This window comes from Paenibacillus mellifer (genome assembly GCF_023195895.1).
Lineage (GTDB): Bacteria > Bacillota > Bacilli > Paenibacillales > Paenibacillaceae > Fontibacillus > Fontibacillus mellifer.
In genome coordinates this window covers 1-57,439 of record NZ_JALPRK010000004.1, presented here as the reverse complement: position 1 = coordinate 57,439, position 57,439 = coordinate 1, and the positions used below count along the sequence as shown (strand labels likewise).

General features: G+C 49.0%; 61 protein-coding genes, 1 rRNA gene and 1 other annotated feature (1 of these 63 cut by a window edge). Of the genes, 42 read left to right on the top strand and 20 right to left on the bottom strand.

What is annotated here, in order from left to right; genetic code table 11:
- Positions 1-143, bottom strand: partial view of a polysaccharide deacetylase family protein gene (locus M0651_RS06280; protein ID WP_248550988.1) — the beginning only. Its footprint begins 685 nt before the window's first position; 143 of the gene's 828 nt are visible here — the first part of the coding sequence; its start codon is at positions 141-143; its stop codon lies beyond the left edge, outside the window.
- A gap of 190 nt (positions 144-333) precedes the next feature.
- Between M0651_RS06280 and M0651_RS06275 the strand changes: the two genes are divergently transcribed.
- From M0651_RS06275 to mobB, 5 genes are read left to right on the top strand one after another with little or no spacing between them, the layout of a single operon-like run.
- On the top strand, positions 334-1,029 hold the full coding sequence (locus tag M0651_RS06275; RefSeq protein ID WP_248550987.1) for a dihydroorotate dehydrogenase electron transfer subunit: 696 nt from the start codon (positions 334-336) through the stop codon (positions 1,027-1,029).
- Complete coding sequence (locus tag M0651_RS06270) at positions 1,026-1,958, top strand: dihydroorotate dehydrogenase (RefSeq protein ID WP_248550986.1); 933 nt, start codon at positions 1,026-1,028, stop codon at positions 1,956-1,958. Before M0651_RS06275 ends, M0651_RS06270 begins: the two co-directional genes overlap by 4 nt.
- Before the next feature lie 38 nt (positions 1,959-1,996).
- The gene (gene lpdD, locus M0651_RS06265) at positions 1,997-2,341 is read left to right on the top strand and encodes a prenylated flavin chaperone LpdD (RefSeq protein ID WP_248550985.1); all 345 of its coding nucleotides are present in this window, start codon (positions 1,997-1,999) and stop codon (positions 2,339-2,341) included.
- Positions 2,338-3,612 carry a molybdopterin molybdotransferase MoeA gene (locus M0651_RS06260; protein WP_248550984.1) on the top strand — a complete coding sequence of 425 codons (1,275 nt, stop codon included), beginning with the start codon at positions 2,338-2,340 and terminating at the stop codon, positions 3,610-3,612. Before lpdD ends, M0651_RS06260 begins: the two co-directional genes overlap by 4 nt.
- Before the next feature lie 38 nt (positions 3,613-3,650).
- Positions 3,651-4,139 carry a molybdopterin-guanine dinucleotide biosynthesis protein B gene (gene mobB, locus M0651_RS06255; protein ID WP_248550983.1) on the top strand — a complete coding sequence of 163 codons (489 nt, stop codon included), beginning with the start codon at positions 3,651-3,653 and terminating at the stop codon, positions 4,137-4,139.
- Between the two features lie 81 nt (positions 4,140-4,220).
- Here mobB and xerS (M0651_RS06250) read toward each other — a convergent pair whose 3' ends face one another.
- Genes xerS (M0651_RS06250) through M0651_RS06240 form a run of 3 tightly spaced genes read right to left on the bottom strand, consistent with a single transcriptional unit; the run spans position 4,221 to position 6,485 of the window.
- Complete coding sequence (gene xerS / locus M0651_RS06250; protein ID WP_248550982.1) at positions 4,221-5,303, bottom strand: tyrosine recombinase XerS; 1,083 nt, start codon at positions 5,301-5,303, stop codon at positions 4,221-4,223.
- A 30-nt stretch (positions 5,304-5,333) separates the two neighbouring features.
- Entirely contained in the window at positions 5,334-5,990 is a 657-nt protein-coding gene (locus M0651_RS06245; protein WP_248550981.1) for a spermine/spermidine synthase domain-containing protein, read from the bottom strand.
- 57 nt (positions 5,991-6,047) lie between these two features.
- Complete coding sequence (locus M0651_RS06240) at positions 6,048-6,485, bottom strand: MarR family winged helix-turn-helix transcriptional regulator (protein WP_282577798.1); 438 nt, start codon at positions 6,483-6,485, stop codon at positions 6,048-6,050.
- A gap of 163 nt (positions 6,486-6,648) precedes the next feature.
- Here M0651_RS06240 and M0651_RS06235 point away from each other — a divergent pair, with 163 nt between their 5' ends.
- Positions 6,649-7,104 (top strand): CBS domain-containing protein, encoded by a 456-nt coding sequence (locus tag M0651_RS06235; protein WP_155605924.1) that lies wholly within the window; start codon positions 6,649-6,651, stop codon positions 7,102-7,104.
- Positions 7,105-7,161: 57 nt separating this feature from the next.
- Entirely contained in the window at positions 7,162-8,367 is a 1,206-nt protein-coding gene (locus M0651_RS06230; RefSeq protein WP_248551200.1) for an MFS transporter, read from the top strand.
- A 121-nt stretch (positions 8,368-8,488) separates the two neighbouring features.
- Here M0651_RS06230 and M0651_RS06225 read toward each other — a convergent pair whose 3' ends face one another.
- Positions 8,489-9,415, bottom strand: coding sequence for an L-lactate dehydrogenase (locus M0651_RS06225; RefSeq protein WP_248550980.1), 927 nt, complete (start codon positions 9,413-9,415; stop codon positions 8,489-8,491).
- A 420-nt stretch (positions 9,416-9,835) separates the two neighbouring features.
- Between M0651_RS06225 and M0651_RS06220 the strand changes: the two genes are divergently transcribed.
- From M0651_RS06220 to M0651_RS06205, 4 genes are all read left to right on the top strand, one after another.
- Positions 9,836-10,762 (top strand): polysaccharide deacetylase family protein, encoded by a 927-nt coding sequence (locus M0651_RS06220; protein ID WP_248550979.1) that lies wholly within the window; start codon positions 9,836-9,838, stop codon positions 10,760-10,762.
- Between the two features lie 66 nt (positions 10,763-10,828).
- A complete protein-coding gene (locus tag M0651_RS06215) occupies positions 10,829-12,115 on the top strand; it encodes a beta propeller repeat protein (RefSeq protein WP_248550978.1) in 1,287 nt (428 codons plus the stop codon).
- Between the two features lie 205 nt (positions 12,116-12,320).
- Positions 12,321-12,518 (top strand): hypothetical protein, encoded by a 198-nt coding sequence (locus M0651_RS06210; protein ID WP_248550977.1) that lies wholly within the window; start codon positions 12,321-12,323, stop codon positions 12,516-12,518.
- Positions 12,519-12,725: 207 nt separating this feature from the next.
- Positions 12,726-13,145, top strand: coding sequence for a DUF2500 domain-containing protein (locus M0651_RS06205; protein WP_248550976.1), 420 nt, complete (start codon positions 12,726-12,728; stop codon positions 13,143-13,145).
- Positions 13,146-13,312: 167 nt separating this feature from the next.
- Here M0651_RS06205 and M0651_RS06200 read toward each other — a convergent pair whose 3' ends face one another.
- Entirely contained in the window at positions 13,313-14,635 is a 1,323-nt protein-coding gene (locus M0651_RS06200) for an FAD-dependent oxidoreductase (protein WP_248550975.1), read from the bottom strand.
- Between the two features lie 268 nt (positions 14,636-14,903).
- On the opposite strand from M0651_RS06200, the gene M0651_RS06195 reads away from it, so the two are divergent.
- From M0651_RS06195 to M0651_RS06185, 3 genes are all read left to right on the top strand, one after another.
- Positions 14,904-15,326 carry a cell wall hydrolase gene (locus M0651_RS06195; protein ID WP_248550974.1) on the top strand — a complete coding sequence of 141 codons (423 nt, stop codon included), beginning with the start codon at positions 14,904-14,906 and terminating at the stop codon, positions 15,324-15,326.
- 43 nt (positions 15,327-15,369) lie between these two features.
- The gene (gerQ, locus tag M0651_RS06190; RefSeq protein ID WP_248550973.1) at positions 15,370-15,816 is read left to right on the top strand and encodes a spore coat protein GerQ; all 447 of its coding nucleotides are present in this window, start codon (positions 15,370-15,372) and stop codon (positions 15,814-15,816) included.
- A gap of 317 nt (positions 15,817-16,133) precedes the next feature.
- Complete coding sequence (locus M0651_RS06185; protein WP_248550972.1) at positions 16,134-17,414, top strand: hemolysin family protein; 1,281 nt, start codon at positions 16,134-16,136, stop codon at positions 17,412-17,414.
- 25 nt (positions 17,415-17,439) lie between these two features.
- On the opposite strand, the gene M0651_RS06180 is transcribed toward M0651_RS06185, so the two are convergent.
- On the bottom strand, positions 17,440-18,027 hold the full coding sequence (locus M0651_RS06180; protein WP_248550971.1) for an RNA polymerase sigma factor: 588 nt from the start codon (positions 18,025-18,027) through the stop codon (positions 17,440-17,442).
- A gap of 215 nt (positions 18,028-18,242) precedes the next feature.
- On the opposite strand from M0651_RS06180, the gene M0651_RS06175 reads away from it, so the two are divergent.
- Entirely contained in the window at positions 18,243-19,457 is a 1,215-nt protein-coding gene (locus M0651_RS06175; RefSeq protein WP_248550970.1) for an MFS transporter, read from the top strand.
- A 70-nt stretch (positions 19,458-19,527) separates the two neighbouring features.
- Here the strand turns inward: M0651_RS06175 and M0651_RS06170 are convergent, their stop codons facing one another.
- Together M0651_RS06170 and M0651_RS06165 are read right to left on the bottom strand one after the other, a co-directional pair.
- Entirely contained in the window at positions 19,528-20,760 is a 1,233-nt protein-coding gene (locus M0651_RS06170; RefSeq protein ID WP_248550969.1) for an aminopeptidase, read from the bottom strand.
- An 85-nt stretch (positions 20,761-20,845) separates the two neighbouring features.
- Positions 20,846-22,135, bottom strand: a complete 1,290-nt coding sequence (locus M0651_RS06165; RefSeq protein ID WP_372490895.1) for a TrkH family potassium uptake protein — start codon at positions 22,133-22,135, stop codon at positions 20,846-20,848.
- A 181-nt stretch (positions 22,136-22,316) separates the two neighbouring features.
- Between M0651_RS06165 and M0651_RS06160 the strand changes: the two genes are divergently transcribed.
- The 3 genes from M0651_RS06160 to M0651_RS06150 all read left to right on the top strand — a co-directional run bounded on the left by M0651_RS06160 (position 22,317) and on the right by M0651_RS06150 (position 24,319).
- Positions 22,317-22,589 (top strand): hypothetical protein, encoded by a 273-nt coding sequence (locus tag M0651_RS06160; RefSeq protein ID WP_248550967.1) that lies wholly within the window; start codon positions 22,317-22,319, stop codon positions 22,587-22,589.
- Positions 22,590-22,638: 49 nt separating this feature from the next.
- Complete coding sequence (locus tag M0651_RS06155) at positions 22,639-23,724, top strand: AI-2E family transporter (RefSeq protein WP_248550966.1); 1,086 nt, start codon at positions 22,639-22,641, stop codon at positions 23,722-23,724.
- 127 nt (positions 23,725-23,851) lie between these two features.
- Positions 23,852-24,319 (top strand): hypothetical protein, encoded by a 468-nt coding sequence (locus M0651_RS06150; RefSeq protein ID WP_248550965.1) that lies wholly within the window; start codon positions 23,852-23,854, stop codon positions 24,317-24,319.
- A gap of 78 nt (positions 24,320-24,397) precedes the next feature.
- On the opposite strand, the gene trxA is transcribed toward M0651_RS06150, so the two are convergent.
- Both trxA and M0651_RS06140 read right to left on the bottom strand, forming a co-directional pair.
- Entirely contained in the window at positions 24,398-24,736 is a 339-nt protein-coding gene (trxA, locus tag M0651_RS06145; protein WP_248550964.1) for a thioredoxin, read from the bottom strand.
- Positions 24,711-25,106: a MerR family transcriptional regulator gene (locus M0651_RS06140; protein ID WP_248551199.1), complete on the bottom strand. Its 396-nt coding sequence runs from the start codon at positions 25,104-25,106 to the stop codon at positions 24,711-24,713. The genes trxA and M0651_RS06140 overlap by 26 nt, the downstream gene beginning before the upstream one ends.
- A 181-nt stretch (positions 25,107-25,287) precedes the next feature.
- On the opposite strand from M0651_RS06140, the gene M0651_RS06135 reads away from it, so the two are divergent.
- The 6 genes from M0651_RS06135 to M0651_RS06110 all read left to right on the top strand — a co-directional run bounded on the left by M0651_RS06135 (position 25,288) and on the right by M0651_RS06110 (position 30,502).
- Positions 25,288-25,776: an isochorismatase family protein gene (locus M0651_RS06135; protein WP_248550963.1), complete on the top strand. Its 489-nt coding sequence runs from the start codon at positions 25,288-25,290 to the stop codon at positions 25,774-25,776.
- A gap of 50 nt (positions 25,777-25,826) precedes the next feature.
- Positions 25,827-26,615: a TIGR00266 family protein gene (locus M0651_RS06130; RefSeq protein ID WP_248550962.1), complete on the top strand. Its 789-nt coding sequence runs from the start codon at positions 25,827-25,829 to the stop codon at positions 26,613-26,615.
- 104 nt (positions 26,616-26,719) lie between these two features.
- On the top strand, positions 26,720-27,154 hold the full coding sequence (locus M0651_RS06125; RefSeq protein WP_248550961.1) for an Rrf2 family transcriptional regulator: 435 nt from the start codon (positions 26,720-26,722) through the stop codon (positions 27,152-27,154).
- 182 nt (positions 27,155-27,336) lie between these two features.
- Positions 27,337-28,203 (top strand): VOC family protein, encoded by an 867-nt coding sequence (locus tag M0651_RS06120; RefSeq protein ID WP_248550960.1) that lies wholly within the window; start codon positions 27,337-27,339, stop codon positions 28,201-28,203.
- Positions 28,204-28,304: 101 nt separating this feature from the next.
- A complete protein-coding gene (locus tag M0651_RS06115) occupies positions 28,305-28,874 on the top strand; it encodes a GNAT family N-acetyltransferase (protein WP_248550959.1) in 570 nt (189 codons plus the stop codon).
- A gap of 74 nt (positions 28,875-28,948) precedes the next feature.
- Complete coding sequence (locus M0651_RS06110) at positions 28,949-30,502, top strand: glycine betaine uptake BCCT transporter (RefSeq protein WP_248550958.1); 1,554 nt, start codon at positions 28,949-28,951, stop codon at positions 30,500-30,502.
- Between the two features lie 26 nt (positions 30,503-30,528).
- On the opposite strand, the gene M0651_RS06105 is transcribed toward M0651_RS06110, so the two are convergent.
- Positions 30,529-31,383, bottom strand: a complete 855-nt coding sequence (locus M0651_RS06105; protein WP_248550957.1) for an SDR family NAD(P)-dependent oxidoreductase — start codon at positions 31,381-31,383, stop codon at positions 30,529-30,531.
- 169 nt (positions 31,384-31,552) lie between these two features.
- Between M0651_RS06105 and M0651_RS06100 the strand changes: the two genes are divergently transcribed.
- The 6 genes from M0651_RS06100 to M0651_RS06075 all read left to right on the top strand — a co-directional run bounded on the left by M0651_RS06100 (position 31,553) and on the right by M0651_RS06075 (position 38,471).
- Complete coding sequence (locus tag M0651_RS06100; protein WP_248550956.1) at positions 31,553-32,062, top strand: MerR family transcriptional regulator; 510 nt, start codon at positions 31,553-31,555, stop codon at positions 32,060-32,062.
- A gap of 88 nt (positions 32,063-32,150) precedes the next feature.
- Positions 32,151-32,420 (top strand): ACT domain-containing protein, encoded by a 270-nt coding sequence (locus tag M0651_RS06095; protein WP_248550955.1) that lies wholly within the window; start codon positions 32,151-32,153, stop codon positions 32,418-32,420.
- Positions 32,421-32,439: 19 nt separating this feature from the next.
- A complete protein-coding gene (locus M0651_RS06090) occupies positions 32,440-33,798 on the top strand; it encodes a PFL family protein (RefSeq protein WP_282577797.1) in 1,359 nt (452 codons plus the stop codon).
- A gap of 18 nt (positions 33,799-33,816) precedes the next feature.
- Positions 33,817-35,781 carry an elongation factor G gene (locus tag M0651_RS06085; RefSeq protein WP_248550954.1) on the top strand — a complete coding sequence of 655 codons (1,965 nt, stop codon included), beginning with the start codon at positions 33,817-33,819 and terminating at the stop codon, positions 35,779-35,781.
- Between the two features lie 148 nt (positions 35,782-35,929).
- Positions 35,930-36,508: a hypothetical protein gene (locus M0651_RS06080; protein ID WP_248550953.1), complete on the top strand. Its 579-nt coding sequence runs from the start codon at positions 35,930-35,932 to the stop codon at positions 36,506-36,508.
- 56 nt (positions 36,509-36,564) lie between these two features.
- Positions 36,565-36,796 (top strand) — a binding site (T-box leader).
- A 115-nt stretch (positions 36,797-36,911) separates the two neighbouring features.
- Entirely contained in the window at positions 36,912-38,471 is a 1,560-nt protein-coding gene (locus tag M0651_RS06075; RefSeq protein WP_248550952.1) for a 2-isopropylmalate synthase, read from the top strand.
- A gap of 67 nt (positions 38,472-38,538) precedes the next feature.
- Here the strand turns inward: M0651_RS06075 and M0651_RS06070 are convergent, their stop codons facing one another.
- Positions 38,539-38,718, bottom strand: a complete 180-nt coding sequence (locus M0651_RS06070) for a small acid-soluble spore protein H (RefSeq protein WP_248550951.1) — start codon at positions 38,716-38,718, stop codon at positions 38,539-38,541.
- Between the two features lie 209 nt (positions 38,719-38,927).
- Here M0651_RS06070 and M0651_RS06065 point away from each other — a divergent pair, with 209 nt between their 5' ends.
- Positions 38,928-41,102, top strand: a complete 2,175-nt coding sequence (locus M0651_RS06065) for a 5'-nucleotidase C-terminal domain-containing protein (RefSeq protein ID WP_248550950.1) — start codon at positions 38,928-38,930, stop codon at positions 41,100-41,102.
- Between the two features lie 82 nt (positions 41,103-41,184).
- On the opposite strand, the gene M0651_RS06060 is transcribed toward M0651_RS06065, so the two are convergent.
- Positions 41,185-41,322: a DUF6254 family protein gene (locus tag M0651_RS06060; protein WP_248550949.1), complete on the bottom strand. Its 138-nt coding sequence runs from the start codon at positions 41,320-41,322 to the stop codon at positions 41,185-41,187.
- Between the two features lie 174 nt (positions 41,323-41,496).
- Between M0651_RS06060 and M0651_RS06055 the strand changes: the two genes are divergently transcribed.
- The 11 genes from M0651_RS06055 to xerS (M0651_RS06010) all read left to right on the top strand — a co-directional run bounded on the left by M0651_RS06055 (position 41,497) and on the right by xerS (M0651_RS06010) (position 49,258).
- A complete protein-coding gene (locus M0651_RS06055) occupies positions 41,497-42,156 on the top strand; it encodes a DUF8580 domain-containing lipoprotein (RefSeq protein WP_248550948.1) in 660 nt (219 codons plus the stop codon).
- Positions 42,157-42,512: 356 nt separating this feature from the next.
- On the top strand, positions 42,513-42,746 hold the full coding sequence (locus M0651_RS06050) for an XRE family transcriptional regulator (RefSeq protein WP_248550947.1): 234 nt from the start codon (positions 42,513-42,515) through the stop codon (positions 42,744-42,746).
- A gap of 375 nt (positions 42,747-43,121) precedes the next feature.
- A complete protein-coding gene (locus M0651_RS06045) occupies positions 43,122-43,457 on the top strand; it encodes a hypothetical protein (protein ID WP_248550946.1) in 336 nt (111 codons plus the stop codon).
- Between the two features lie 457 nt (positions 43,458-43,914).
- Positions 43,915-44,112, top strand: a complete 198-nt coding sequence (locus M0651_RS06040) for a DUF2933 domain-containing protein (RefSeq protein ID WP_248550945.1) — start codon at positions 43,915-43,917, stop codon at positions 44,110-44,112.
- 47 nt (positions 44,113-44,159) lie between these two features.
- Positions 44,160-44,456 (top strand): prolipoprotein diacylglyceryl transferase family protein, encoded by a 297-nt coding sequence (locus M0651_RS06035; protein ID WP_248550944.1) that lies wholly within the window; start codon positions 44,160-44,162, stop codon positions 44,454-44,456.
- Positions 44,345-44,887, top strand: a complete 543-nt coding sequence (locus tag M0651_RS06030; RefSeq protein ID WP_308195476.1) for a prolipoprotein diacylglyceryl transferase — start codon at positions 44,345-44,347, stop codon at positions 44,885-44,887. The genes M0651_RS06035 and M0651_RS06030 overlap by 112 nt, the downstream gene beginning before the upstream one ends.
- Before the next feature lie 30 nt (positions 44,888-44,917).
- The gene (locus M0651_RS06025) at positions 44,918-45,634 is read left to right on the top strand and encodes a response regulator transcription factor (protein WP_248550943.1); all 717 of its coding nucleotides are present in this window, start codon (positions 44,918-44,920) and stop codon (positions 45,632-45,634) included.
- Positions 45,621-47,024, top strand: a complete 1,404-nt coding sequence (locus tag M0651_RS06020; protein ID WP_248550942.1) for a sensor histidine kinase — start codon at positions 45,621-45,623, stop codon at positions 47,022-47,024. The genes M0651_RS06025 and M0651_RS06020 overlap by 14 nt, the downstream gene beginning before the upstream one ends.
- 275 nt (positions 47,025-47,299) lie before the next feature.
- Positions 47,300-47,542: an FAD/FMN-containing dehydrogenase gene (locus M0651_RS06015; protein ID WP_248551196.1), complete on the top strand. Its 243-nt coding sequence runs from the start codon at positions 47,300-47,302 to the stop codon at positions 47,540-47,542.
- Between the two features lie 326 nt (positions 47,543-47,868).
- The gene (locus M0651_RS24245; RefSeq protein ID WP_372490891.1) at positions 47,869-48,057 is read left to right on the top strand and encodes a four-helix bundle copper-binding protein; all 189 of its coding nucleotides are present in this window, start codon (positions 47,869-47,871) and stop codon (positions 48,055-48,057) included.
- Positions 48,058-48,187: 130 nt separating this feature from the next.
- Positions 48,188-49,258 carry a tyrosine recombinase XerS gene (gene xerS, locus M0651_RS06010; protein ID WP_248550941.1) on the top strand — a complete coding sequence of 357 codons (1,071 nt, stop codon included), beginning with the start codon at positions 48,188-48,190 and terminating at the stop codon, positions 49,256-49,258.
- Positions 49,259-49,806: 548 nt separating this feature from the next.
- Here the strand turns inward: xerS (M0651_RS06010) and M0651_RS06005 are convergent.
- From M0651_RS06005 to rrf, 6 genes are all read right to left on the bottom strand, one after another.
- A complete protein-coding gene (locus M0651_RS06005) occupies positions 49,807-51,756 on the bottom strand; it encodes an ATP-dependent DNA helicase (RefSeq protein ID WP_248551195.1) in 1,950 nt (649 codons plus the stop codon).
- 216 nt (positions 51,757-51,972) lie between these two features.
- A complete protein-coding gene (locus M0651_RS06000; RefSeq protein ID WP_248550940.1) occupies positions 51,973-52,875 on the bottom strand; it encodes an amidohydrolase family protein in 903 nt (300 codons plus the stop codon).
- Between the two features lie 90 nt (positions 52,876-52,965).
- Positions 52,966-53,280 (bottom strand): hypothetical protein, encoded by a 315-nt coding sequence (locus M0651_RS05995; RefSeq protein WP_248550939.1) that lies wholly within the window; start codon positions 53,278-53,280, stop codon positions 52,966-52,968.
- Between the two features lie 266 nt (positions 53,281-53,546).
- A complete protein-coding gene (locus M0651_RS05990; protein ID WP_248550938.1) occupies positions 53,547-55,805 on the bottom strand; it encodes a glycoside hydrolase family 3 N-terminal domain-containing protein in 2,259 nt (752 codons plus the stop codon).
- A gap of 102 nt (positions 55,806-55,907) precedes the next feature.
- Positions 55,908-56,813, bottom strand: a complete 906-nt coding sequence (locus M0651_RS05985; RefSeq protein WP_248550937.1) for a ChbG/HpnK family deacetylase — start codon at positions 56,811-56,813, stop codon at positions 55,908-55,910.
- Between the two features lie 413 nt (positions 56,814-57,226).
- Positions 57,227-57,343, bottom strand: a 5S ribosomal RNA gene (gene rrf, locus M0651_RS05980).
- Positions 57,344-57,439: the final 96 nt, after the last annotated feature.

Sequence of the window (57,439 nt, the reverse complement as noted above, 5' to 3'; positions counted from 1 at the left end):
TCTTCTATATCTCCGTTAGACTCCTGACCCTTCATATGATGAATGTCGGAAGAAGCATCAACCGGCATAAATCCGGAGGCGCCATACATACACAGAGTAACGGCCGTGAACAAACATAGTACTCTCTTAAGCTGGATAAGCAATTGTAGTCCCCCTTCATTCCCATCCTGTACCTAAAATGTAGTATTCCCTAACCTTTGCAGAAAATGAATGAAAATCATAAAAATCCGCTGTTCTCGAAACTTGCGTATTCTTGTGAGTTATGTCACAGACGTTCCGGGCGAAAAATTGCATCCTTTGATGAAGCATAAATGATAGGGATGTGATGGATTCGTGGCAACTGTATTGGCCAACCAAGAAGTCGCGCAAGGCGTATTCAAGCTTACGGTGCAAGGGCAATTCACGGGGAAAATGGGGCAATTTTATATGCTGCGCGCGGGGGACCGTTATCCGCTGTTATCCCGTCCGATCAGCATCTTTGATCTTGCCGAGGACCGAATTGAGTTCCTGGTTATGGTTGCTGGGGAAGGGACCACACGGTTATCCGGGCTAAAGCCAGGGGAGTTTTTGACACTGGACGGCCCCTTTGGCAATGGCTTTCCGCAGTTGGAAGGCAAGACGGCTTTCGTTGGCGGCGGCATTGGCATCGCTCCGTTTTATTACGCGCTGCGAGAAGCGCCAGAGGCCGACGTGTTTCTTGGATACAGTCGGGAGGCCTACATGGTAGACGAGTTCCGTACAGCCTCCCGTGGTAAGATTACGGTTGATGTAGGCGGGTCAATCCTGGACAAAGTGGACTTTCGGGCTTATGATACCGTGATCGCCTGCGGGCCTCATCCTATGCTGCATGCCGTTCAGCGTAAGCAAGCGCAAACCGGAGGCCAAACCAAGGTCTACGTCTCTCTGGAGAATCGGATGGCCTGCGGCATCGGGGCTTGTCTCGTGTGCAGCGTGCAATGTAAAGACGGAAGAAAGAAAGCTTGTGCGGACGGGCCGGTATTTTTGGCGGAGGAGGTGGTGTTCGCATGACTCAGTTAGCATGCAGCCTCGCGGGAGTTTCCTTTAAGAACCCCATCGTCATGGCCTCCGGGACGTTTGGGTTTGGCAAGGAGTATGGAGCAATTTACGATATTAACGTGCTGGGTGGATTGTCCGGGAAAGGGTTAACGCTACATCCGAAGGCGGGGAATGACGGAATTCGTGTTGCGGAAACGGCGTCCGGCATGTTGAATAGCGTCGGTTTGGAAAATCCGGGAGTCGACGCCTTCCTCCGCGAGGAGTGCCCGCGGTGGGAGCAACTCGATTTGGCGCGGATCGTGAATTTGGGCGGCAATACGATCGAAGAATACGTAGAAGGCGCTAGGCTGATTGATGAAGACGCCTCTAAGCGGAAGCAAGAAGGCCGAACCGCCGTCGATATGATCGAGCTGAACATTTCCTGTCCGAACGTGAAAGCCGGAGGGATGGCGTATGGAATCAAGACGGACATCGCCCGGCAGGTGGTTCGCGAGGTCCGGGCGGCAACGTCGCTGCCGCTGGTCGTCAAGCTGTCTCCAAACGCCGAAGATATCGTCGGCATGGCCAAGATGTGCGAGGAAGAACAAGCGGACGGCGTATCGCTGATTAATACGTTCTCCGCGATGAAAATCGACATCTCTAAGCGGCGAAGCGTCTTTGACAACTTGTATGCGGGCCTGTCCGGCCCGGCCATTAAGCCGATCGCCTTGCGGATGGTCCATCAAGTTAGTCACGCCGTGACGATCCCGGTGATGGGAATGGGTGGCATTAGCAGTGCGGAGGATGTTGTCGAGTTTATTATGGCCGGCGCAGCCGTCGTTCAAGTGGGTACTCACAACTTCGTCAACTTGCGAGCGGGCGAACAGTTGGTCCGGGAGCTTGAGGCCTGGTTGAGCCGTGAAGGGATCCAAAACTTGGACGAAATCCGCGGAATCCTATAAAATAAAGGGCATACTGTTGTGGAAGGGAGCTGCGGCAATTGTCATTCGAGGATATCAAGCTGGAAGCGATCCCGGTCGGCCGCGATTTGCTGCTGCTGATTACGGGGGGCGTCGCGCACATTGGCGCCGCGTCTACCGCTTATCCGACGGGGGAAGGTACCGAGGCATTGACCACCGCCGTGCCAGGGCACAAGGAGCATACCTTAAGCGAAGAATATGCCCGTCGCGCCTCTGCGGAGCTAGGTCGAACCGTCACCGTCGTTATGGGCATTCATTACGACAACTTGAGCAAAGAAGAAATACGGGAGATTTCCAGACGCACTACGGAGATGCTGGAACATTATTTACTGGATCAGCAGGGGAATGGAGCGGATCCGCGATGAGGGAAGTCGAACAGGATAAATTTCGGCGCAAAGCGCTCCCGGTAGCCGAAGCACAAGCGAAAATCATGCCTTATGCAAAGGCAACGGACACCGAGATGGTTTCGCTGCCCGAGGCTCACGGCCGGATTTTGGCGAAGCCGATCGACGCACCGCACCCGTACCCGCATTTTCGCCGGTCAGGCATGGACGGGTTTGCGATCTTTAGCAGCGATACGACCAGCTGCCATGCGGGACAACCTGTTCATCTGGAAGTAGTGGATGAGATCCCGGCCGGATCGGTTCCTCAGGTGAAGTTGAAGCCGGGTCAAGCGGCTCGCATTATGACGGGGGCCAAGGTACCTGACGAAGCGGACGCCGTCGTCATGTTCGAAATGACCGAGTCCGTGTTGCAGGAAGGTCATCTCCATATTCGATTGATTCGTGAAATCGAGCCGGGCAAGAATATTACGCCGATCGGGCTTGAGTTGTCCCAGGGTGATGTAATTTTGGAGGCAGGCCGCAAGCTAACAGCTGGCGAGATCTCCGTGCTGGCCACCTTCGGCATCCACCGCGTTCCGGTCATGAAACGCCCGCGAATCGCTGTGTTTTCCACAGGATCGGAGCTGTTGCGCATCGATGAGCCGTTGCAGGACGGACGAATCCGTAACAGTAACACGTATTTGCTGTACAGCCAAATTACCGAGGCTGGCGGCGAGCCGTTTCTGTTCGAGGCGATCGAGGATGATTTGGCCAAAGCCAAGGCGCAAGTGGAAGCGGCCTTCGAGAATTACGATGTGGTTGTAACTACAGGCGGCGTATCTGTCGGTGATTATGATATTATGGCAGACCTAGTGTCGGGCGACAGCGTAGATATGCTGTTCAACAAAGTGACGATGCGACCGGGAAGCGTAACGACGGCCGCCGTGAAAGACGGCAAGCTGCTGTTTGCGTTATCCGGCAACCCAGGGGCCTGCTTCGTTGGCTTCGAGTTGTTCGTCCGTCCGGCGATCGGAAGGATGATGGGAATCGCGCAGCCGTTTCTGCCCGAGTTGACGGCGGAATTAGCCCGTTCCTATCGCAAAATCAATAACTTTACCCGGTTCGTACGTGGCCGGCTGGAGTTCCGCGAGGGCAAGCTTTACGCCATTCCGGCGGAGCTGGACGAGTCGGGCGTGATGATCACGATTAAGGACAGCGATGCGTTGATCGTGATTCCTCCTTCCAATACAGGGGTAGAAGCAGGCGAAAGGGTTACTGTACTGAAGCTGCCGGGAGGTTTTCACTCATTCTGATTCAGCTTTGGGATTTGCAGGTTGGAGGAGGAGCTAAAGTGGCACCGGTTATACAAATCGTTGGGTATAAAAACAGCGGAAAAACGACGTTAATCACTCGGCTGGCGAAGTTATTTAATGGCATTAATCTTCGTGTGGCCGTAATCAAACATGATCTGCATGGGTTTGACGCCGATCGGGAGGGCACGGATTCATTCCGCCATCGGGAAGCTGGCGCAGCTGCAGCTGCGATCACATCCCCTTGGCGCACGGCGATCTTCGAAGAGCGGGAGACGCGGCTTCCCGAGCTAATTGAGCATTTTGCTAGCTATGATCTGATCTTGGTTGAAGGCTTCAAACAGGAAAACTATCCGAAAATGGTGCTGCTTCGCTCCGCAGAGGACGAGCCGTTAATCCGTGAACTGCAACAGGTTTGCGCCGTGGTTCAGAAAGAAGCGGACTTCCCCGTCGACGAGGTCGGCCCGCGACGGTTTCAACGCGACGAGATCGAGCCCATCGCCGAATATATCCGACAAACCTGGTTATAGGGGTTCGGACGCAAAGAGGACTTTCCCGCATAAACTGCAGGGAAGTCCTCTTTTTATTCAACAAAATGTGTTCCCAACTCTTTAACCGCTGACGCGACGTTCAATTGCCTCAGACATCGTTTTGTCCGTAAGATGCGCATACACCTCGGTCGTCTCCGTGGAGGCGTGGCCGAGCTGCTCTTTGGTCTTGTAAATATCGTTCTGCAAATAATAGTCGGTGGCGAAAGAATGCCGCAGCTTATGGACAGTCAAATACGGTTTGCCAAACCGTTTGGCGTATTTGATAATCATCGCTTGTATAGCGCGTTTGCTCATTCGTTTCCCTTCTTTATGACCGTTTGGAACGGTTACGAACAACGCCTTCTCCCGTTTAGGGGTTTGGTACCGCGTCTGACGAAGTGTCATATAGGCGACCAAATCATCCTTCGACTGCTCCCGGAAATAGACGGGGGTTTTAAATGACTCGTCATTGTTGCCTTTTCGGTAGACGTAGATGAGTTTATTGGTGAGATCCAAATCGTCCACGTTCAGGTTTATGACCTCAGAGACGCGTAATCCGGAATTCAGAATCAAACTCGCGATGCAGGCATCCCGTTCTTTGTTCAGTTCATGGGCATACAGCGCTTGTTTGTTGTCCACTACATCGTGGCCGTATCCATCGGCGATGTAAGCGATGAAATCGGTTAGCTCGTCTTCTTCCAGAATTTTGCCCTTGAGCTTGGCGGCGGTGTCCTTAGGTTTATGAATGCGTTTGATTTCCACCTTGGCCATGATATTTCGTTTTAACAGCGGGTAATAGTTCTCGTCCTCGGCGATTTGACTTAGATAATGAAATAACGAGCGCAGGGAGGACATTTTTCGCGACACGGTAATTTTGGAGTTGGTACTCTCCGTCCGGGTGGTCAAATGCAGGCGATACCCTACAATGCTCTCCATATGAAGCGTCTCCAGATCCAGGAGCGTCACTTGGTCGTTCGCCGTCGCCGTTGACAAACCTTCCGTCCGTAGCCAGCAGAAGAACTGCTCATAATCCCGCACATATTCGAGAAGTGTGGAAGGGGAGAGGTCTGGCAGTTTGTAATCGATGAACTGCTGTACGAACCAGGGCATATGGATGACCTTCTCATCCAGCTTTCGCCGATCGATGGTTTTTTGGATATTCATGTCGGTCCCTCCTGAATTTCTGGCTTCCGATTAACGTACGTAAAAGATAAAGTCCGGATCACCGTGGGTTTGCGGGACTTCGCGGATTTCCACGTTTCCGAAAGCCTCCTGCAGCTGCCGGGCAAATTCCGGTGAAGGAGTTGCACTCCAGAACGACAAACATCCGCCGGGGCGCAGACGGTTTTGCAGCGCCGCAAGACCGGCTTCATCATACAACGAGGCGTTGCCGTCGAACACTTTCCAATCCGGTCCGTTGTCGATGTCGAGACAGATCAGATCAAACGACTCTGCCGTTTCGCGAATCCAGGAGACAAGATCCGCATGGACTAATCTCGTTCTCGGATGCTCAAGAGTGTACCCGTTCACGTGAACCATTACAGTTCGGTTCCATTCGATTACCTTAGCCTCGATCTCCACAACGGTCGCTTCCTGGACGCGAGGATCAAGAAGTGCTTCCTGAAGTGTAAATCCGACCCCAAGGCCGCCGATCAACACTTTGTCGGGCGAAGAGACCAGCTCTAGTGCGCGACGAACGAGCAGTCGCTCCGACTCGCCGTTATACGTAGCCATTAGAAAGGTGCCGTTGCTGATGATTTCGAACTGATCGCCGCGCCGTTGCAGCTGGATTTCACCTCGAGGGGTTACGGCACGTTCGATGATTTCAAGTGGCAAATCGATATCATTCATCAGGGTTACCTCCATTTGAATGACGTAATAGATATTATGTAAACCAATGAGATCGTTTTACGAATTGGAACTCAATAAAGCGTGATTGAATTTCTGCAGCAGGGCAGCAAATGTTTCCGTCTCATCCTCCGCCCAATCCGCGAGCAGCTCGCGAATACGTGTTAACCTACCTTGTTTATAGACTGCATATTCTTTAGCGCCAAGCTCTGTTATCTCCAGGAAAAAAGCGCGTCGATCCGCTGGATCCGGAATTCGCCGCACATACCCCTTTTGTTCGAGCGCAGCCGTCTGGCGGCTGACGGTGGAGATGTCCAGCTGATACTCTTCGGCTAACGATTTGACGCCTACCGCGCCGTGAGCGCCAATGCGATGCAGAAGCAGGTAAGCGGAGCGGTCTAAATTACCGTATTTTCCGGAAGCTGTTGCAGTAGTTATCCGACGGTATAACACGGCCATCTCTAATTCGATGGTTTCAAGCGATTGTTCATCGATCATTTCGAATACCTCACTGCCAAATAGGATAAGTTTATCGTATCATAGAATGGACATGAAATTAAATGAATGCAGGCATCTGTAGGAGGGAAGCGCTCTACCGTGTTCATAGCAATTGACAACAATTTATGTAGTTGTATAATACAATTATACGAGGGGGATATCCATGCAAGCGCATGAGATCATGATCAAGCAAGTTTACAAAGTGAAGGAGACCGATACGGTTCGCTCCGTCATCGAAAGATTCATGGAGTATCGCATTAGCGGGCTGCCGGTGGTCAACGAACGGAATGAGATTGTCTCCTACATCAGTGACGGCGATATTATGCGGTACATCGGCAAACACCGCGATGTCGTGGTGGATTCGATCTATTACGTCGCTGTATTTAAAGGCGATCAGGAGGACTTTGAACAGCGCGCACAGCGGTTGCTTGACCTTAATGTTAAAGAGATCGGCAAAAAGAAAGTATATACCGTCTCATGGGATGAAGAAATTGAGAACATTGCGGCGATTCTAGGGAAGAAGCAAATCAAGAAGCTCCCGGTTGAACGCAACGGAGTGCTTGTCGGAATTATCAGCCGGGGAGATGTGATCAGGCATTCCTTTAAATCTTTCTTATAACCCGGGGAAGGAGTCTTTATGTCATCATCGTCAAAAACAGTCGTGTTATCCGAAACTATGGAACGTTTAGAAGTCGAAAGTACGAGTCTAATTAAACAACCCAAAGCCGTTTGGGCTGTTTTTTTTGCCTCGATCATCGCTTTTATGGGCTTGGGTTTGGTGGATCCGATTCTGCCGGCCATCGCGGGCAGTTTGAACGCTTCGCCAAGCGAAGTGACGCTGTTGTTCACCAGCTACAATGCGGTTATGGCGATCGCTATGTTGATCACGGGTGTGATCTCTTCACGGATCGGGATCAAGTGGACGCTGCTCACGGGTATCGTTGTCATCGCCGTTTTCTCGGCGCTGGGCGGTATGGCCAGCGACGTGTGGACGATCATCGGTCTGCGCGGCGGTTGGGGCCTCGGCAACGCATTGTTCGTCGCCACGGCGTTGTCAGCCATTGTTACGTTATCCGGCAGCGGAACCGCCAAAGCGGTGATTCTGTACGAAGCCGCAGTAGGGCTTGGCATTTCGGTTGGCCCGCTCGTCGGCGGCTGGTTGGGAGCCATCTCCTGGCGTGGCCCGTTTCTTGGCGTAGCTTCGCTTATGGTGATTGCCTTCATTGGTCTGAGTCTCCTCATGCCGAAATCATCTGAGAAAGCCAGCTCTCGTGCAGCGCGCACTTCCATATGGGCTCCATTCCGGGCCATGCGCTATCGTTCACTCGTCGTATTGGGATTAACCGCCTGTTTCTATAACATCGGGTTCTTTACGCTGATGGCTTATGCCCCTTTCGTGATGGGGCTGGATGAACATGGTTTGGGTTATGTATTCTTGGCGTGGGGGGTTCTCCTCGCGATTACCTCTGTAGGGACCGCTCCCAAAATGCAGGAGAAGTTCGGGACGGTGAAATCGATGGGGGCAATGTTGTTTTTATTTGCCCTCATGCTGCTGGCCATGGGAATTTGGACTGATACGCAATGGGTGATAATCGCCACTGTTATTGTTGCCGGGGCGTTGCTAGGGAATAATAACACGTTGATTACAACCGCAGTGATGAACGCCTCGCCCGTAGAGCGTTCCACGGCTTCGGCTGCTTACAGTTTCCTGCGGTTTCTGGGCGGGGCGTTGGCGCCGTTTATGGCCGGCAAGCTGGCGGAGTGGTTTAATCCCCATGTCCCGTTTCTCGTAGGGGCTGGTTTCGTCCTGCTGGCCGTGCTGTTTATCGCGATCAATCATAAACATGTCAAACACGTTGATGAGGTAGGTACAGGTCATTAATTGATGGGGTCGAGCAGAGAGTTTACGGCATAAATTTATTATATTTTATCATGTGAATTGATTGAATAAGAAAACGTCCGGTACCGCATAACTGCAGTCCGGACGTTTCTTATTTTGTTTATTACAGATCCAGGTTGGCGATCTCCGATTTAAGTTTATTCGCAGAGGCATGGAACTGAGTCAACTCTTCGTTGCTCAACTTCAAGTCCAACACTTCGCGAACGCCGGAGCGGTCCACAATACTCGGCACACCGAGATATACGTCGGAAACTCCGTTATAATCAGTAAGCAGCGTTGATACGTTCAGTACCGAAGCTTCGTTCTGCAGGATAGAGACGATGATCCGGTCTAGCGCAAGCGCAATCGCGTACGAAGTGGCACCTTTGGCGTTAATGATCTCGTAAGCCGCGTTTTTCGTGCTGTTGAAAATTTCCTCGCGATCCTCATTGGAGAACTCCAACCCGATCCCCGCAACGTTGGCCAAGCTCCACAGCGGAAGCTCCGAGTCTCCATGTTCACCGATAATATGCGCATGGATGCTGCGCGGGTTAATTTTCTTGTTCTGTCCGATCAAATAACGGAACCGCGCGCTGTCGAGCAGGGTCCCGGAACCAATCACGCGATTAGACGGGAATCCGCTCTTCTTCAGGGTGACATAAGATAGGATGTCAACCGGGTTCGTGGCCACCAAGATAATCCCGTGGTCGTTATATTTGACAATATTCTGGATGATGCTGTCGAAAATGCCGGCATTCCGCTTAAGTAAATCGATTCTTGTCTCTCCAGGACGTTGGGAGGCTCCCGCAGCGATCACGATGACGTCGGCATCGGCGCAATCGCTGTAATCGCCGGCCCAAAGTTTAACCCCGCCGGTAAATGGAAGTCCGTGGTTCATGTCGAGCGCTTCACCAAGCGCTTTTTCCTTATTGGCATCAATTAATACCAGCTCGGAAATTCGTTCTCTTAACAGCAGGGTATAAGCGGTCGTTGCGCCAACCGCCCCTGTGCCGATGATAACAACCCGGCTGGAACGCAATTTGTTTTTCATTTGTTCATCTCCTCGTCTCTATTCTCGGTACCTTATCTTGCGCCATTACTTGTATTCTTAACCTGTGATGTTGCAAGCGCATAGGTCGTTTTGTCGCTCCCATGAAGAAGCGAGCGATATGTAGTTCGCCCCAAATTCATTGTACCTGAAATAAGCTCAAAATTTAAAGTAAAATGTGGAATATTCAGTTTTAATAGAAGTATTACATAATAAATATTATGTAAACCAAATGGCGTATTTTGAAACTTGTTATCACTTTGTAACCATCGATTAACGATTCTGTAAGGACGAAACTCTCGCTTTATATTATTCTAGTAAATAGGAAAAAGAGAGAGGAATTCGGTGAACCATATGTCGCCTTACGGAAGACGAAGTGATAAGCATGGAGATCGTACTACACGTACTAGTTCAACGCGGACGGTGAAACTCGTAATAACGGCAGCGATCGTACTAGCGGCGTCATCTTTGGCACTGACTGCGGTGGCAGTCTCCCCGTTGCTCCATGAATCGTTCCCGTTTCAGAAGCCCACCCGCGTGATGATACCGGCGAAGTTGGCGGCTGCAGAAGAGGGCGAGCAAGAACAGAGCGTTGCGCCAACTGGATTGGAGCCTTCACCGTCTGCGGCGGAACCTAGTGTAACACCGGTAGTAGACGAGTCGGCGCCTCCCGTTCAGCCAAAAGTCGAGACGAAACCTCCCGTGGTACCCGACAAGAAACCTCAAACCCCGGTGAAGCAGAAGGTCATTTATCTCACCTTTGATGACGGACCAGGCAAATACACGGAGCCGCTGCTTGATATTTTGGAGCGTTATCAGATTCACGGTACGTTCTTTATGATCGGAAATCAGCTTAGCAGCCACAAGGAAGCCGTTAATCAGACGCTGGAGACCGGTCATTATATCGGGCTGCACAGCATGACGCACAACAAGAAGAAATTGTATAACGGGAACGACTCTGCTAAATTTGTCGAGGAATTTACGAAAGAACAGCAATTGTTTGAGAAGCTGACCGGAACTACGCCGAAGCTGATACGGGCTCCATATGGCAGTAAACCGGAAATCGGAGAGAAGTTCCGGGGTGATATCGCCAAGGCCGGTTTTAAGATGTGGGATTGGACGGTAGATTCGAAAGATTGGAAATATCCGGACAGCCCCAGCTCGATCCTGAAAGAAGTGAAGCGTCAAACGCACCGCAATACGGAAGTAATCTTACTGCACGAGAAAGCGCAGACCGTGAAGGTATTGCCGCAAATTATCGAATACCTGCAAAGTAAGGGTTATGCCTTTGCCGTTTACAAACCGGATCAGCATTTCACCGTTAATTTCGGGAATGATCCGCGTCTATAACTACGGAAATCGCCTATGGTATAATGAGAGACGAACTAGTTTATGCAGAAAGCGAGGTGGTTCAGGTTGAGCTTGTGGCACAAGTTAGCCGGAACCGCCCTGGTGTTGGTCCTGCTTCTGACGGCATGCACGTCCGCGCCGCCTCCGGCTGCCGCTCCTGTTCAGAACGAGCCTTCCGAGGAAGGGCAGACCCTTACGGTAATTAATCCGGAAGCATCCGAAAACCAGGGAAATCCCGCCGCCGCTTCGGCGGAGAACAAGAACAACCGTTACCAGATTCAAACCCGGCTAACCGATTTCCAACTGCTTAGCGCCGCGACAGGGTTAGCTTGGGGCAATACGCGTAATGAACTGCGGCTGTATATCACAGAAGACAATGGCAAAACCTGGACGAATATTTCTCCCGCCGCTTCGGTGCCGTTTTCGACCACACCCGAGTATGGCAAGGATATCTTCTTTCTCGATCCGAATCATGGCTTTATCGTACGTAATTCTGCAGGTTCCGGAGATACGATTGTCCTACGGACGAAGGATGGCGGAGTGACTTGGAAGGTCACATCATTCCCGGGAACCGGTGAAGTAAAGGCGATGGTGTTCGCCGACCCGGCGAACGGATGGATATTATCCGAGGGTACCTCGCGAGAGAGCGGCCAAAGGTCATTATATGCAACGGACAACGGCGCACAGTCCTTTGAAGCGTTACTCGGGGGAACCGATCCTGTAAGCTTATTGTCCTCCGATCACCCTGCTGAAACTCCTGGTATTGATCCATCCATGGCGTTTACGAGTCCGCACCGCGGTTTTGTCAGTGAGTTGAAGGATGGGTTCCCGACCTTGTACCTGACCCAAAACGGCGGATTGACTTGGACAAAAAGCGAACAGTTCTTCAGCTTAGACAAGTACAAGACCTGTGACAGCTTTACAATTGGAACCGTATCCTTCTTCTCGGGCAGCGCCAGAGAGGGCTGGGTTCCCGTCGGTTGCAGCCGTGGCAACTCTACAAAATTTAACGGCTACTTCACCGAGGACGCCGGTATCAGTTGGACATTAGCCCCATTTAAGTTGTCCTGGCAGACGGGACTAAACGAGAAGCTCGCCCCAACCTTCTTAACCTGGAACGAAGGGTGGACGATCCTTGATTCAACCGTTTATTATACGTCGGATCAGGGGGCGAGTTGGGAGCCGCTGCCGGATAATGAGAAATTGATCGAAACGCTGAAGGGCTACCCTGAAATAATAAAACTACAGTTTTTCACCTCCCAGGTGGGTTGGTTGCTCGTTGCCAAAGAGGATCAACAGCGCTCATTGCTCATGCAAACGAAAGATGGGGGACGGAGCTGGCAGGTGTTGTAGATGGGGGATAAAATCAAGCATGGCACGGTGTGCCGTGCTTTTTTTCAGGTGAAATCTAAAGAAATGTTGTGACGTTCATCATATTGTGAAATTTATCACGTGCACTCCTTAAACTTTGTGATATATTTAACTTGTAAGGAAGATCAACAACAAAGTCAATAAAAACGGAGCTAGCGCTCCCCAATACGATAGGAGTGGATCCCTAATGAAAACGACAGTTCAAGAAGAAACCGTAACCCGCAACTATCTTCAGTTTTGCTACAACTGCGAAGATGCTCACCTGTGCACGACCGAAGAACAATGCAAAGCATGCTGGGCAGAGAAAGGGCTTGACGAGGAATTCGAAATGGAAGCCGATGGCGCCGAAGAAACCCGTCAACTGTTATTCGAGTACTATGCTTAATTCAGATCAAACCTCTTGTGTACCCAATTAACCTCCGGTTCGTAAGTTCGAATCGGGGGTTTTTGGTTTTTCTATCGATATCGTGGACAAGAGTGGCATATTTTCTGGACACGTTGAATAACAAGTTTCATTTCGGGTCGGCATATACTTAGGGGGAAAGGGGAGAACAGCGGGTACGGAGCAACCTCTTGAAGGAGGGACAACGCGATGCAATCTTGGACGGAAATGTTTGGCGTAGTGGAAACGGCACTGCCGATCCTGTTTGTTGTAATCATTGGGATCCTGGCAGTAACGGCAGCGAGAGGGATTCTTCGCTCCATCGGAAATAACAGACAGCCGGTGCTTAGCGTCCAGTCCGTCATCGTCGGCAAGCGGACTGAGGTCAGCCACCGCCATGACACCGACACCTCAGTGAACCGATCCGACACGAAGTATTATGTGACCTTCGAGGTCGAAAGCGGCGACCGTTTGGAGTTTGTCGTATCCGGAACGGAATACGGGCAATGCGCGGAAGGGGATGAAGGGAAGCTGACCTTTCAGGGCCGCCGATACCACGGGTTCGAGCGGGCGGGCCGAACCTATCGAACCGAGTTGCAGGAATACCGGAAATCGCATAGCTCCGGGTAAGTCAAGGTTCCGGGATCCGCAAAAATGACACGAAAGGCAGGCAGGGCAAGGTTGAAACCGATCGAACATCAAAAAACAGAAGCGTAACGGATAGTCAGACCTCGTCGTCGACTCTTGCGAATACGCTTCTGTTTTTGTTTGATTAAATCCATGTTCAATAAGACTCTTTAGATGGTTAAGGCTTTGGTTTGCGCTTGTTCCAGGATCGACTGAGCGACAGCGCGACCGCTGGAGAAGGCGCGTTCGGCTAACTCGCCTTTGCCTTCGCAGCCGTCACCGCAGAAGAAGAAGGGCACGCCGGCCAGACGATTAGGCAACAGTTTGTTGGTGTGAATGTTCTTGACGCTGGCTACCATCGCTTTCTTGGAGACACGCTTCACCTCTACAAATTCGCGCCAGTCTGGATAATACTTATCGAACAGTGCCTCCATTTGCTGCGTCTTCAGCTCCAGATATTGCTTCTTTTGCTCCTCGTCGGTGAAGTCATCGTTCAAGTAGGCAATCCCCTGAAGCAACTGTCCGTGAACGGGGGCAACCGTATAATCGGTAGCAGAGACATCGCTGATAAATATTTTATGATCCATATCGCTGATATAGTGGAAGGGACGGGCAACGACTTTAGAGAAGCCCACATCGTAAACGAGTACTTCTGTCGAAGTGTTATTCTTGTAAGGCTCCATCGTACTCGCCCAAGGTGTATCCTCCAGCAGTTTGGTCACCTGCTGCACCGGCATCGCGAAGATCACTTGATCATATACAAGTTGTTGCCGAGTTTTCGTATTCAGCACGAATTTACCGTCTTCCATCGTAATCGATTCGACCGGTTCCTTAACGGCAATGTCCCAAGCCTCGTTGTCACCGATTTTATCGATCAATTGGTCTGTGATCGTCGCCCAACTGCCAAGAATGTAACTGACCGGGCGGCCTGAGAGGAACAGATTGTGATAATATTCAGCGATCACCTCACCGGACACTTTGCGTGCTTCCTCCGGTGTAATGAAGAAGTTGGAACACACAAGATGCTCCCATAGCTCTTTGACTTCAGCTGAGGCATGTGAGTGGTTCAAATAATCCCCGAGTGTTCGATGCTGCTTTAAATGATGGATATTCCCAATCACGGCAGCGATTTCGGCGACGAACCGGACTTTCTCCCTTGCTGTCAGCACATCCGTTTTCATAATGTTGACGAAATCGAGCGGGGCAGGGGTTAAATGACCGTGTTTGGCATATACCACCTTACGTTTATCCACCTGTTTGCTCTGGAATTTCAAATGCAGTTCTTCTTCCATGGAATGGAGCGTATGTCTATCGATGCCATATACTGCGTGTGCTCCGTAGTTCAGAGTAAATCCCGATTTTTCATAAGTGAAGGCCCGTCCGCCGAGCTGCGGGCTCCGTTCAAACACTGTTCCGGACGTATCGCTGTGGTCCGACAGGTATGCAGCAGCTGTAAGCCCGGCCAGGCCGCCGCCAATAATCGCGATTCTCATGAGGTAACCTCCTAAAAAGGTAAAATGAAGCAACCGTTTTATAAAGAAACCAGCAAAAACGTATAAAGAAACGTTATTCATCTACAGTATATGCTATTCGTGTAAGCGCGTCCATAGAAATAGTCACGAAATGTTCAATATTGTAACCGTATTCACATGTGGATGGACAAACGAAGTCTTGACACCGAATTTTTACCAGCGCTCAAGCACCAAGATAGGCGGGAGCACATAAGATATATCGTTCAGCAGAGAGGGAGGAGGAGCCAATTTGGCTGTCATTAAAGCGAACTCCGAAGATGTAAGGCTGCTGGCGCGCCTGATGCGCGCAGAGGCGGAAGGAGAAGGCGAACAGGGCATGCTGATGGTCGGCAATGTCGGGGTCAACCGGATCTTGGGCAATTGTCTTGACTTCCAGAATATCCGTGACATGAACCGAATGGTATTTCAAAATCCCGGCGGGTTCGAAGCAACCGTGAAGGGCTATTTCTACCAGAGGGCTCGTGATCGCGATATTCGATTGGCGCAGCGCGTCATCAATGGCGAAAGGGTCTGGCCGGCTTCCAACGCCTTATGGTTTTTTCGGCCTGCGGGAGATTGCCCGGCAACCTGGTATAACCAGCAAAACACCGGTCGGTTCAAATCACACTGTTTCTTCTCTCCATCCGCAGGAGATTGCCCTGCCGTATATTAACATCAACATTTCGTTAGATCAATTATGAGGAGGAATGAATTGCATGTTTACTCAGCAATTTCGGCCAGCAGCTTATCCCGCAGGCCATGGTACTTATCCGTCAATGCCTGGCTTAGGCGGATACCCACAGCAAACGGGAGGGGGAATGCCTCCGCAAGTGCCTAGTGGAAGCCCAATGACGCCCGGCGGCACGGTCATGCCCATGCCGATTCAGAACTATGAGCAATCGTACATCGAAAACATTTTCCGTCTGAATTTAGGCAAAATCGGCACATTCTACATGACATACGAGAACAACAGCGAATGGAACGCGAAGATCTTCAAGGGCGTGCTGGAAGCCGCCGGCCGTGACCATATCATCATCAGCGATCCCACAACCGGTGTGCGGACGGTCATGCTGATGGTTAATTTCGACTATGCGACGTTCGACGAACCGCTCGTCTATCAATATCCTGGCGTAATCGGTTCTCCGCCTCCAACCCGAAGATAAGCTGCTTAGGTCCCCTTGCCAAGAGGGGGCCTTTTTTATTTTTTCAAGCCTGCCACGCCTGTTCGTCAGGAATACCGCAGCGTTTGACTGTGTAGTGTATAATAATATAATTAAGAAGAATTCATCATACAGGATGCAACCGCACGGCTAAAGGAGATGAAATCCCTTGGGAAATTAAAGCTGCAATTCTCATATGCAAAGCAATGGATGTTCGATGATTTCAATCCACGAAGGAGGTGCACCTATTCGTCGCCAGACCGGCGGGAATAGGAAACGTATTGGGTGACCCTTTACCGAGTCTTTATTCTGTAGGATTCATGGTGTTATTGGTGTTGCTAAACGGATTTTTCGTATCGGCCGAATTTGCCATCGTGAAGGTGAAGAACTCCCGGATCGAGGCTTTAGCCGAAGAGGGCCGAAGGAATGCGAGAATCGCTAAAGATCAGTTAGGCCGATTAGAAGGCTATTTGTCGGCTTGTCAGGTTGGGATTACCCTCAGCTCGCTTGGGCTCGGCTGGCTAGGCGAACCGGTGGTAGCTCGCATACTTGGACCGCTGTTTGAAATGATGGGATTTGGCGAAAGACCGGTGGTTATCGTTTCGTTCGCCGTTTCGTTTATTCTCATTGCCATTCTTCATATCGTGTTAGGGGAACTGGCCCCGAAGACAATCGCCGTCCGCAAAGCCGAGACCATTACGTTATGGTTCGCCTGGCCGATGCGTATATTTTACCGGTTGATGTACCCGTTCATCTGGATCTTAAACGGACTTTCTTCCGGCCTCTTGCGGTTATTCGGGATCGCACCGGTATCGGAGCAGGACTCGCTGCATACGGAGGAAGAAATTCGGGTGATGATGAAAGAGAGCAGCGAAAGCGGTTTGATCGACAGCACGGAAATGTCGCTGGTGGATAATATTTTCGAGTTCGCGGATACCACCGCTCGAGAGATTATGATTCCCCGAACCGAAATGATTTGTTTGTACACCCAGCATACCCTGGAAGAGAACCTGGAAATCGCGTTGGAAGGCACAAGAACCCGTTATCCTGTCTGCAATCAGGATAAAGACCATATTATCGGATTTATTCATATTAAAGATTTGATTCGCTCCCAAACCCGCAATCTACGCGATTTAATCCGTCCGATCATGGCTGTACCGGAATCTATTCCAATCAGCGATTTAATGAAACGCATGCAGCGGGGGAGAACGCAAATCGCCATTCTGATTGATGAATACGGCGGAACCTCCGGGATGGTCACGTTGGAGGATATCGTCGAGGAGATCGTCGGCGAAATTCAGGATGAGTTTGACGAGGAACGCCCCGGCATCGAGCAGCTAGATACTCGTGAGTATTCGATCGATGGGTTGATGTTAATCGAGTCGATTAATGACCGATTTGGTCTGGAGCTGGATTCCGACGATTATGATACGATTGGCGGTTGGTTGTATTCACGCATCGATATTCTGCCACCTCAGGTGGGGCAAACCGTGGAATACGGCGAATATACTTACGTGGTAGAGGAAACCGACAACAAGAGAATCTCTCGCGTGAAGCTTATACGGCAACAGCTCTTGCCGTTGGAAGAAGCAGGCGCTTAAATTCAAATAAAACCGGATGTCTCGATTAGATCGAGGCATCCGGTTTTTGCTCGTCCCATTGCGTATTCAGCATTTTTCTAATTCCTTCCCGGGTACGGTATAACCGTTGCCGGACAAGATTCTCACATAAACCCATTCGATCGGCAATTTCTTTATAGCTGAGGCCTTGCTTCCAGCGATATTCAAGCAACTCGCGGTATTCCGGCTTAATATGATGTAAATACGAACTGATGGCTTCCTCTAACAGCTTGGTTTCCACGCAACCCTCTACCGAATCCTCCGGCCAAGTCGTTGCGGCGACTTCCTGAATCGCACAATCCGAGTCCACGGTACAATCATGTTTCCGATTCTTACGTAAATAGGTGATGGCCATATTCCGGGAGACCGTTCTCAGCCACGCGCGTAAGCTGATTTCGTTATCGATAGCCGGCTTCTTGAGGACTACCATCAGGAACGCTTCCTGAAGAATGTCTTCGGTTGCTTGATGATCCTTCACCATATAATAGATGGTTCCGTATACCAAATCGAAAAAGGCGTAGTAGACTTCTTCCTGCAGTTGTTCAGGCAGTTCCAAATAATTTGCGGTAAGTAAATACTGTAACCGACTGGACATAAAGTTACCTCTCTATCTCGTATCCTAAACCCCATTTTACCAATCACTCTATCCCAATTTTACTCTATCTTCACTATAAAAGGAATCTTTTTCCATAGACATCACAAAATTCTGATGGGTTTCGCCAGGTTTCAACAGATGACGTAGCGGGTGAGATCTATTACAATGAAGGAAGTGTGTTTTCTGCAGCTTTGTGAGGCGAGAGGAGAGAATACGTGAAAAGTTTATTTTGGATGGGATGCTGGTCCTATCTGTTGATCGGTTTGGCTCACGTCGTAGTGGGATCGTTGATGCCTAGTTTGCTGGAGTATTACGGGAGAGATTACGGAGACGGAGGACTGCTGATCTTTGCCCAGTTTTCCGGTTTCTTGGTGGGAGTTCTACTATGCCCTTTGTTGATTGCAAGACTCGGTAAGCTGAACGGATTGCTAATTGCTACCGGGATGTTGTGCGCGGCGGAGTTCGTTTATACGCTGCTCCCGCTATGGGAGTGGATGTACGTTGTTGGGGCCGTAGCTGGCTTTGGGTTTGGGATGATTGAAGCGGTAATCGGAACGATTATTATCGCTACCTTCACGGAAAGAACCGCCGTGGCAATGAGTCGGTTGGAGGTGTTCTTCGGACTCGGGGCGCTTCTGATGCCGCTGGCTGCCGGGGCTTTTATACGTTTGGAGAACTGGAGATACACGTTTCTTCTGGTTTCGGTTCTGGCATTCGTCCTATTGTTTGCCTGGGGAAAAGGCCGTTTCGGTGAGTTCAAAGAGACCCTTCAGGCTAGGAGCGAGAAGACGGCAGAGAAGGGGAATTGGCTGAAGCCTTATCAGGGAACCCGAGGGTTGCTGCTCGTTGTCTTTCTTGTGTTCTTCTTCGTGTACGTTGGTACAGAGATGAGCTTCGTCAATTTCTTGCCTTCACTACTGATTGAGAAGCTAGGGATCGATAAACCAACCGCCGCTTTCAGCGTAACCTTGTTCTGGGTGGCCATGACGTTTGGACGAGTATTTGCCGGGGTCGTCGCGGAGCGAATCTCCTATAGCCGTTATGTGGCCTTGGGTTGTCTGATCAGCTTCATCGTCATTTCCTTGTTTGCGATGAGCGGAGGACTCGCTTTGCTGTTTACGCTGATCGTTCTGTTTGGGTTATTTATGTCGGGGCTGTTCTCCATCGCGCTCGTTTTTGCTAATAAGCTGTTGCCGGGCACGGAGGAAACGACACCCAGCTTATTGATTGCCTCTGGAGGCGTTGGGGGCGCGTTACTGCCCCTCATGATGGGAGAGAGCATGGACTTTGGCGGTGCTGACTTATCGGCATGGATATTGTCCGGATTCCTAGCATTACTGGTGCTCTTAAGTGCGACTGCGGTGATGATCCAACGGAGCCGAGCTTATACGTCATCCACGCGATCTGTGAATGTCGAATCATCCAATTGATGTGCGAACATGATAAAAGCGCCCCTCTGGCAGAACGAATCTGCCGGGGAGGCGCTTTTTGAATTTCAGATCAGATTGCCCAGTTTCCTTTAGCAAAGATAGGTTCTTCCTTGCCATCCGCAGTGACTCCAAAAATATCCATCTCCGCGGACCCGACCATAAAGTCCTCGTGCGCCAAGCTGGAATTCAATCCACGTTTCGCCAGTTCGTCTTGGGACATCGATTTCCCGCCCTCCAGGTTAAAGGCGTAGGCATTGCCGATCGCCAGGTGGTTGGAGGCATTCTCATCGAATAATGTATTGTAGAACAAAATGCCCGATTGAGAGATCGGGGAGTTATGCGGGACAAGCGCCACTTCACCAAGATAATGCGAACCTTCGTCCAACTCGACGAGTTGCTTCAGAACGTCGGCGCCAACTTCTGCTTGATAATCCACAATTCGTCCATTTTCAAAGGTCAACGAGAAGCGGTCGATAATGGTACCTCGGTAGCTGAGCGGCTTCGTAGCAGCTACCGTTCCGCTTACTCCCGTTTTGAGCGGAGCGGTGAAGACTTCTTCCGTAGGCAGATTGGCCAGGAACGTATTACCTTGCGCGTTGATGCTTTCGGCGGCAACCCACAGGTGGCCTTCCGGAAGCTCGATCGTGAGATCCGTCCCAGGAGCTTTATAATGCAGCTTTTTATAACGTTTTGCGTTCAAATAATCGGATTTCTGTGTCAAATTGTCAATATGTTGCTGCCAAGCGGCAATCGGATCTGGCTGATCCAAGCGAACTGTGCGGAAGATGGCTTCCCACAAGGCTTGAACACGTTGTTCTTCCGGAAGGTCAGGGAACACTTTATCCGCCCAAACCTTGGAGGGAACCGCAACGATCGACCAGCTGAATTTATCGGACATCTGCATCTCGCGATATTTACTCATCGCTTTGCCGTACGTTTTCTGATGGTTGGTGAGTCGCTCGGTGGATACGCCCTTCAGTAAATCGGGATCGGAAGAAATTACGTGCAGCACGGCCGCGCCATTCTCCACGAATTCCAGCATTTCACCGGCGTACCATTTGGGTTCGTCCAGGAAGGAATCCTCAGCAGCCATATCATAGCGAAGGCGAGTCACTACATCGTCGCTCCAGTTCACTTTGACAAATCTGGCGCCGGCTTCATAAGCTTGCTTGACAATCAGACGGACGAGCTCAGCGCAATCGATGGTCGCATTAATGATCAGGGTTTGGCCGGGCTGTACGTTTACGCCTATTTTGACGGCCAGTTCTGCATATTTTTCCAGTTTCGTTTGAAAATCGGACATATACGGTCTCCTCCATACTTTGGAAATAGGTTATTGTCTTATCATACACTATCTCATTACGAATTTGTAATGTTGGCCGAAGGGGTCAGCCAATAATAATTTTGCCTTCCGGGTACTTCAGCAATTCCTTTTTGGTCCCCGAGTTAATTGCATAAGCCAGCGTCAGCGGTCCGATCCGTCCGAGGAACATCACTGCGCTGAGCAGCACTTTGCTGATCTCGGTCAGCTCTGGCGTCAGGCCGAGGCTCATACCGGCGGTGGCAAACGCGGAGGTTGTCTCAAAGAGCAACGTCAGGAACGGAGCGTCCTCAAGCGCGGATAACACCATGGCGACAGTAATGACTAGAAACATCGCCAGCCAAGTTTGCGTAATCGCCTTAATGATCGAAGCCTTGGGCAATCGTTGCCGAAAGAAGATAATATCCCGATTCCCGCGCATCATCGCATACATCGCCCCGAGCAAAATGGCAAATACCGTGATTTTGATCCCGCCGCCGGTTGATCCCGGAGCCGCACCGATGAACATGAGCAAGATCAGCAAAAACTGGCTGGATTGCTCCATATCCGCCACGGGTACGGTGCTGACTCCGCCGGACCGGGAGCTGATAGAATGAAAGAAACTGGCGAAGATGCGATCCACCCCATTCATCGGGCCTAGGGTATGCGGATTATTCGCTTCGATCAACAATAAAATAATGGCGCCGACGGCCGTCAGGATGCCGGACATCGTCAGAACGACCTTCGTATGGAGTGACAGTCGCCGGTTTTGCCTGTAACCCAGCAAGTCGGCAATCACGATGAAGCCAATCCCGCCGAGGAATATCAAAAGCATGACAACAAGGTTGACGAACGGGTCGCTGGCATATGCTGCCAACCCGCTAAAAGGTCCGTAAATTCGACCGAATAAATCGAAGCCGCCGTTGTTGAATATCGAAACGCTATGAAAGATTCCGAAATATATCGCTTGTCCAATCGGCATGTCCTGGGCGAAACGGACGAATAGGAGTAGCGCGCCGGTCGCTTCGATTGTCAAGGAATACGCCATGACGCGCAGGATCAAGGGAAGCAATCCGCCGATCTGATGATGGTTCAGCGATTCCTGCAATACCAGCCGTTCGCGCAGCGAAATCCGGCGGTTGAAGGCGAGCGAGATCAAGGTGCCGACCGTCGTAAAACCAAGCCCGCCGATCTGTAACAGCAGCAGGACAACGACTTGTCCAAACACGGTGAAATGTGTGCCGGTATCCACGACCGTAAGTCCGGTCACGCAAGCGGCCGAAGTCGCGGTGAAAAACGCATCGATCAACCCAAGACGATGACCCTCCGCCGTTGCGGGAGCAAGCGAGAGCAGAAATGCGCCAAGCGTGATGACCATCGCAAAACCGAAGGTTAATATTTTCGCGGGAGATAGCACAGCTTTTTTTCGTTTCGGCAAGTGAAGTTACCTCCGTACAAGTTCTGCATATTGTTATTGACTTAAATCATGGTAAGATATTGCAAGAAGACTGTCCATTCATAAAAATAAGTTTATGCCAGATAAAGGAGTTGCGATACGCATGACCGAGTTAAAGATTGTTCGCGCAGAAATGAAGCGAGAGGAGGACGGGTCGTACCTCGGCAAAACCGTCTTTGAAGTCAACTCGCACAAAGCCGGCTATGAAATTACGTTCTTCAGCACGAAGGGGAAGGATTGGGATTACAGCCTTCATTATGCGGGTGAGCCAGGAATAGAAGAACAACTTTTAGAGGTTGATGCACGGCTAGAGGAAGATGACGATTGGTTTGATACCCTGTTGGATGCCGCGCTGGATACGCTACCAGAGGTTTGACCCGTAACCTTCCGGATAAGCCGGGAGAGAGGGAGAGGAGGAACCCACCGTGTGGCAACACCCTTTTTACCGAACGTCACTAGGGATCATTCTGGTGCTGACGATCATCTATCTGTTATCCAAGGTCAGCTTTATCTTTAATCCAGTGGTGACGCTCGTGTCCATTCTGATTGTCCCGTTAACGATTTCCGGATTTCTTTATTACTTGCTGCGGCCGATCGTGCATTTTCTGGAAAGCAAGAAGCTGAACCGGATGCTTTCGATTCTGCTGATCTATCTCATGTTCGCCGGCGTGGTCACGATTTTCCTAATCGTCGTCTGGCCGCCGCTGCAGAAGCAGATCATCGAATTTATGAATAACGTTCCGAAGTTGATCAACGGCGTACAATCGCAGATGAACGACTTCCGCAACAACCGATATTTCTCGATGGTAACGGACGAGACGAGTCCGGAGCTGATGAACAAAGTGACGGAATATCTGAATTCGGCCATGGAAGCCATCTCTGGTTATTTATCGCATGTGGTGACCTTTCTAAACGATTTCGTCATCGTAGTAGGTACGGTTCCCATCCTGCTTTATTACATGCTGAAGGAAGACGAGCGAGTTACGCCTGCGCTGGTTCGGATGCTTCCGGTTCGTTATCGCCGTGACGGTGCCAGCGTCATTCATGATATCGATAATATGCTGAAGGGATTTATTGCGGGACGCATGATTAGCGCCGTGTTGCTGGCCTTTATGAGCTTCATCGGATTTTGGTTGATCGGCTTGCCTTACCCGCTGCTTCTGGCCGTCGTGGGTGCACTGTTTAACTTCATACCGTATTTCGGCGCGTTGCTTGGAGCGATTCCTTGCGTCATCGTGGCGTTCACGGTATCCCCATCCATGGTCGTATGGGTCATCCTTATCGTGGTGCTTGCACAACAAGTGGAAGGCAACTTGATCTCTCCGTACATATACGGTAAGACGATTAATATTCACCCCTTAACAACGATCGTTCTGTTGCTTGTAGCCAGTGACTTTGGCGGTATTCTGGGGATGATCTTAGCCATACCTGTATATATGATGTTGAAAATTGTCGTGCTAAAGGCGCATAAGCTGTATTTTGCTGAGAAAATCGAAGAGTTGACCGAATAGGTTTTACCAATCATATTCCAAATGACATCCAAGGTGATCAATATCATATCTCACGCCCCCGTGATTGGGCGATGATTATTCTAATAGAAAGAAGTTAGATATTCATTACGCTCGGGGGATGATAGACATGGCATTGAATGCCAAAGGCGGGAAGTACTTTTACGCGTGGAGCAAAATTCTTCCCGACGGATCATTTTACCTTCCGGATCAAGCCCTGCATGAGTACCAGATTCGCCCGGACTCCAACATTATACTGATGACAGGTCGGAATACGGCCAAGGGTTTTAGCGTCGTTTGCAAAGAACTGATTGCGAACTCACCGCTTGCCACGATATTCGGCAGCATTCCTCAGCTTCAGCAATTCGCCATCCCGGAAGGGCAGGCCATTACCTTTAAGGAACGTTCGTTCTGCTGGGTTTATCTAAACAGCAAAGGGTATTTCACGCTGCCGCTGACGACCTGGCGGGAATTTGGACTCAAGCCCGGCGATCAACTGCTGAGTCTACGGGCCACCCATCTGGCATTTAACAACTTGTCGGAGGGGCCGTATATCGAGCAAGCCAAGCAACTCCGCGATATTCATGTCTACGAATGAAAAGAAGCTAACAGAGGAACCAGCCAGTCGCCGATTCATACATCGGCAGCTGGCTGGTTTTAATTTCTTATGCGATCTTTAAGCGCTTTGGGACGGTAATAGATACTTCGCGATTAAACTCGTATAAGCTTCCTTCGGCCGCAGCCCAATCAACTTCTCAACAGGCTGGCCCTGCTGGAAGAAGATGACGGTCGGCATGGACATCACGCCGAATTGTGCGGCCAGAGCCGGCAGCTCGTCGCAATTGACCTTCAGCAGGTTAATGGCGCCGTCATAGCTTTCGTGCAGCTCATCCAATATAGGGGATAACACCTTACATGGTGGGCACCAAGGTGCGTCGAAGTCGACGAGGGTGAGACCCGTTGCTTGTAACGCCTCCGTAAACTCATTTTCATGTTTGATCCGTTTCGTTGCCATTCTCATTCATCTCCATTTCGGGATTTTCGCTTAAAATATGACTGATCCGCTCTTCCAGATTGGCCTTGATCGCCTGCAGCAGTTCAATTTGCTCACTAACTTCCTTCAGCTTACTGCGGTAAACGGGCATGATCTCGCGGCAGAACGCCTCTTTGCTGGTCATGACGCAATGCAGGAAGCCGGCGATTTGCTCTGTCGTGAGCCCCAGGCTTAAATAGAACTGGATCGTCTTCACTTGTTCAGCGGAAAAGCTGTGGTAGTCGCGGTACCCATTAGCCATCCGTTGCGAAGAGATCAAGCCTTGCTCCTCGTAATAACGAAGGGAGCGGATGCTGACGCCGGTAGCCTTGGACAATTCACCGATTCTCATCGCTTTCAAATCACCTGCCTTCTTGGATTCATTATAAACCCTGACATTAATGTGAGGGTCAATTACTTTTCGTCTAATTTGGCTAAAAAAACTTCTACGAGGATTACGGCGGCGGGTTCGAGGATCGTGTATAATGTAAGAAATTAGGCGCCTATCACTAGGCGTTGAAGGAGGAGCAGGCATGAAACCGGCTATATTGATTATCGATATGCAGCAAGCCTTCTTATACCATCCGCGAATCCAAAGCGAAGTACCGGGAGCATGCGAGTACATCAATGCGGTTGCCGACATGTTCAGGGAGGCGGGTCGGCCTGTCGTTATCGTCCAAGATAAGGATGGAGGTGAAGGGACTCCGGGGTACGAGGTGATTCCTGAGGTGAAGCTGGCTGAATCCGACCTGCGGATCTCCAAAGCTTGGAATAACTCGTTTTGGAGAACCGATCTCGAGCAGCTTCTGCGCGAACAGGACACCGATTTTGTAGTAGTGTGCGGATTTGCCGCAGAACATTGTGTCACCTTTACGTTTAACGGAGCCGTGGAACGTGACTTTGGCGCAGCTATTTTGCAAAAAGGGATCATCGGTGAGCATCCCGATTCGGTAGCGGCGGTATACCGGGATCGCAGTTTGATCAGCTATTCTGTGATTCGTGCGATTTTGAAATCAGCTTAATTCATGACATTACATAATTAAAATTCATTCATTTGGAGGCGGATCGGTACATGAATGCACATGAAATCGATTATCGTATTATCGGCAATGAAATGCAGTGCGTGGAGGTTCACTTGGATCAAGGAGAAAGCGTGATCGCCGAAGCCGGCAGCTTTATGATGATGGATCCGGATATTCGGATGGAGACGATCTTCGGCGATGGCAGCAGTCAAGGCGGCGGCGGGCTCATGGGCAAGCTGATGGGGGCCGGCAAACGGCTGCTCACAGGCGAGGGTTTGTTCATGACGGTGTTCACCAACGCGGGCTACAATCGGCAGGCTGTCACATTCGCTTCTCCATATCCCGGCAAAATCGTCCCGCTCGACCTGCAAATGCTTGGCGGCAAAATCATCTGCCAAAAGGACGCTTTCTTGTGCGCCGCCAAAGGCGTATCGGTCGGGATTGAATTCCAGCGCAAGCTCGGCACCGGCTTCTTCGGCGGAGAAGGCTTCATCATGCAGAAAATCGAAGGCGACGGTCTGGCGTTTGTGCATTCCGGCGGCTTGGTAATTGAAAGAGATTTGGCCCCCGGCGAAGTGCTGCGTCTGGACACCGGCTGTTTAGTGGCTATGACGTCTTCGGTCGACTATGACATTGAATTCGTTAAAGGTGTGAAGACGGCCTTGTTCGGCGGGGAAGGGCTCTTCTTCGCGACGCTGCGCGGTCCCGGCAAAGTATGGGTTCAATCATTGCCGTTCAGCCGTTTGGCGGATCGGGTGCTATCCGCCTCCCGTTATTCGGGCCGCAAAGATGAGGGCAGCTTGTTAGGCGGCTTGGGCAATTTGCTGGATGGCAGATAGAAGGGAAGAGGGATTCCCTTCCTGCGGTGAGAAAGGCGGTTGACATTCCACTCCTTAAGTAACTAATATGGTTACAAGACGATGGAATGGGGGATAGGCTTATCATGACAATCAGTTCCAGATTTTCCGTGGCCATTCATATATTATCCCTGCTTGAAATCAACAAGGACGGGATTAGCACTTCGGAGTATATCTCCGGCAGCGTCAATACGAACCCCGTTGTGATCCGTCGAATTATGGGCATGCTAAATAAAGCGGGCCTGGTGCAAGTGCGCACGGGGGTTGCTGGGTCGAAGCTGTCACGGCCGCTTGATCAAATTACATTGCTCGACGTTTACCACGCGGTGCATGTTGTGGAGGAAGATGGATTGTTTGCCGTACATGATCATCCTAATCCGGATTGTCCGGTTGGCAATAATATCCAATCGTCCATCGAACCCATCTTCTCCTTGGCGCAAAAAGCGATGGAGAACACGCTGGCGGCTGTGACGTTGCAGGATGTTGTAGATGAGATATCGGCTAAAGCCACTTCGGTTTAATCGCAGGAAGCTGCGGTTAAGCGGAAAGTTGATAGAGCCCCCTAAGCCAGGGGGCTTTTTTGATGCAGAATTGACAACCCCACATCCTGTAACTATACTGATTACAATAGTCCATGTGTAACAGCTACAGTTACACTTCATTGTAGTATCGAGACGTAATGATTCGAAGGAGGAAATGGTTCATGGCTCATTCCTTGCCTATTCATCCCGCCGCACAAATCGGTGTTGTTCAACTAAAAGTTCGCGATCTCGATCGATCGGTCGCATTTTACCAGGAGGTCATCGGCTTTCAGGTGCTGCGCCAGAACGGCGCGATCGCCGAAATAACTGCCGACGGCAAAACACCGTTGCTCATTCTAGAAGCAGATCAACGCTATCAAGTGTTGCCCGAGCGATCCGTATCTGGGTTATATCATTTTGCCATTTTGGTTCCGGACCAAGTGACGCTTGGACTTGTTCTGCGAAATCTCATCCGTTATCAAATCCCGGTGGGACAAGGCGACCATCTGGTCAGCGAAGCGTTGTACATAAACGATCCCGACCAAAACGGCATTGAAATCTATGCTGACCGTCCTCGTGATACCTGGCAAAAAAACGCTAGCGGCGAAGTTATTATGACCACGGATCCTGTGGACGCGGAAAATCTGTTGAATCTGTCCGAGCAATCGGAGTGGCATGGTTTGCCTGAGGGTACCCGTATGGGGCATGTGCATTTACATGTAGGGGATTTGCATCAGGCAGAACAGTTCTACTGCGGTATTCTCGGCTTCGAGGTCACCGCTCATTATGGCACGGCCGCATTATTCATTTCCGCTGGCGGATATCACCACCATATCGGCCTCAACATGTGGGCCGGCAAAGGTGCGCCCCCCGCACCGGAGAATGCGGTGGGCATCCGTTACTTTACAACGGAGTTGCCGGATGTACCGGCACTTGAAGCCGTTGAAAGCCGATTAGCTGAAGCGAAAGTGGCTTATCATCGGGAGGGAAATGAACTCCGGTTAAGCGATCCGTTTGGCATCGGAATTCGACTCGCCGTTGTTGGCTGAACTGTCGTAGAGAATAAACTCCTCTGTTTTTGACTCTTCCTTTTGGCGTGGTCCTTCACCTATAATAGATTTACGCAAACTCTAGGAAAGGACCGGTCGTTATGAAATTGTTCCCTCAGCTGGAAACGGAGCGTTTTGTACTACGAAGGCTAACTTCGAAAGATGCCGCCGATTTGTTCCATTACTTCTCCAACGATGAAGTGACCAAATATTACGATTTGGATCGTTTCGTGGAGCTCCGAGAAGCCGAAGAACTGATCCAAATGTGGAACAGCCGCTATTTGGAGAAGCAAGGCTTTCGCTGGGCTATTACGGTTAAAGCCGAAAGCGACCGGGTGATCGGCACCTGCGGATTTCACAACTGGTCGAAGAACCATTATAAGGCCGAGGTCGGTTATGAGCTCAACCCGGACTATTGGCGCCAAGGCGTCATGACTGAAGTATTGCAGGAAATCCTGCGTTTTGGTTTCGAGGATTTGGGACTCAACCGGATCGAAGCTTTTATTGATCCTGACAATATTAGGTCTCGGTATTTGTTGGAGAAAACAGGCTTCCATGAGGAAGGGTACCTGAAGGAAACGTTCTTTGAGAAGAATCAGTTCGTTGATGCCGTCCTATTTGCATTGCTGAAGAAGCAATACGAGTCGAAACGGAACCGGATATTTCGTTAAATTGCATAATCCCCCGTACTCTAGGTAAACAATTGTAAAGAATGTTTATCATCGCTAAAGTTGGGGGTCAAGAAATGGTATTTATGGTTTCCTTTCTGATCATCTTGTTGTTCGTCCTTTGGGGGGCGTTAGCTCCAGAGCAACTTGCAAAAACGGCAGATCGGGTATTAGAATTTTCTATTGGAAGTTTCGGCTGGTTTTATTTGATGACCACGCTGGGACTTCTTATTTTTTCTTTCTATCTGGCTTTTAGCAAGCACGGGCAAGTTAAATTAGGCAGTGATGATGACGAGCCTGAATATTCAAACTTATCTTGGTTCGCCATGCTCTTTAGCGCTGGGATGGGCATCGGACTTGTTTTTTGGGGGGCTTCGGAACCGTTATCGCATTATATGACTCCTCCGGAAGGAGTAGAGGGCGGGACTCCGCAAGCCGCCAGATTGGCAATGCGTTATTCATTTTTTCACTGGGGATTACATCCTTGGGGGGTATATACTCTGATTTCGCTTGCTCTCGCTTATTTCCAATTCCGCAAAGGGTATCGCGGACTCATTAGCATGACCTTTGTTCCATTACTAGGTGAGAAGATTGTCAAAGGCTTCTTGGGAAAATCCATCGATATTTTGGCTGTCATCGCGACAGCGTTTGGCGTGGCTACATCTTTGGGGCTAGGTACCCTGCAAATTGGCGGAGGACTCCATCATTTGTTTGGTATTCAGAATACATTGACGACGCAAGCCGTTATCATATCTGTTGTAACGGTCTTGTTTTTGTTGTCCGCGACAACCGGTTTGGATAAAGGGATCAAACTGCTAAGCAATATCAATTTGATTATTGCCGTTACTTTGCTAGTGTTCGTTCTATTGGCGGGTCCGACTTCCTTTATCTTCGATACGTTTACTTCGACGCTCGGGGACTATCTGCAAAACCTGGTTGTGATGAGCTTACGTATGACACCATTCACCCAAGGGACGTGGGTAGGGAATTGGACGCTATTTTATTGGTCATGGTGGATCGCGTGGGCACCTTTTGTTGGCACTTTTATTGCACGTGTATCTCGAGGAAGAACGATTAAAGAGTTTGTGCTTGGGGTGCTCCTCGTCCCCAGTGCATTCGGGTTTATTTGGTTTTCTGTATTTGGAGGAACCGGTTTAAACATAGAAATGTTCAAGCTTGCTGGATTAGCCAAATCTGCGCAGGAAGATGTAACGACCGCATTATTCTTCATGCTGGAACAGTTACCGCTAGGCATGTTAATTGCAGCGTTGGCCACTTTGCTAATCATTACTTTCTTCGTAACTTCCGCGGATTCTGCAACATTCGTACTTGGAATGTTGTCTACCAAAGGAACTCTGAACCCCAGCAACAAAGTGAAATTGACGTGGGGGATTCTGCAATCGCTAATTGCTTTGACCCTCCTGATCAGTGGAGGATTAAGCGGCCTACAAACTGCTTCGATCGTTGCGGCACTTCCTTTTGCCGTCATTATGCTAGGGATGTGCGTCTCCTTACTGAAAGCTCTGAACGGAGAGGATAAAGAACGTAAACACAGAGAAAGAGAAACCCGGCAGTTTATTGAGAAGATGCGTGCTAAAGAAAATATCGAACCGACGAACTCCAATGGATAACAATTGTATACAAGGAACACCGCAGATTAGCGATGTTCCTTGAGAAACTCCGTTTCATAGATCATGTGGATCCGTTCCAGCACCGTTTGGGCATGCTTTTGAAACTTAAGCTCTGCAGGCTGATCCTTCATCAGGAAGACGCCGGTTTGACCCCGATGATCGCCCAGTACACCGGTATATAGTAAGCCAGCCCCATGGGTTGGCGGGGAGAAGAACAGCTTCATGATCGGCTTCAGCCAAATCGGAAGACCCGAAGGTTTTCCTTTGCGAAGGGTATTGTTGCCCCCAGGATCGACGCTGCGGATTTCGATGCCCTCAGCCGCAAACTGGGGAGCGATGGCTTTCGTCCATAAGGAGAGCGCCAGCTTGGATGTGGCGTAAGGACCTAATAGCTTGCGGAACGATGTAGGCCGCGCCAATCGGTCCGGATCAAAGGACTTGACTCTGCCTATCACAGCGGACGAGGTATTGATTACCGTTTTTAAACGGCCGTTTTTTAACAAATCCATCAATTCTATCGTGACGATATAAGGGACGATCGTCATCAACTCGTAGTGAAGCTCACGACCTTGCTTCGAATACTCCAATTCCGGAAAGCTGCGACCGGCGTTATTGAACAGCACGTCAATTAATTCTTCGTTGGCTTTAATCTGCTCCAGCACTTGCCGCAGACTGTTAAAGTCGGACAAATCCGATGCCTTGTAGGTTCTTAGCTGCCCTTGGCGAGCGGCGGATTGCAGACTTTGATCTTCCGCCGGCCAGTCGGAACGGTTTAACCCCACGACTTGCCATCCTTCATTCAGCAGCTTGCGGGTTAACTCGAGTCCGATCCCGGAGCTGGCCCCTGTTATTAAGGCGACATTTTCGTTTTTGATACCCATCTTGATCATCCCTCCTAAGTCTTAAACCTGCTATGAAGTCGATTGTATTTCTTGGAGTCGACTTCAAGTCAAGCCGATTTTTTACACGAAAGTGAATATTGACTTGGAGTCAGCTCCAAGTTATATAATGCAGAATAGACCTTTTACAGAGGAACGGAAGGAAGAGAAAATGGCGATCGAATCGATGGATAAACGCACTTTTTCTATCAAGCAAGTTGCGGAGCGAACCGGCATAACCGTGGATACCCTTCGATATTATGAGAAAATTGCGCTCCTGCCTCGGGCCAAGCGGAAAGAGAATGGACACCGCGTTTATCACCAGGAGGATCTGGATACGATCCGATTGGTAAATTGCCTCAAGAAAACCGGGATGCCTCTGGAAGAAATGCGACCCTTTCTGAAGGTATCCATTGATGCGGATATGGGGGATTATCCGGAGCTGGTGGAGAAGATGGTTCAACACCGGGCTGACATCGTCGAGCAAATTGCTTCGCTGCAGCAGGTAGTCGATTTTATCGACTTGAAGCTTGCGCAAGGCAAGTACCGACCCTCGGACTGCGAAGTTGAGGGTGTCTATCGCTCTCGATCTGACGGCAGGAAGGGCGTGCCGGCCCCAGCACCGTTTTCGACAGCCGAACTGCGTTATTTTTCCGCGGCACCGAGTGAAAGTGGTCATTGAAGAATTGGTTTTCTTTTGCCATAATAAGCGGAGCAGATGACTTGTCCGAAGTCTCGGGGGAGTCTTAAATGTAAAGGGGGAACTTCGTTTGAAGGGGATTATCACCGTACTGGGCAAGGACAAAGTGGGCATTATCGCCAAGGTGTGCACCTATCTGGCCGATAATAACGTTAACATTCTCGATATTTCGCAAACGATCATTCAAGGCTATTTCAACATGATGATGATCGTTGACATCTCGGCGCCGGCTAAGGGATTCGAGAAGCTGGTCGAAGAGTTGCAGGAGCTGGGCCGTTCTATTGGCGTGGAAATCAAGCTGCAGCACGAGGATATTTTCAATACGATGCATCGGATCTGAGAAGAAGGGAGGGGACCGCATGATTTCACGCGTAGAAGTACAAGAAACCAACTCGATGATCCGCGAAATGAACCTCGACGTACGTACGATTACGATGGGTATCAGCCTAATGGATTGCGCTCATGAGGACATGAATGTATTTAACCGGAACATCTATGATAAAATTACCCGTTCGGCAGAGCATCTAGTCAAGACCGGCGAGGATTTGGAGAAGCAATTTGGCGTACCGATCGTCAACAAGCGGATTTCGGTAACTCCTATTTCGATTGCTGCCGGGGGGCTGAAGACCGATACGTTTGTGCCGGTGGCGGAAGCGCTTGACCGGGCCGCCAAGGAAGTGGGCGTCAACTTTATCGGCGGGTTTTCGGCCCTTGTGCAAAAAGGCTTTACGAACGGCGATCGGGTATTGATCAACAGTATACCTGAAGCGCTGGCTGTCACGGACCGGGTCTGCTCCTCGGTGAACGTAGGCTCCTCGCGCAGTGGGATCAATATGGACGCCGTAAAACAAATGGGCGACATCATCATTCGTACGGCCGAGCGGACGGCGGACCGTGGCTCGATCGGTTGCGCCAAGCTGGTTGTGTTCTGCAACGCCGTGGAGGACAACCCGTTTATGGCCGGAGCGTTTCACGGCGTTGGGGAGCAGGAATGCGTCATCAACGTGGGTGTCAGCGGACCAGGCGTGGTGAAGCGTGCGCTGGAGGAAGTGAAGGGCAAGGATTTCGAGACGTTATGCGAAACGATTAAGCGGACGGCGTTTAAGGTAACCCGTGTGGGTCAACTGGTGGCACAGGAAGCTTCGAAACGATTAGGTGTTCCGTTTGGCATTATCGACTTGTCGCTCGCCCCAACGCCGGAGATCGGCGATTCGATCGCGGAGATCTTCCAGGTGATGGGCTTAGAGGAAGCGGGTGCACCGGGAACCACGGCTGCTCTGGCGATCTTGAACGACAACGTGAAAAAAGGCGGCGTCATGGCCTCCTCCTATGTCGGCGGCCTTAGCGGCGCCTTCATCCCGGTCAGCGAGGACCACGGGATGATCGAAGCGGTACAGCGCGGCGCGCTGACGCTGGAGAAGCTGGAAGCGATGACGTGCGTCTGCTCCGTCGGGCTCGATATGATCGCGATTCCCGGCAGCACCAGCCCCGCGACAATATCCGGCATCATCGCCGACGAAGCGGCGATCGGTATGGTTAACAACAAGACGACCGCCGTTCGGATCATCCCGGTCATCGGTAAGGACGTTGGCGAGATCGTGGAATTCGGCGGTTTGCTGGGTTATGCGCCTATAATGCCGGTTAACGCCTTTAACTGCGCACCGTTCATCGAACGGGGCGGACGGATTCCGGCACCGATCCACAGCTTTAAGAACTAGGCGGCGGGGGACGCGGCCATGTATAAAACGATAGGACTGCTGGCGCACGTAGATGCCGGCAAAACCACCTTCGCCGAGGCCTTGCTGTACCAAACGCAAACCATCCGCAGCCGAGGCCGGGTCGACCACCGCGATGCTTTTCTCGACAGTCACGAGATCGAGAAGGCACGCGGAATCACCGTTTTCGCCGACCAGGCAGAAATGAGATACGGCGAATCAACGTATTTCCTGTTGGATACGCCCGGCCACGTCGATTTCTCCGCGGAGATGGAACGGGCACTGCAGGTACTCGATTACGCCGTCATCATTGTCAGTGCGGTGGAGGGCGTTGAGGGACATACGGAGACGGTTTGGCAGTTGCTTCGCACCTATGGGATTCCAACATTTTTCTTTATCAACAAAACTGATCGCACTGGCGCTGATCCGGATCTGGTCTTCCAGGACCTAATCCGCGAGTTGAGTGGTGATGTGCTGGATGTATCCAGTTGGGTGGAAAGCGGGCGTATGGACGACACGCAAAAGGCTTGGCTTGCTGAGCGGGAAGAAGCACTGCTGGAGGTGTTTTTAGAAGGAACCGGGTCGGTTGAAGAGTGGAACGCTCACCTGGCTCGACTCATTCAGAGCGGGCAAGTTTATCCTTGCCTGCGAGGTTCGGCGTTGCTAGATATCGGGATCGACACTTTTCTCCACGCGTTGGAACGGTTAACTCGAACCACGTTTAATCCGCAGATTTCGTTTGCTGGCCGAGTCTACAAAATCCGGCATGATGAGCAAGGGACTCGAATTACGTTTATCAAAGCGCTGCAAGGCACGTTGAAGGTCCGAGATGAAATTGCCTTTGGGCCAGCTGTAGAGGGAGCACGGCGCTCAGAAAAAATCACCGGTATCCGCAAATACAGCGGGCAGCGTTTCGTCCAGACGGATTCGGTAACCGCTGGGGAACTGTTCGCGGTAACGGGATTAACCGAAGCTCATTCCGGTGAAGCCGTTGGGGCGTTTCAAGATCCGATCCGACGAGAGCTCGTACCTACGTTGCAATCCAAGGTGCTCTTTGAACCGCCTCTGCACCTGAAGGAAGTACTTCGCGTCTTCCGGTTATTGGACGCAGAGGACCCGACCTTGGGAACCCGATGGGATGAAGCGTTGCAGGAGCTACATATTCATGTGATGGGCCGGATTCAGCTGGAAATTTTGCAGCAGGTGCTATTGGAGCGTTTTCGGATGAATATCGCGTTTGGACCGCCGGAAATTTTGTATAAGGAAACGATAATCGCTCCGGTTGTGGGTTGCGGACATTTCGAACCTTTAGGGCATTATGCCGAAGTCCATTTACGGTTGGAGCCGGGAGAACGGGGAAGCGGCGTAACCTTCGTTAACGCCTGCCATGCGGATGATTTAACCGTGGGTTATCAGAACATGATTGGCCAACATGTATTGGAGCAGGAGCATCACGGTTTGTTGACCGGTTCACCCCTGACAGACGTGCGTGTGACGCTGCTGACCGGTCGATCGCATAACAAACACACCAGCGGTGGGGATTTCCGCGAAGCTACCTACCGTGCGCTGCGGCAAGGGCTGGAGCAGACGGAGAATGTGCTTCTGGAACCGGTGTATCTGTTTAAAATCAAGGTAGGATTAGATCAACTAGGCAAGGTGTTGACCGATATCCAGCAAGCTCACGGTCGGTTCGATTCACCCGAGACGGGTTTGGAGACGGCGGTCATTACAGGCGTTGTCCCGGTAGCCACTTTTATGGACTATGGGGCGGAGCTCGCATCTATGTCGCATGGGAAAGGGTCCATCACACTGAAATCCGGGGGGTATGAGCCCTGTCATCAGACTGATACGGTGATCGCTCGGAAGAACTACAACAAAGATGCAGATCCGGCGTACACCTCGTCTTCAATTTTTTGCTCCAAGGGGCAAGCGTATTCGGTGTCCTGGGAAGAGGTAAAGAATAAGATGCACGCATCAGTGGACTAAATTATCAAATATATACTTATGTTGTGTATTTACATTACAACCTAAATATCCTAAAATATACCTGTAAAAGCGAGCTGACACCACGTTCAGTTCGCTTTTTTCATTCACGGAGCAGTTGGCGTGAAATACGTGTTACAAGGAGCGAAAAATGTCTAAAAAAATCATGATCTCACTCTTTATTTTAGCAAACTTAACTTCTTGTTCGAATCCAAGTTTGAAGGATAGCCAGGCTTCTGAGGCCTATACCTTGTATAACAATATTTTTTACCATCAGTATATGAATCAACTCTCTCTGTTCTCCGAAGTTTTAAGCGGGCTGACGAAAGAGGATCTGAATGATGTTGACTTGGCTTACATCAAAGGTAAAATTGAGGGTTATTCTGAGAATAGTGGGTTCGTTTTTTATGCGTTGAGCAGAAACGACAGCCATTCATTCAATCTTGCGGTGCCTTCTGAACTACGACCTTCAATGTATGAATTAATTGGGCTAACAAACAGGATGCTGAGTTTGATCCGCAACACTTTTGATGAGAATAATAAAATCACTGTAGCAAAAGATAACCAAGAGTTGATTCTTGAAGTCATTCAGATGTGCAGGGAGCTAAACGTATCGTCAAAGTACATTAAGGATGAAGATAATAGGGCTGACTACGAAAGACAATTGCAGCTGGCGCTGATCAAAATCGAGGAACTCCAGAGTAAATTGGAAAAGCCCAGATCAAAATAAGACCTTTGGTTGACAATCCACCGCCAGGTGCATATAATAACCAATAATTCCATATGCCAAATGTGTTGATTAGAAATAGTAAAGATGACTTGACCTCTCAGAGAGCCGTTGGTTGGTGCGAAGCGGCAGTGTCCGTCATGTTGAACTCGTCTATGAACAGCTGCCTGAAATGTAGGGCCAGCCGGGATTCCGCCGTTACAAGGATAGATGGTGTTCGCCATCGAAGGAGATCATTTCATCACATGAAATGAATTAGAGTGGTACCGCGAGTTAAACCTCGTCTCTATAACAGAGACGGGGTTTTTGTGTTGATTAAATTCCGGGTTTAATCAACCTCGCTTAATATAGATTCAAGAAACTGAAGGCTTTCAACTACAATTACAAACCAGGGAGGAACTCACAGATGGACCGTTATCGCAACATTATCATATTGGATACAACGTTACGCGATGGGGAGCAAGTTCCTGGCGCTAAATTGAATGTGCGGCAAAAGCTGGAGTTTGCCCAGCAACTGAAGCGCCTCCGTGTAGATATTATCGAAGCGGGTTTTCCTGCCTCATCGCAAGGAGACTTTGAGTCGGTGCAACAAATCGCCCGAAGCGTAGGGGATCGCGTGGGGATTACGGCTTTAGCCCGAGCGGTGAAAGCCGACATCGACGCGGTGTACGAAAGTATCCGTGAAGCGCAGCACCCGCTGATCCATATCGTTCTTGGGGCTTCTAATGTACATGTGGAGAAGAAATTCAACCGCTCCCAGGATGCCGTGCTGCAAATGGGCGTTGATGCCGTGAAATATACCAAGACGCTGCTGCCCGATGTTCAATACTCCACGGAAGACGCATCTCGTGCGGACTTCGAATACTTATGGAAGACGATTGAGGCTGTCGTCAAGGCCGGAGCGACGATGATTAACGTCCCTGACACCGTTGGTTATGCGGAGCCGGAGGAATTCGGCCATCTGATCCGACGCATTCATGAGCGGCTCAAGAACCTTGACGACCGGGTCGTTCTCAGCGTGCATTGTCACAACGATCTGGGGTTGGCTACGGCCAATACGTTAAGCGCCATCAAGAACGGAGCGGAGAAAATCGAATGTACCATCAATGGGCTTGGGGAACGAGCAGGCAACGCCTCGCTGGAGGAAACGGTGATGGCCCTGAAAGTCCGCGAGGCGTTGTACGGCTGCCGCACGAACATCGATACAAAGGAGTTGACTTGCACCTCACGTCTGCTTACCCATTTGACGGGGCTTGACGTGCAAGTGAATAAGGCAATCACTGGCGACAACGCGTTTGCCCATTCCTCCGGCATCCATCAGGATGGGTTGCTGAAAGATAAACAGGTTTACGAAATTATGTCCCCTGAAGAAGTGGGGGCTGAGAGCATGGAGTTAATTCTCACAGCCCGCTCCGGCCGGCATGCGGTGAAGCATGCGGTGGAGAAGCTGGGCTTTGATGTATCCGATGCAGTGGGGTTCGAGCGACTATTTCAGCGATTCTTAATATTGGCTGATGCCAAAAAAGAAGTGTACGATCACGACCTCTACTATCTGCTGAGCGAACAGCAAGTACAGAGTGAATCCAGCCATTCGTTGTTCGAACTGGTTTCGTTCCAGGTTATTACCAATGAGGTATGTCCGACCGCCACGGTCGTCTTGAAGATCAACGGGCAAGAGCGAAAGGGCAGCGCGATTGGGGACGGACCTATCGACGCGTTGTACAGTGTGATCATAACGTTAACCGGTATCGACGCCAAGTTGACTTCCTATAAGATTAACAGCATCTCCCACGGCAAAGAAGCCATCGGCCGCGTGAATATTCAGCTTGAAGCGGGAGGAAGAAGCTACACGGGACGCGCCATGGATACCGATATCATAAAGGCAAGCGGTCAGGCATTTTTGGGTGGAATCAATGCGATGATTTTGGCCGGCGTGATTGACGAGAACATAATAAATATTATGTAAACCAAAGGTGGTCCAGATCATAAATAAGGCAGGTGGGATGAATGAGATCATCTCGCCTGCCTATTTATTATTGTTCATTAAGCTGAGATAAAGCAACCTCTTTCTCATTCTCCGGTTGACCCAGAGGAAAGATCCTTGCGGTTTCGCTCTTCTCGTCGACATGTTGGATGTAAATTGGGACACCGTCGCAAGTCACGTCTACCATGGAAGGGGAAGCAACGATCTCTTTAGCCCGTTGACTGTTCATAATTAACCTCCTGAATTCATTTCATATTTCTGTTATCCTGCTGATCATAAAATGCCCGGACCCTGTGGATCTTATTCTCTCGGCTGCTCGAAACGCTAGGGATTGTAAATTTTGTTCGCTTATTGTGTTGGAAGGATTTACATTCCATTCTCTACTACTTATATTTAATAGAGTAGTACATCAAAATGTGGTAGAGGAGGAATCGATTGATGGTATGGGGAAATAAAGCTTTCGGTAAACTGCTGGTCATAAGTACCCTTGTAGCCGGACTTGCTTCCGGAGCCGTTGGTCTTCCCGTGAATGCTGCTGATGCAGTGGGCTCGGGGGCAAAGGATTATCAGTTGCGCGTCTTACATACGAATGACACGCATGCGCACCTGGATAATATCGCACGCAGGGTAACGGCGATAAACGCAGCCAGGAACGAGCACACCGTGCTGCTTGATGCTGGGGATGTTTTCTCCGGAACGTTGTATTTCAATCAGTTTAACGGTTTAGCCGATTTATTCTTCATGAACGAGCTAAAGTATGATGCCATGACGTTTGGTAACCATGAATTTGATAAAGGACCTAGCACCTTGGCCGAGTTCATCAAGCAAGCCCAATTTCCTTTCGTTAGCGCCAACTTAGATTTCAGCTCCGATTCTGACCTTAAAGGCTTAAGCCATTCTGGAGTAGGGAACCCGGGAGAGACAGGTCAGATTTACCCTGCCGTAATTAAGGAAATCGCCGGTGAGAAGGTAGGCATCATCGGGTTGACCACACCTGAAACCTCTGTGTTGTCGTCACCGGGTCCTGCCATCAAGTTCGCCGACGAAGTCCAAAGCGCACAGAAACAAGTCGACGCCTTGGAAGCGGAAGGAATCAACAAGATCATCGTGTTGTCTCATCTCGGGTACACCATTGACCAGGATCTGGCCGAAGCCGTCGACGGCATTGATATTATCGTAGGTGGACACTCTCATACCAAATTGACAACGCCGGAAGTGCATCACGCCGAGCAAGAGCCAACCCTGATCGTACAAACGGGCGAATATAATCAAAATCTAGGCCAATTAGATGTCACATTTGATGCAACCGGGAAGCTGACCGCTTGGAAAGGCGAGTTGATCGCGCTGGACGCGAAAGACGATGCAGGAAATTTCTTGATCAAAAGTGATGCCGCAGCGGAAGCCAAGCTGAAGGAATACGCCGCGCCATTGGAAGAGCTGAAAAAGACCGTGATCGGCAAATCAGACGTCCTCCTGGACGGCGAACGCGGCAGCGTCCGCAAACAGGAAACCAATTTGGGGAACCTGATTGCCGATGGGATGCGTTCAAAGGTCATGAGTATCGTGAAGGAAACTGGGGTTAAAGGTTATGTCACAATTCAGAACGGCGGCGGCATCCGGGCTTCGATAAAAGCTGGAGACATCACCTTAGGCGACTTGCTTACGACGATGCCGTTCGGCAACAATCTTACCGCTCTGAAGATGACCGGCGCCGAAATTACCGCCGCACTGGAAAACGGCGTCAGCGGCGTCGAAAATGGAGAAGGGCGTTTCCCTCAAGTTTCGGGCCTGCGATTCTATTACGATTCGACTAAACCAGGCGAAGTGATCGACGACGTCACGGGCAATAAAACGCAAAACGGTCAACGCATCGTTAAAGTTCAAGTTCAAAACGAAGACGGCACTTATACGGATATCGACCCCAACGCTTTCTATATTGTTGCGACCAATTCATTTATGGCTGGAGGCGGAGATTTCTACGCTTCCATGAAGCAAGCGAAAGATGACGGTCGGTTCTATGAACTGAATCTGGTAGACTATGAAGTGTTCCGCGAACACCTCGATCAAGTAGGGCATGTAAAGGCCGCCCTTCAAAGTCGGATTACGGACCTGAAAGGGGCCGCGCTTCCGACGGAAGCCGGTGGAGCAACACCGGTGGACCCAGTATCGACTCCGGACACGGGTTCGGTCGGATTTACGGACATTTCCTCTGATCCCCATGCCGCTCTAATCAAAGAGGCGGCTGCAGCCGGGATCGTACAAGGGTATGGCGACGGAACCTTCCGTCCTGCTGCGGAAGTAACACGAGCTGAGTTTGCGGTGATGGTCAGCCGGGCCTTTAAGGTGACTGCAGCTTCAACAGCAACTGGTTTCACCGATGAAGCGGATGTCCCATCTTGGGCGATACCGGCGGTGAAAGCACTGAAGGGGGCAGGGGCTCTCGAGGTGTTTGGCTCTCAAACGTTCCTCCCGAAAAATTCACTTACCGTTAAAGAGGCTGCCGCGGTTATTGCTAAAGCATCGGGCAAAGAAGCCAATTTGGCGGGCTTATCCGCCGATTCCAAAGTCACGCGCAGCGATCTGGTATTGCTGTTAACGAGCGCTCTAAAATAGTTAGAACAACACACCGCCTCGTCTATTTTAGATGGACGGTGTGTTTTCAATTTCGGGGGAACGGTCGAATATTTATGGTTGATCACTTCAACTTCGAACCGCTAGATCCCTGATCGTATTCGTTAGACAATTCCTCCAGAGACTTGATGGGACCATGCGGATTTTGAGCTTGTTTACGGCTCTTCCTTGCATTTTCTTTGCTTTTGGTGGAACGGGTCATTGGGGAGAACTCCTTTCATCAAAGTTGGAAAGCATCTGCCCTCCATTACGATAGGTTGTTTCGTGAGAAGACCAAATATACAAAATGGGATGATCAATGGCATGCAGATTCGAATAAGGTAATAGGAAAGTGAAGTTATGCATATGGACTAACGATAGAAAGGAGTGATCTACCATGCTGAAAAAGCATAATGTATGGATGAAATTTGCGTTATTCGGCATTGTTCTGTCCCTAACGGCATGTTCGGGAAGGGCAACGGAACCATCTGCTAATTCGAATCATTCACCCCCGGTGAAAGAAGAGGCCCCAGCTCCTGCACCGGAGAATAACAAACAGAATGATAACGTTAATGAAGAACCAAATGTGACACGTCCAGAGGTCGAAAGTTTCGAATTGTTGACAGGGGAGGGGAATCAGACGCTGGAGGCGAAATTGCATCAAGGCGAAGGTTTCAGCTTTTATGTATTCGACAAATTCGCTTTTGACGATGCCGAGGGGCGTTTGTACCTAAATAGCAATCCGAAATACGAGGTCAAGATCGAGGCATTACCCGCTAATTATGATCTGGAGCAGCTTCAAACGAAGGGAAGAACGGAATTGGAGGCATTCGGGGAAGTGAAGGATTTCAGTGGGGAACTGATCGAGCATCCCTTGGGTTTTGCTGAAGTCTACCTTCAAGCCTCAGGTAGTGAAGGGATAAGCGATTATATCGTATGGAAGTCTGCTGCAGGTGACGGATTCTTGTTCCGGCTTCAGAATCCCAAAGGGGAGGAAGCTGCTGAGTTTGCCGGACCCGTATGGGTGTCGTTATCGACGGTTCAGAGTGAATCATAGCGGTGAGTATGAGCGTAAGCATACTTATATAACAAAAATGGGAGAAATCCAATAATGGTGTCTCCTATTTCTTTTGTTAGAGTAGTTCATTTGCTCCTTTGTTAGTCAGATTGAATTCAAATAGCTCAATTGGTATATTTCTCAAATGTAAATACCGCAACATAATCCATGAAATTGAGTTCATATAAGAGATGGGATAGGGGGAAGAATACAAATAGATCTGTGGGAGTTATTTCCCGATACAGCAGGATATTATTTGTATTTGTCTCTTCATCTGAGGAAACTATACAAGGGACAGTTATTTTTATGTTATGGACTTTAGATTAAGCATATCTTCTGCGGGAGGTCACCGCTTCTTGAAATTTGAACTAGGACGTTGTTTATTGAATGAGCGATTGATGGAATCCGGAAAATCAGCTGAATGGCTGGCAAAAGACTTGCTATTAAGACCGGAACGAGTTTACGACTTCATTGATAACAAAAGAGTGATGCCACTCAAAATCGCCATATCGATCGCCGATTCCATCGGTTGTGATGTTCGTGCTCTTTATGAAATTGTTCCGGATAATAATGAATTAAAGGGAGAATAAAAGGCAATATACTCTTAGCACATCCTATAGAAGGGAAGCCAGCGAGATCACTTCTCCCTGGCTTCTTAATCCTATTTCAACACACTTCCCCCGAAAAGAAAGCGTTTTTCCCACAGAGAACCAGATACGATGACAACAGCTAATGATTTCTTCACGCTGAGTATCCTCCTGATGTTTTTTGTGAAACTGACGACATCCTATCATAGAAATTCAGGATTTGTTTAGGTGTAATATTTGGTAACGAAATAGGAGATAATTATACGGGATCTCCACAAAAACCACATACTTTTCACATTAATTTTGTTTAAAATAGGTACCACTTAATAATTCTATTTAGAAAATAATGAGAATTCGTAGGAGGCTTATGAAAAAACAATGCAATTTGGAGTCGCCTTTTTAGCCTTGACAATCGTGCTAACAGCTTGTACGAACTCTGGAAACAACAAGGCTGCCAAAGATGAGAACTCCATTCAAACTAGTGGCATTGCGATCGTTTCTGAGGGATTACCTCAAATTCCATGGATTGCTTCTAAAAATACGACTCGGATCAATACGGATGATCCCATTCAGGCTGCAGTATTGATTTCACAGACGCTTTGGATGGCTACAAGCGAGGATAATCGGCCAGGAAGTGTCATTCTGACCTCCGTAGATAACTGGCAAAATGCAGTCCTTAGCGCCGATTTGATCAATCATAACACCGGGACATAACTTTTCATTTGTAAACAGTGATTCACCGAATTTGGCCATAGCTGCAGCTCCTTTCTCGCATTTAGGGAAACACGCTCCGTTGTTGTGGACCAGCAAGGATTCAATGCCTGAAAGTGTAATGTCCTATGTCATGTCTGTGCAACCGAAGTTTGAGAAGTCCCCAACGGAAGGTCCCTATAACCACGCATGGCTTACTGGGACGGTGTCCACGATTAGTGAAGCTGCCCAAGGGGAAATCGACTCGATGCTAGAAATCGTGGCCAAGACTTCAGGGGGAGGACATGGTGGTCACTAACCGACCGATTTATATCTTTTACATGAAAAAACGCGGTTCTCTGAGCCGTGTTTTTCTTTTTTTAAAAATCCATATATTTCGCATGCTTTCTACACGCTTTCCACACAATCGCCCTATACAATTGGATGTATCAAATGAACTATTTATGAGGGAGGAATACAAATGGATTTGTCCTGGTTGCTGTTGTTGGCTTGTCCGTTAATGATGGTATTGATGATGTTTGGAATGAAGGGGCATGGTCACGGTCATGGCTCTCATAAGGAGCATTCACCAAATAACCAAGTGATGCAAGCACAGCTTGACGAACTAAAAGCACAAAATGAGCAAATGAAGCAAGAAATTCAAAGACTATCCCGGTAAACTTATTTGAAATCGGGGGATTCTCCCTCAGATCGTATGGCGTCGTAGTGGGTTTGGCTGTTTTGCTTGCCGTGGGCGTAGCTTATTTTTTAGCCCGTGGGACGCAATACCAGAAACACATTTATAATCTCGTATTCTATGTACTCATCGGTGCGATTCTGGGAGCCAGAATATGGCATGTATTCTTTTTTAATGGGGATATTATTCGCAACATCTATCTGAAATCTTCGCGATTTGGAATGGGGGAATCTCAATCCTCGGAGCGATCGTCGGCGGTTTCGCAGCCACGGCAATTTATACTCGGAGAAATCAACTTTCATTCTGGGAACTCACCGATATTTTAGCTCCGGCAGTCATATTGGGGCAGGCCGTGGGCAGGATTGCCTGCTTCCTGAATGGAGTTGCATTTGGAGCGCCGACAGGCACTGGCTTCGGCATCGTGTATCCGGAAGGAACAATGGCCTTTGATCGGTATGGTGCCGTACCGCTATGGCCGGCCGAAATTTGGGAGGGGCAGCTCGATTTGATTGTCTTTGGTGTTCTCATGGCTTTGAAGAATATCAAGCTTCCTGTAGGGGGACTATTTTTAAGTTATACTATGATGTATGCGCTGGTCCGGTTTTCTCTCGAATTTCTGCGTGGAGATTCACCACGCTATGCCTTGGAATGGACGGCTGGACAGTGGACCAGTGCAGGTATCTTCCTGATCTCTGCAACTTTAATGGTTTATTTCTTCTTTAAACGGAATCATCAGACTAATGCAATTCCTATGTAAATAGAATCAACCGGTAAAGGCGGTGGCAGCGTGCCCAAACTACGGGTTCTTGTTGTAGACGATGAATGGAATATGCGCAATCTCTTGCGGATCTACTTAACGCGAGAAGGGTTTGAGGTCAAAGAAGCTACTAACGGAAACGAAGCCTTGGAAATAGCGGCTAACCATCATTTCGACGTTATTCTGCTGGATTTGATGCTGCCGGATATGGACGGGTGGCAAATCTGCAAAAAAATTCGGGAGAGAGATCATGTAGCCATTCTGATGCTTACCGCGCGTTCGGAGACAAAAGACAAAGTTTATGGGCTAGGCATTGGTGCGGATGATTATTTGACGAAGCCGTTTGAACCGGAGGAGTTACTTGCCCGTGTCTATTCTTTAATCCGCCGTTCGACGATTACACAATCCATTAAGCAGCCAGAGCCTGTTATCGAGTTCCCCCATTTGAGAATATTACCAGAGGGTAGAGAAGTATTCATTCATGATCATACTGTTGAATTCACACAGAAAGAGTTTGATTTATTCATCTCGCTCGCGAGGAGCGTACAACGTGCGTTCAGCCGCGAAGAGTTGGTAAATCTGATCTGGGGGACCGAATACGAGGGGGAAATTCGCGTCGTAGATACGCATATCAAGAATATCCGGGAGAAGACACAAAAGGCTGGACTCGGTTACAATCCGATCCAGACCGTATGGGGAGTAGGATATAAGTTCAACGGAGCGAGTTTGTCAAATGAAAAGGAATAAAATCGGCTTCAGGCTTGGTTTAATGATTCTCGCCGCTTTTGTTGTCGTGATTCTATCCTTAGGATTCACGATTGATCGAATGTTCACAAATTTCTATAACTCCGAAATGAGAACAGAGGTAGATGAACTCACGACTCACTTCACAGCGATGAGCCAATCGCCTGAGATGTTGTCCGAGGAGACTCTGCTCAAGTTTGCCGATTTTTCAAACGTCAGTATTCTGTTTGTTTCTGAACAAGGAGAGGTATTGGCAAATTCCGGGCTCTATGAAAAATCGGACCGAACTTTCATTAAATCCAAGGACTTGAGGCTTCTTTTTTCCGGAAAAGCGATAGAACTTGTACATGCCGATGCTAATGGAGAGCGTTACTTCGTGGCAGCGAGACCCGTATTGGATTCCACAGGCGTTAATATTAAAGCCGCGGTTTATGTCCTTTCTTCGACCCGGCATATGGACGAATCCATTTCGGCCGTTCGCAGCGTATTGATCCTGTCAGGCCTGGGTGCCTTTCTGTTGGCACTTGGAATCACCTGGATCATTGCCAAAATCCTATCCCGCCCGCTGCTACAAATGCAAGTGGCCACTCGGAACATTGCCGCAGGTAATCTAGAAACGCGATTAATGATTCAACGCGATGATGAGATTGGAGTATTGGCGGATTCGATCAACCATTTGGCCACCGAGCTTCAGCGGTATAGAGATACACGGCAGGAATTTTTCGCGAACATATCCCATGACCTTCGAACTCCGATCACCTACTTGGAAGGATATGCGCAAGTTCTCAAGAAAGGTCTCTATGAATCTGAGGAAGAGAAGGACCAATATCTAGGCATTATTCATGAAGAGGCGGTTCGTTTGCAGCACCTTGTTAATGATCTATTCGATTTGGCTAAGATGGAAGAAGGAAAAGTCAGCTTATCCCTGGAATGGATTGACTTAACGGAAATTGCGGACAACGTTGTTCAAAAGATTATGCTTAAAGCCTGTGAAAAGAAGTTAACTCTTCGTACTAAAATTATCACTCATGTTTCGCTCATTTACGGAGATGGTCTTAGGATGGAGCAAGTTCTTCTGAACCTGTTGGAAAATGCCGTGCGTTACACGGAGAAAGGCAGTATCACTCTAGAGTTGGATCAAAACAATACCTATGTTTACTTAGCAGTAGAGGATACGGGGATTGGAATTCCCGAGGACGAGATTCCATACATTTTTGAGCGCTTTTATCGAGTGGAGAAGTCCCGGTCGCGTCAGTATGGAGGGACAGGACTCGGTTTGCCCATCGCTAAAAAGTTGGTGGAGCTGCAAGGTGGAGAACTCCTGGTTTCGAGTAAATTGGGGCAAGGAACTAGATTTGAGCTCCGATTCGTACCAGGCTACCCGGGGGACTAATATGAAGAAGACGGATTGGTTTATCGTATTTCTGTTCGTGGCTATGGGACTGTCATGCTTAATCATATCGGCTTCCTCCTTCCGTGGTATACCCCTTGTTCAAATAGGGTTTTCGATTGGCCAAGCTTGCTTAACTATGATGGGAATAGCTGCGATTATGGGTATCATCTATTGGTTGACGCAAAGAAATAAACCTTGAAGCTGACCCTGAATAATCAAGGATTGATCTTTATAACTTCTTCACAATGTACAAATGAGTTCTTCATGCTTTGGTGATGGGAATTGGAACAGCAGCTGCATATGCGGCTACTTCCGATAACGGTACTGACGATAGCGGTAAAGCAAACAACTCAAGTACCTTTGAACAAATGTTGCCGTATGCGAAACAAATGCACCCGGACCTCTCTGAAGAACAAATTCGAGGGATGTATAATAGTTGCCATGGCAGCAACGGCAGCAACACCTCGACGGGGATGATGAACAACACGCAATGGAGCAACAGTATGATGAACTTCTAATACTTAAATAAAGGCAGGCCTCGCGAGTTGCGTGAGGTCTTGTCTTTTTTTTGAAAGGATTTCGTATGGAACAGACCAAAATATTAATTGTCGATGATGAACTACACCTTCTTCACGTCAACCAATCAAGATTAAATCGTCCTTTTAAGCTTATGTTCCATCTATTGGTCATCCCCAGAATGTTTTCTCTACAAATTGTAACCGAAAAATGTGTGTTTTCTTTGTAGAAACGATGTGATGTACGGTAACAATTGAAATTCTGAATATTAATCTGAAATTAATTCATAATATCCAATGGGTTAAAAAAGGAAGGAGGAAAGAATCAAATGTCTCATGAGCAGTTTCAACATTGCATCGATGAGTGTCTTCGCTGCATGGTGGCGTGTAATCATTGTTACACGTCGTGCCTTAATGAAGAAAATATCGGGATGATGAATGAATGTATTCGATTGGATCGGGAATGTGCGGAAGCATGTTTAAAATGTGCCGTAGCTTGCCGTAAAATGGCCGCATAGTGGATAGAAAGAAGAAGAGTAGGACTGATTAGATGCAAATGATACTCGGAAAATTTATTATTACGTAAAATAATAATTTGACGAAATTATATATATGAATTATTCTAGAATTAGGAGGTGTGCGTTCAGAATGGATAAAATCACGAAATCGCATTATATGAGCCGTATCGATGAGAAATTAACGGAATTGCCCTGGTACGTCGCTGAATACATAGATACACGCAAACGCAAGCTCTCGCACACGACGTTACTAAATTACTGCCATGATTATATTATCTTTTTTGATTGGCTTGTGGCCGAACGCTTCGCAGCTCCCACTCGTAAAGATGTTGAATTATCGATCCTCGAGAAATTGACTGTCCGGGAAATCGAAAGCTTCCTGACGTTCCTGGAATATCAATTAGGTAACTCGAAATTGACAATTAACCGGAAGTTATCTGCGCTTAAATCGTTATTCGATTATTTGCAAAATAAAGCGGAAACCGCAGAGCTCAAGCCGTATCTCGATCGTAATGTGATGGCCAAAATTGAATTTAATGCCCTGAAAGAAACCCAAGAAACGATCGCTAATCGGATTGAAGGCAAAATCCTGCGAGCGGATGACTTTGAACTGTTCAGACAGTTTGTGGCTTATGATTTCGGCGCACAAAACTGCGAGAACAAACGGTTATTTCAGTTTCACGAATTCAACCGCGAGCGCGATACAGCCATTGTTTCTTTGATCCTGGGGTCCGGATTGCGTTTATCGGAAGTTGCCGGGATCAACCTGGAAGATCTCGACATGAATAAAGGTCTAGTACGAGTCATTCGCAAAGGTAACAAGGAACAATACGTGTATTTTAGTGAGCAGGCGAAGTCGGATCTTGATAACTATTTGAAGATACGTGAAGCACGGTATAAACCAGAAAAATCAGAAACGTTCTTATTTATGGCTGCACCAATCGGTCGTAAAGGCAAAAGCCGGCGATTAACGCCAAGATCGATTGAAAAGCTAATCGAGAAATACGCAACTGCTTACGGTAAACCAGCGTTAACCGTACACTCGCTACGACATTCCTTCGCAACGCGTTACCATCAGGAGAACAACGACGTGCCACGCTTGAGGAATCAACTGGGCCATTCGTCAATTCAGACGACGATGATCTACACCCACTTAACGGATGAGGAAATGCGCAAAGCTGTTAATAATATGGATAAATAGAACATAAGCAAACAGACCGCCGAATAAATGCCCAAAGTAGGCTCTAGCGTCATTTCGATTATACATTTTCACAAAACCCGTATTTTGTACAAATGTCTGTAAATCAAAGTACTCCCTTATTTACCAAGGGTTTATATATGATGTTATGTGTTACATTATATAATCTGTTTTTTCCTTCTAAAAAAACGAAGTGCCTACCCGTGGAACGCCACCCTCGCCTTCGTTGCCGTTAGAAACAGGGTTGTTTTTTGAATGTCTCCCCCACGATCAATATACGATGACCATTTGGGGAAGACCTCTTTGAAGAACTCATTTCCTACGTGTCCGTTAAATCCGAGCTGTGCAGGACCAAATCGTCCTTGAGTACCGTAGTCATTGAAGTAACTTGCTGTTGATAAGACAAGCTTTTGCTTCTTTTTAACAGCATGGGATAACTATATCATAAAATACTCACACGGATCACCTCGGGTTTCACCTTCTGATTAGGTCTATTCTATCGTATACCTAAACCCTCAATCTAATGATATGAGGAGAATCCGAAACAACATTCAAAGTGACTTTAATTCAACACCTTTTGGGAGTACGGATATCACTTTATGCATCACCACAGGATTGGTTTGCAACTCTTCCCCCAGCAATACGATGATGCCGGAATCCTCCCGAGAACGGATCAGCCGGCCAATCCCCTGGCGAAGACGCAGAAGCATATACGGCAAGTCGACCTCTTGATAAGGGTCATTAACTGCTTTTCGTCGGGCATTAAATATAGGGTCAAACGGCGGAAACGGTAACGACCAAATGATCACATTCATGAGCGACGTTCCCGGTATATCAAGGCCCTCCCACAGACTGACCGCACACAACACGCTTTCCTCCTCCTGCTGGAATGCCGAAATCAGGTGGCTGATTTCTCCGTCACCTTCATAATAGAACGACATCCCGTCAAGCAGGGGCTCAGCCTTCACATGTTCCTTGAATTGACGCAACTCATTTCGGGTCCGGAACAGAATCAGCGCTCTACCACCGGTGTGATGGAGCATACGCACCACTTCTTTCATTTTGCCATCAAAACCTTCAGCCAGAGGCCATTGTGGTGCCATAACCTCCATCTGTTCCTGATACGCATATGGTGAATCGACCGAAAAGGACAGATAATGATCAATACCAAGACTGTCGGCGAGATAATGGAAAGAGCCCTCCACCGACATCGTTGCTGACGAGAATACAATGGGCATACGCAGCTGGAACACCTGTTTTTCAAGTATTTCCTTCACCGTGCCCGGCATGACCGTAAGCGTAAGCCCTTCCGGGCTGTTCTCCACCCAGCTGATGACCGTCGATTCCGAATGCTCGAACAGAAGGAGCGCTTGTTGCATCATCTCCATATGCTCCTCGACGATACGAAGCTGATAGTGATCCAACGTATAGAGTTCCCCTTCAAAAACGAGTTCCTCTTCAATCGCGGATATCAAACCTCGGAACCGGCTCACTTCGCTGAGCAGTGTCTCGGTCAAGACGATTTCTCTACGTTCAGACCCTGCAATGGCAAGGTTATATCGTCCAAACGCGTTAAACATCTCTTCGCTCTGTACAATGGCCTCATCAATCAATACAGCCAGGGATTCTCGGATCTCATTTTGCAAGAGGCGTGAAATTAATTGTTCAAAGGTCACATGCTTCATCTTATAGCCAAACGCCTTCATGGCAGCCGATTCCAACAAATGTCCCTCGTCGAACACGACGGAGGAATGCTCAGGCAGGAGCGGCAGTTGACCCTCCCGTTTGCGTCCATCGTAAGTCCATACATGCTCCAGATAATAATCATGCGAACAAATGATGATGTCGGCAGCTCGCCGGTAATGGTCCCTGGATAACGTCTGTCCACAACGGTGGCGGCGATCACAGGTGAAGCAGTCCTGGAAAGGATCCCAATTAACGGCATTCCATTGTTCGTCGGTAAGCTGCGGATAGTTTCTCCGGTCACCGTAAGCATGAAACGACTGCATTGGCGCAGAAGAATAAACGAAGCTGGGCAAACCTGTCATGATTTCTTCCCAATCAACATCCGTATTTGCTTGAGCTCTCGCCTGATCCAGCTTCTGGAGACACAAATATTGATCCGGCGATTTACCGAGCCGCGCATCAATGATCAAATCCAAATGTCTGGCTAGCTTGGCGATATCGCCTTCAGGTTTGACCAACTGCTCAATCAGGGACTCGTCCGCGCAGGTAATGACCGCTGGTTTGCGTGTATAGCGCGCGTAACATACCGCATAAAGAAGATAGACCAGTGTTTTCCCTGTACCTACTCCCGCTTCGGCGAAAATCGTTTGTTTGTCGGCAAATGCTTTCTCTAGTTGAAACGCCATATAAATCTGCTCATCCCGCACTTCAAAGCCGGCTGCAGGCAGCAGCTCATAAAATATGTCTGCTACCCAATCCGCTGCTTGCTGAATAAACGGGATGCCAGGGTTATAGGTAAAAGGGTACGGCTTCACGTTATCATATACCTCTGCTTTCTTGCGCGTATGGTTCAATCATGATCCTCGTTCACAAACGTTCTCTTCAAATAAATAAGCATTTCTACAGAATAAAACAATCTATTTAACTTTACAAGCTGCTTCCCGGTAATACAAGTTTTATTGTACAAATTTCTATTCAAGATCCGATTGTCCTTTGACCCCAAGACAAATAATCGAGCTCATCACTTCCCCCTACGCATCCACATCACGATAAACCACCAAAGCCACCACAACAAAGACCAGTGTCCAAATTATGAACACCCCTGTCCCCTGCAAGGGCGTTAGGCTATTCAACTCCTCTGAGGAAGGTGCCATATACATATAAGCTCCTGCTGTGTCCGGAAGAACATTTTTATACTTAAGCTGAGAATTTGCCACCAATGGACTGACAATGAAATAATAGCCAAGCAAGATCACTAAAGCTGGAGTGGTTCGTCTGAGTAAAGCACCTATAGCTGCACTGAGGAGTGTAGATAATGTTAGATAGCCTGTTGCACCTGCTAAGACTTCAATCAAGTCATCGATTTCAAACTCGACTGCGACGTCTCTCATTCGGATCCAAGTATATAGCACGCTTGATGCAACCATCAAAAACGCCGCGGGAATCGTGATTATGGCTACCGCTATATGCTTGGTGATGAATTGAGCCCCCGCCATGGCATAGCCGCTAAGGTCGTTCGAATCTGTCCCCCGTTGTACTCCGAACAAGTTGCCAAGATCCCAAGAATCATAAATCCCACTTGAAGATACCCCATAGAGGAAATCCCAAGAATCCGTGATCAGCAGAAAACGATCGGGAAACCGCTGAATGATTGGAATGAAATCGTCCAGACTGTTCGCGCTCTCGGGATTAAACGCGGTAAACCCCGCAAAGAAGTCAGCATACAAATTGGGATGCTTTTTCAGCAAATTTTCGACATTGTCAGGGGAGTTATAGGCGTTGATATGCGCAAAAATAAAAATCGTGTCCGGATAAGCCTCCAGCGCTTCCTCCAGTTTGTTGATCGGCTCCCCGTTCGTCGGATCGATATGGAGCAACACCGGTGCCATATATTCCGCACAAAGCTGATAAATATCCGGCAGAATGCCGTCCATCGGATGTTGGGTTTTCCAGGCCACATGGGCCAAGGCGGGTGAATACGATGAGGCAGCGGCGATTTCCCCGATACCGAAGTATCCCTTCTCCTAATTGTCCTTCACGGTTTGCAGCCCGGATTCCTCTAATAGATTCGCTCCAGAGAAAAACGGAATGATCCGCTCCGGATATTCCTCGTAGGCTCCCCAAGCGATGTTGTCCGTCTGGACGGCCGAAGGTTCGGAAACGTCTCCGAAAAGGACGACCCGGTCGACGCTGTTCTGCTCCCAGTTCGGGCGTTCATGATCATATTGAAACCGACTGGCATCGTGATTATGCGCATCCACAAGCTGCAAATCGCCGTATTCTGCGACAAGCTCCTCTAGGCTTTTCGTCGGATTCTCTGGCGGCGGGGTTTCGTTCATTTCGCTGACTGTCTCGTTGGGAGTTGCAAGAGTAGATTGAGTTTCCTTCGTATTCTGCGGTTTTGTGGATAATGGTTTATACAACAACAGGCTGATAACCACCACCCCCATAAGGATTATGGCCAGCGTATAAATCAGTGGTTTTTAGACATGCCTACTCCTCGTTATTTGCGACTTACCTAATCCATTTCCACATAATCCGACCTTTTCCTTCCCTGGTATAAAATAAAGCCGCGCTAAGCGCGGCTTATCCTTGATGCTTCTATTCATTTCGTACTCACGGGCAATCTCCCGTTGGCTTTCAACTGACCGAGCAGCACTTGGATCCCGGTATTGGTATTGGGCTCTTGCTTTCCGTAAACGGCAAGCCCAGACTTTATGTTCTGCACATAGATCATCTCGTACGGATTGCCAAGCGATAATAACGTGTACCGCGTATTTTGCTTGTTTAGGTCATTAATCATCGTCTGAACCTCGGACCAACCGAATTGACTAGCTACATTACGGAATTGATAGGAGGCCAAAATAACGTAATCCGCCTTCTCCGTCCTTTGACGGGTCTCTGATATTTTGCCTTTACCAAAGACGGCAATTTCTGTTGTTAGCGAAAGGTTGCTGCTGGCTTTCGCCAACTGTCGCTGAAGCTGCTCCGCCTGCTCCTGATCTGCTGCGGCAATAACGACCCGGTCTCCTGCTCGAATCGGATCCGGCTGGGCACCGTCACGGCTGGCCAAAACGGTAACCGCACGTTCCGCAATTTCTCTTTCCACCGCGCGGTGCGCTTCAGAGCCGATAGTTTTCAGTGCGCCTAACTTCTGCGTGAGGCTTGCTTTTTGATCAAACAACCCGTATTTCGATTTCAGCTCCAAGATACGCTTCACTGAATCGTGGATGGTTTCGGCCGGAATTGTTCCCTTCTTCACCGCTTGAATCAGCGATTGATGGGCCGCTGCCGGATCCTGCGGCATCAGGATGATATCGACACCGGCGTTGACGGCTCGTTCTACCGCTTGATTCTCCCCAAAATGCTCCGCGATCCCATTCATCGTGAATGCATCCGATATGATGATTCCTTGATAACCAAGCTCCTCCCGGAGCAGGCCGGTTAGCACCTTCTTCGATAAAGTCGCTGGAATCGGTACGCTGCTTCCGTCCTTAAGTGATGTCACATGTTCATTATCTACCGAAGGGAAGGCGATATGGGCGGTCATAATCATCTCCACTCCACCTTCGATTGCTGCTCGAAATGGCTTTAGTTCTACTGCATCGAGCCGATCTCGACTATGCTTCAGTACAGGTAATCCCAAATGCGAGTCAACCGTTGTATCTCCATGTCCCGGAAAATGCTTCACCGCCGCGATCACCCCGGATTGTCGCAGCCCTATGATCGTTGCAAGGCCAAGGCGCGATACCAAGTCCGCATCCGAGCTAAAAGAACGCATCCCGATGATGGGGTTATCCGGATTGCTGTTCACATCGAGCACCGGAGCAAAATTGACCTGTAGCCCCAGCGCCTTCAACTCCTCCCCCGTGAGCTTTCCGGCCGCTTCGGCCAGCGCCGCATCTCCGGTTGCGCCAAGCGCCATTTGACCCGGCAAATTCGTTCCCCCTGGGATACGCTTAATCACGCCTCCTTCTTGATCAATGCCGAGAAAGAGAGGAATGTCCCCAGCTTCTTGTTGCAGATCATGGGTGAGCTTTACGACCTGACGTGCGTCGATAATATTTTTATCAAAAAGAATAAGTCCTCCGAGGTCCTGATCGTGAATCCGCTCCTTTAATCCTTCGTTGACTGTTGTTGTCGCTTGACCATTCCATTGCCTGATGTCTGGCATTAGCATCTGACCGATTTGCTCGCTGACGGTCATATAAGAAATTAGCTTGTCCCAATCCTGCGCCGCGATAGCGGTTTGGCGTTCGAATCGAATCACCCGTGCTAGAAAGACGGAAAACTCCGCCCGCGTGACGGATCGATCCGGACGATACGTGCCATCTGGATATCCACCAAGGAGTCCGTTAGAGCTCATGACATTGATCGGCGCGGCGGCCCAATGATGTTGGACATCTGTTGAGTTTACAAGTTGCTTGCCACTCACAAGTGCATAGGCGCGAGTTAGAAAGGCAGCCGTCTCTGCGCGGCTCATCGCCGTATCGGGGTGGAATGTGCCGTCGGGAAATCCGCTGGCCAGTCCATTTTTCTCCGCAACGCTAATTTCACGATAAAAAGGATGTGTGGTTGGAACATCAGAATAGCTCGTGCGAACCGCTCCGGATTGCAGTTGCTCTGGATAAAGCTCACGCACCATAAAAGTCACGGCTTGCGCTCGAGTCACTGGCTTGTCTGGCGCAAAATTCCCATTCCCATATCCGGCAACAGTCCCCCTGTCAGCCATATAGTTTATGCTGTCTTCCGCCCACTTCACATGTTGGAGATCCGAAAACCGTTCGGCCGCAGCCGCACTTCCTGCTGAAATAAGAAAGGAGCCAAGAACAGCTCCCAAAATCATCATTCCTTTTGTTTTCATCTGTCTACCTCTCTAGTTGTCGATGTATAAAGTTAGACGCTTCTTCTCTATCGTTTGTTGCGCAAGCGTGCGGCATTAGGTGCTTAGTCGCCCCATAGTAGCTTAGGTCAAGCCGTTTCGCTGAAGATCACGAATGGCTTTCCAGGAGATGAACTTGATATTTTGCTGCTTAAATTGTGCTTTGATCTCCGGATCATTGTATAGCCGAACCTCCATTTCACGATTCTCATCATACGTCGTCAACTCTTTCAGTTCATTTGATAGATAAGCTGGATGGGTTGTTATTTGTGTAATGCCAGGCTTCAAATTATTAATCTGATTAATTAATTCTTGTTTGGCCCCGTCGTAGCCTTTTTCGCTCGAATAATGATAGTCCAGCCCGGCAAGATCGTTGATCAAACCAATACCTAGTTGATGGGCTAAATCTATTCGTTGGTTAAATATGTGTTTTTGGTGCGAGCTAAAGCTCGGATGCTCCAAGACCCGGATGGGGAAACAAAATGGGAGTGCGTACTTAACACACAACTCAAATATCACTTCTAAAAAGTCCCGTTGTTGATACAGGCCTAACACACTTCCTGCATGGCTGTCTACATGGGTGGGATCAATGCCTAAAGAAATCGCCTTCAGGATTTGAGCTTCAACTTCAAGCTTAACCTCAGCCGGATCTGCATTTTGCTCCAAATCGGATGCCAACTCATAAAAGTACCCTTGTCTATTAGTTAAACTGGGTACCTTATGTGGAGGAGCTATGGGTTTATAAGGACGACTTTTGTGACTGGTCATAGTAATATGGATCCCTACACTAAGTGATTGGGCCCTCGAACCTAGCAGTGCTGCATCTTGAGCGGCATCTGCCGGAAGCATCAGGGATGTTGAAGTAATGGCATGAGTTGAAAACATATGCATAATCGCTTGATTTGTAGATTGCGTCACCCCGAAATCATCTGCATTGATTATGACAACCCGTTCGGTTGGTTGAAAACCTAATTTTTGAATTGAAGTCATGTTTCCTTTCCTCCCACATTTCTTTTCCTTCGGAGCGATGGCTGACCTTGGCTACATTAGCATTGAAATAGTTGCACCAGTGCATCTATTTTTGCGTATATCCGGTTATTTAGGCTCAATAGCTGCAATAATGCATCTAATTTTGCGCATTGGGCCGGAATTCGCTTGAATCGCCGAAAATAAATGCACCGTGGTATTTCCCCAAAATCGGCGGATTCTCCGAAATTACTGCAGATTCGCAATTATTTAGTATAGGTCGCATCGGTCCAAGTGTATTTCCTGCAAAAGTGCAGGCTTTTACGCACCAAGCCCCCTATTCAGCAAATTGAGATTATAAACCTGCACTTTTGCAGGTTTTTACTCGGAAGCACAAAAAGAGCACCACCGGTTCAACGGTAGTGCTCTTTCTCTTTGCTTGGCGACGTCCTACTCTCCCAGGACCCTTCGGTCCAAGTACCATCGGCGCTGGAGGGCTTAACGGTCGTGTTCGGGATGGGTACGTGTGGAACCCCTCCGCCATCGCCACCAAACGGGTAAAAATATGTAACAGGAAACAGCATCGCCAAATGCCGTGAGCCTACTTCACTGAAATAACTACTTGAGTCACTTCAGATCCATGCTTGCTC

Coding starts and splice junctions, on each gene's coding strand:
- M0651_RS06270 (WP_248550986.1), top strand. CDS start 1,026: ATGACTCAGTTAGCATGCAGCCTCGCGGGAGTTTCCTTTAAGAACCCC.
- M0651_RS06260 (WP_248550984.1), top strand. CDS start 2,338: ATGAGGGAAGTCGAACAGGATAAATTTCGGCGCAAAGCGCTCCCGGTA.
- xerS (WP_248550982.1), bottom strand. CDS start 5,303: ATGAATATCCAAAAAACCATCGATCGGCGAAAGCTGGATGAGAAGGTC.
- M0651_RS06245 (WP_248550981.1), bottom strand. CDS start 5,990: ATGAATGATATCGATTTGCCACTTGAAATCATCGAACGTGCCGTAACC.
- M0651_RS06240 (WP_282577798.1), bottom strand. CDS start 6,485: ATGATCGATGAACAATCGCTTGAAACCATCGAATTAGAGATGGCCGTG.
- M0651_RS06235 (WP_155605924.1), top strand. CDS start 6,649: ATGCAAGCGCATGAGATCATGATCAAGCAAGTTTACAAAGTGAAGGAG.
- M0651_RS06230 (WP_248551200.1), top strand. CDS start 7,162: ATGGAACGTTTAGAAGTCGAAAGTACGAGTCTAATTAAACAACCCAAA.
- M0651_RS06225 (WP_248550980.1), bottom strand. CDS start 9,415: ATGAAAAACAAATTGCGTTCCAGCCGGGTTGTTATCATCGGCACAGGG.
- M0651_RS06210 (WP_248550977.1), top strand. CDS start 12,321: ATGAAAACGACAGTTCAAGAAGAAACCGTAACCCGCAACTATCTTCAG.
- M0651_RS06205 (WP_248550976.1), top strand. CDS start 12,726: ATGCAATCTTGGACGGAAATGTTTGGCGTAGTGGAAACGGCACTGCCG.
- M0651_RS06200 (WP_248550975.1), bottom strand. CDS start 14,635: ATGAGAATCGCGATTATTGGCGGCGGCCTGGCCGGGCTTACAGCTGCT.
- gerQ (WP_248550973.1), top strand. CDS start 15,370: ATGTTTACTCAGCAATTTCGGCCAGCAGCTTATCCCGCAGGCCATGGT.
- M0651_RS06185 (WP_248550972.1), top strand. CDS start 16,134: ATGGTGTTATTGGTGTTGCTAAACGGATTTTTCGTATCGGCCGAATTT.
- M0651_RS06180 (WP_248550971.1), bottom strand. CDS start 18,027: ATGTCCAGTCGGTTACAGTATTTACTTACCGCAAATTATTTGGAACTG.
- M0651_RS06170 (WP_248550969.1), bottom strand. CDS start 20,760: ATGTCCGATTTTCAAACGAAACTGGAAAAATATGCAGAACTGGCCGTC.
- M0651_RS06165 (WP_372490895.1), bottom strand. CDS start 22,135: ATGGTCATCACGCTTGGCGCATTTCTGCTCTCGCTTGCTCCCGCAACG.
- M0651_RS06160 (WP_248550967.1), top strand. CDS start 22,317: ATGACCGAGTTAAAGATTGTTCGCGCAGAAATGAAGCGAGAGGAGGAC.
- M0651_RS06150 (WP_248550965.1), top strand. CDS start 23,852: ATGGCATTGAATGCCAAAGGCGGGAAGTACTTTTACGCGTGGAGCAAA.
- trxA (WP_248550964.1), bottom strand. CDS start 24,736: ATGGCAACGAAACGGATCAAACATGAAAATGAGTTTACGGAGGCGTTA.
- M0651_RS06140 (WP_248551199.1), bottom strand. CDS start 25,106: ATGAGAATCGGTGAATTGTCCAAGGCTACCGGCGTCAGCATCCGCTCC.
- M0651_RS06135 (WP_248550963.1), top strand. CDS start 25,288: ATGAAACCGGCTATATTGATTATCGATATGCAGCAAGCCTTCTTATAC.
- M0651_RS06130 (WP_248550962.1), top strand. CDS start 25,827: ATGAATGCACATGAAATCGATTATCGTATTATCGGCAATGAAATGCAG.
- M0651_RS06125 (WP_248550961.1), top strand. CDS start 26,720: ATGACAATCAGTTCCAGATTTTCCGTGGCCATTCATATATTATCCCTG.
- M0651_RS06120 (WP_248550960.1), top strand. CDS start 27,337: ATGGCTCATTCCTTGCCTATTCATCCCGCCGCACAAATCGGTGTTGTT.
- M0651_RS06115 (WP_248550959.1), top strand. CDS start 28,305: ATGAAATTGTTCCCTCAGCTGGAAACGGAGCGTTTTGTACTACGAAGG.
- M0651_RS06110 (WP_248550958.1), top strand. CDS start 28,949: ATGGTATTTATGGTTTCCTTTCTGATCATCTTGTTGTTCGTCCTTTGG.
- M0651_RS06105 (WP_248550957.1), bottom strand. CDS start 31,383: ATGGGTATCAAAAACGAAAATGTCGCCTTAATAACAGGGGCCAGCTCC.
- M0651_RS06100 (WP_248550956.1), top strand. CDS start 31,553: ATGGCGATCGAATCGATGGATAAACGCACTTTTTCTATCAAGCAAGTT.
- M0651_RS06090 (WP_282577797.1), top strand. CDS start 32,440: ATGATTTCACGCGTAGAAGTACAAGAAACCAACTCGATGATCCGCGAA.
- M0651_RS06085 (WP_248550954.1), top strand. CDS start 33,817: ATGTATAAAACGATAGGACTGCTGGCGCACGTAGATGCCGGCAAAACC.
- M0651_RS06080 (WP_248550953.1), top strand. CDS start 35,930: ATGTCTAAAAAAATCATGATCTCACTCTTTATTTTAGCAAACTTAACT.
- M0651_RS06075 (WP_248550952.1), top strand. CDS start 36,912: ATGGACCGTTATCGCAACATTATCATATTGGATACAACGTTACGCGAT.
- M0651_RS06070 (WP_248550951.1), bottom strand. CDS start 38,718: ATGAACAGTCAACGGGCTAAAGAGATCGTTGCTTCCCCTTCCATGGTA.
- M0651_RS06065 (WP_248550950.1), top strand. CDS start 38,928: ATGGTATGGGGAAATAAAGCTTTCGGTAAACTGCTGGTCATAAGTACC.
- M0651_RS06060 (WP_248550949.1), bottom strand. CDS start 41,322: ATGACCCGTTCCACCAAAAGCAAAGAAAATGCAAGGAAGAGCCGTAAA.
- M0651_RS06055 (WP_248550948.1), top strand. CDS start 41,497: ATGCTGAAAAAGCATAATGTATGGATGAAATTTGCGTTATTCGGCATT.
- M0651_RS06045 (WP_248550946.1), top strand. CDS start 43,122: ATGCAATTTGGAGTCGCCTTTTTAGCCTTGACAATCGTGCTAACAGCT.
- M0651_RS06040 (WP_248550945.1), top strand. CDS start 43,915: ATGGATTTGTCCTGGTTGCTGTTGTTGGCTTGTCCGTTAATGATGGTA.
- M0651_RS06020 (WP_248550942.1), top strand. CDS start 45,621: ATGAAAAGGAATAAAATCGGCTTCAGGCTTGGTTTAATGATTCTCGCC.
- M0651_RS06015 (WP_248551196.1), top strand. CDS start 47,300: ATGGGAATTGGAACAGCAGCTGCATATGCGGCTACTTCCGATAACGGT.
- M0651_RS24245 (WP_372490891.1), top strand. CDS start 47,869: ATGTCTCATGAGCAGTTTCAACATTGCATCGATGAGTGTCTTCGCTGC.
- xerS (WP_248550941.1), top strand. CDS start 48,188: ATGGATAAAATCACGAAATCGCATTATATGAGCCGTATCGATGAGAAA.
- M0651_RS06000 (WP_248550940.1), bottom strand. CDS start 52,875: ATGGACGGCATTCTGCCGGATATTTATCAGCTTTGTGCGGAATATATG.
- M0651_RS05995 (WP_248550939.1), bottom strand. CDS start 53,280: ATGAACGAAACCCCGCCGCCAGAGAATCCGACGAAAAGCCTAGAGGAG.
- M0651_RS05990 (WP_248550938.1), bottom strand. CDS start 55,805: ATGAAAACAAAAGGAATGATGATTTTGGGAGCTGTTCTTGGCTCCTTT.
- M0651_RS05985 (WP_248550937.1), bottom strand. CDS start 56,813: ATGACTTCAATTCAAAAATTAGGTTTTCAACCAACCGAACGGGTTGTC.